The sequence below is a fragment of the Sulfurimonas sp. genome, from assembly GCF_026196735.1.
In the GTDB taxonomy this organism is placed as follows: Bacteria; Campylobacterota; Campylobacteria; order Campylobacterales; family Sulfurimonadaceae; genus Sulfurimonas.
In genome coordinates, this window is the sequence record NZ_JAPHUF010000002.1 from 230,687 (window position 1) to 288,357 (window position 57,671).

Annotated in this window: 56 protein-coding genes and 3 tRNA genes (2 of these 59 running past the window's edge); 41 read left to right on the forward strand and 18 right to left on the reverse strand. The window is 34.3% G+C overall.

Going from position 1 to position 57,671, the window contains the following annotated elements; translation table 11 throughout:
* The 5 genes from proB to OQK60_RS01485 all read right to left on the reverse strand — a co-directional run.
* A protein-coding gene (gene proB / locus OQK60_RS01465; protein WP_297683361.1) for a glutamate 5-kinase crosses the window boundary here: on the reverse strand, positions 1-278 show its start. The gene continues 505 nt to the left of window position 1, outside the view; 278 of the gene's 783 nt are visible here — the first part of the coding sequence; it begins with the start codon at positions 276-278; the stop codon falls past the left edge of the window.
* Positions 279-321: 43 nt separating this feature from the next.
* Positions 322-3,909, reverse strand: a complete 3,588-nt coding sequence (locus OQK60_RS01470; RefSeq protein ID WP_297683363.1) for a bifunctional proline dehydrogenase/L-glutamate gamma-semialdehyde dehydrogenase — start codon at positions 3,907-3,909, stop codon at positions 322-324.
* Positions 3,910-4,021: 112 nt separating this feature from the next.
* Positions 4,022-4,098: transfer RNA gene (locus OQK60_RS01475), tRNA-Met, on the reverse strand.
* A 91-nt stretch (positions 4,099-4,189) separates the two neighbouring features.
* Positions 4,190-4,264, reverse strand: a tRNA-Gln gene (locus OQK60_RS01480).
* Between the two features lie 14 nt (positions 4,265-4,278).
* Positions 4,279-4,355 (reverse strand) — tRNA-Met (locus OQK60_RS01485).
* Between the two features lie 157 nt (positions 4,356-4,512).
* Here OQK60_RS01485 and OQK60_RS01490 point away from each other — a divergent pair.
* Entirely contained in the window at positions 4,513-5,541 is a 1,029-nt protein-coding gene (locus OQK60_RS01490) for a bifunctional 3,4-dihydroxy-2-butanone 4-phosphate synthase/GTP cyclohydrolase II (protein WP_297683365.1), read from the forward strand.
* Positions 5,542-5,549: 8 nt separating this feature from the next.
* Entirely contained in the window at positions 5,550-6,503 is a 954-nt protein-coding gene (locus tag OQK60_RS01495) for an FAD:protein FMN transferase (protein ID WP_297683367.1), read from the forward strand.
* On the opposite strand, the gene OQK60_RS01500 is transcribed toward OQK60_RS01495, so the two are convergent.
* The 4 genes from OQK60_RS01500 to OQK60_RS01515 form a co-directional block, all read right to left on the reverse strand.
* The gene (locus OQK60_RS01500; protein WP_297683369.1) at positions 6,468-6,914 is read right to left on the reverse strand and encodes a hypothetical protein; all 447 of its coding nucleotides are present in this window, start codon (positions 6,912-6,914) and stop codon (positions 6,468-6,470) included. The genes OQK60_RS01495 and OQK60_RS01500 overlap by 36 nt on opposite strands.
* Positions 6,898-7,371 (reverse strand): hypothetical protein, encoded by a 474-nt coding sequence (locus OQK60_RS01505; protein WP_297683371.1) that lies wholly within the window; start codon positions 7,369-7,371, stop codon positions 6,898-6,900. The genes OQK60_RS01500 and OQK60_RS01505 overlap by 17 nt, the downstream gene beginning before the upstream one ends.
* Positions 7,371-7,898: an FMN-binding protein gene (locus tag OQK60_RS01510; RefSeq protein WP_297683372.1), complete on the reverse strand. Its 528-nt coding sequence runs from the start codon at positions 7,896-7,898 to the stop codon at positions 7,371-7,373. The genes OQK60_RS01505 and OQK60_RS01510 overlap by 1 nt, the downstream gene beginning before the upstream one ends.
* Positions 7,899-8,016: 118 nt before the next feature.
* Positions 8,017-9,270 carry a porin gene (locus OQK60_RS01515; RefSeq protein WP_297683373.1) on the reverse strand — a complete coding sequence of 418 codons (1,254 nt, stop codon included), beginning with the start codon at positions 9,268-9,270 and terminating at the stop codon, positions 8,017-8,019.
* A 173-nt stretch (positions 9,271-9,443) separates the two neighbouring features.
* Between OQK60_RS01515 and OQK60_RS01520 the strand changes: the two genes are divergently transcribed.
* From OQK60_RS01520 to dsbD, 8 genes are all read left to right on the forward strand, one after another.
* Positions 9,444-10,187, forward strand: a complete 744-nt coding sequence (locus tag OQK60_RS01520) for a ribonuclease E inhibitor RraB (protein WP_297683374.1) — start codon at positions 9,444-9,446, stop codon at positions 10,185-10,187.
* Positions 10,184-11,383: a saccharopine dehydrogenase family protein gene (locus OQK60_RS01525; protein ID WP_297683375.1), complete on the forward strand. Its 1,200-nt coding sequence runs from the start codon at positions 10,184-10,186 to the stop codon at positions 11,381-11,383. The genes OQK60_RS01520 and OQK60_RS01525 overlap by 4 nt, the downstream gene beginning before the upstream one ends.
* A gap of 1 nt (position 11,384) precedes the next feature.
* On the forward strand, positions 11,385-12,224 hold the full coding sequence (locus OQK60_RS01530; RefSeq protein WP_297683377.1) for an HDOD domain-containing protein: 840 nt from the start codon (positions 11,385-11,387) through the stop codon (positions 12,222-12,224).
* A 15-nt stretch (positions 12,225-12,239) separates the two neighbouring features.
* Positions 12,240-13,091 carry an HDOD domain-containing protein gene (locus OQK60_RS01535; protein ID WP_297683379.1) on the forward strand — a complete coding sequence of 284 codons (852 nt, stop codon included), beginning with the start codon at positions 12,240-12,242 and terminating at the stop codon, positions 13,089-13,091.
* Between the two features lie 21 nt (positions 13,092-13,112).
* On the forward strand, positions 13,113-14,261 hold the full coding sequence (gene nspC / locus OQK60_RS01540; RefSeq protein ID WP_297683511.1) for a carboxynorspermidine decarboxylase: 1,149 nt from the start codon (positions 13,113-13,115) through the stop codon (positions 14,259-14,261).
* Positions 14,262-14,281: 20 nt separating this feature from the next.
* The gene (locus OQK60_RS01545; RefSeq protein WP_297683380.1) at positions 14,282-14,836 is read left to right on the forward strand and encodes a bifunctional 2-polyprenyl-6-hydroxyphenol methylase/3-demethylubiquinol 3-O-methyltransferase UbiG; all 555 of its coding nucleotides are present in this window, start codon (positions 14,282-14,284) and stop codon (positions 14,834-14,836) included.
* 82 nt (positions 14,837-14,918) lie between these two features.
* Positions 14,919-15,500, forward strand: coding sequence for a thiol peroxidase (gene tpx, locus OQK60_RS01550; RefSeq protein WP_297683383.1), 582 nt, complete (start codon positions 14,919-14,921; stop codon positions 15,498-15,500).
* 51 nt (positions 15,501-15,551) lie between these two features.
* Positions 15,552-17,450: a protein-disulfide reductase DsbD gene (dsbD, locus tag OQK60_RS01555; RefSeq protein ID WP_297683385.1), complete on the forward strand. Its 1,899-nt coding sequence runs from the start codon at positions 15,552-15,554 to the stop codon at positions 17,448-17,450.
* On the opposite strand, the gene recO is transcribed toward dsbD, so the two are convergent.
* A complete protein-coding gene (gene recO, locus OQK60_RS01560) occupies positions 17,445-18,062 on the reverse strand; it encodes a recombination protein RecO (RefSeq protein ID WP_297683386.1) in 618 nt (205 codons plus the stop codon). The genes dsbD and recO overlap by 6 nt on opposite strands.
* Positions 18,063-18,239: 177 nt before the next feature.
* Between recO and gltB the strand changes: the two genes are divergently transcribed.
* The 9 genes from gltB (at position 18,240) to OQK60_RS01605 (ending at position 29,542) form a co-directional block, all read left to right on the forward strand.
* On the forward strand, positions 18,240-22,679 hold the full coding sequence (gene gltB, locus OQK60_RS01565) for a glutamate synthase large subunit (protein ID WP_297683387.1): 4,440 nt from the start codon (positions 18,240-18,242) through the stop codon (positions 22,677-22,679).
* Between the two features lie 2 nt (positions 22,680-22,681).
* Entirely contained in the window at positions 22,682-24,067 is a 1,386-nt protein-coding gene (locus OQK60_RS01570; RefSeq protein WP_297683389.1) for a glutamate synthase subunit beta, read from the forward strand.
* Between the two features lie 128 nt (positions 24,068-24,195).
* Positions 24,196-25,041, forward strand: coding sequence for an acetyl-CoA carboxylase, carboxyltransferase subunit beta (gene accD, locus OQK60_RS01575; RefSeq protein WP_297683391.1), 846 nt, complete (start codon positions 24,196-24,198; stop codon positions 25,039-25,041).
* Positions 25,041-25,604 carry a thiamine phosphate synthase gene (locus OQK60_RS01580; RefSeq protein ID WP_297683393.1) on the forward strand — a complete coding sequence of 188 codons (564 nt, stop codon included), beginning with the start codon at positions 25,041-25,043 and terminating at the stop codon, positions 25,602-25,604. Before accD ends, OQK60_RS01580 begins: the two co-directional genes overlap by 1 nt.
* Positions 25,601-26,059, forward strand: a complete 459-nt coding sequence (locus OQK60_RS01585) for a 23S rRNA (pseudouridine(1915)-N(3))-methyltransferase RlmH (RefSeq protein ID WP_297683395.1) — start codon at positions 25,601-25,603, stop codon at positions 26,057-26,059. The genes OQK60_RS01580 and OQK60_RS01585 overlap by 4 nt, the downstream gene beginning before the upstream one ends.
* Positions 26,060-26,068: 9 nt before the next feature.
* Complete coding sequence (gene dksA / locus OQK60_RS01590; RefSeq protein ID WP_297683397.1) at positions 26,069-26,419, forward strand: RNA polymerase-binding protein DksA; 351 nt, start codon at positions 26,069-26,071, stop codon at positions 26,417-26,419.
* 10 nt (positions 26,420-26,429) lie between these two features.
* Positions 26,430-27,446, forward strand: a complete 1,017-nt coding sequence (locus tag OQK60_RS01595; protein ID WP_297683399.1) for a hypothetical protein — start codon at positions 26,430-26,432, stop codon at positions 27,444-27,446.
* Between the two features lie 15 nt (positions 27,447-27,461).
* On the forward strand, positions 27,462-28,415 hold the full coding sequence (gene dusB, locus OQK60_RS01600) for a tRNA dihydrouridine synthase DusB (protein WP_297683401.1): 954 nt from the start codon (positions 27,462-27,464) through the stop codon (positions 28,413-28,415).
* Positions 28,409-29,542 (forward strand): hypothetical protein, encoded by a 1,134-nt coding sequence (locus OQK60_RS01605; protein WP_297683402.1) that lies wholly within the window; start codon positions 28,409-28,411, stop codon positions 29,540-29,542. The genes dusB and OQK60_RS01605 overlap by 7 nt, the downstream gene beginning before the upstream one ends.
* Here OQK60_RS01605 and OQK60_RS01610 read toward each other — a convergent pair.
* From OQK60_RS01610 to OQK60_RS01620, 3 genes are read right to left on the reverse strand one after another with little or no spacing between them, the layout of a single operon-like run.
* Positions 29,539-30,429 (reverse strand): hypothetical protein, encoded by an 891-nt coding sequence (locus OQK60_RS01610; RefSeq protein ID WP_297683404.1) that lies wholly within the window; start codon positions 30,427-30,429, stop codon positions 29,539-29,541. The genes OQK60_RS01605 and OQK60_RS01610 overlap by 4 nt on opposite strands.
* Positions 30,426-30,770 (reverse strand): flagellar motor switch protein FliN, encoded by a 345-nt coding sequence (fliN, locus tag OQK60_RS01615; RefSeq protein ID WP_297683405.1) that lies wholly within the window; start codon positions 30,768-30,770, stop codon positions 30,426-30,428. Before fliN ends, OQK60_RS01610 begins: the two co-directional genes overlap by 4 nt.
* The gene (locus tag OQK60_RS01620) at positions 30,767-31,192 is read right to left on the reverse strand and encodes a chemotaxis protein CheX (RefSeq protein WP_297683407.1); all 426 of its coding nucleotides are present in this window, start codon (positions 31,190-31,192) and stop codon (positions 30,767-30,769) included. The genes fliN and OQK60_RS01620 overlap by 4 nt, the downstream gene beginning before the upstream one ends.
* A gap of 128 nt (positions 31,193-31,320) precedes the next feature.
* On the opposite strand from OQK60_RS01620, the gene OQK60_RS01625 reads away from it, so the two are divergent.
* From OQK60_RS01625 to OQK60_RS01640, 4 genes are read left to right on the forward strand one after another with little or no spacing between them, the layout of a single operon-like run.
* Positions 31,321-32,052 (forward strand): sulfite exporter TauE/SafE family protein, encoded by a 732-nt coding sequence (locus tag OQK60_RS01625; protein WP_297683409.1) that lies wholly within the window; start codon positions 31,321-31,323, stop codon positions 32,050-32,052.
* The gene (gene uvrA / locus OQK60_RS01630; RefSeq protein WP_297683411.1) at positions 32,053-34,878 is read left to right on the forward strand and encodes an excinuclease ABC subunit UvrA; all 2,826 of its coding nucleotides are present in this window, start codon (positions 32,053-32,055) and stop codon (positions 34,876-34,878) included.
* A 13-nt stretch (positions 34,879-34,891) separates the two neighbouring features.
* Positions 34,892-35,329 carry a glycine zipper 2TM domain-containing protein gene (locus tag OQK60_RS01635; protein ID WP_297683413.1) on the forward strand — a complete coding sequence of 146 codons (438 nt, stop codon included), beginning with the start codon at positions 34,892-34,894 and terminating at the stop codon, positions 35,327-35,329.
* Between the two features lie 23 nt (positions 35,330-35,352).
* Positions 35,353-35,982, forward strand: a complete 630-nt coding sequence (locus OQK60_RS01640; protein WP_297683416.1) for an NAD(P)H-dependent oxidoreductase — start codon at positions 35,353-35,355, stop codon at positions 35,980-35,982.
* Positions 35,983-35,985: 3 nt separating this feature from the next.
* Here the strand turns inward: OQK60_RS01640 and OQK60_RS01645 are convergent, their stop codons facing one another.
* Both OQK60_RS01645 and cls read right to left on the reverse strand, forming a co-directional pair.
* The gene (locus OQK60_RS01645) at positions 35,986-36,720 is read right to left on the reverse strand and encodes an endonuclease/exonuclease/phosphatase family protein (protein ID WP_297683417.1); all 735 of its coding nucleotides are present in this window, start codon (positions 36,718-36,720) and stop codon (positions 35,986-35,988) included.
* Between the two features lie 20 nt (positions 36,721-36,740).
* Positions 36,741-38,132 (reverse strand): cardiolipin synthase, encoded by a 1,392-nt coding sequence (gene cls, locus OQK60_RS01650; RefSeq protein ID WP_297683419.1) that lies wholly within the window; start codon positions 38,130-38,132, stop codon positions 36,741-36,743.
* A gap of 128 nt (positions 38,133-38,260) precedes the next feature.
* Between cls and OQK60_RS01655 the strand changes: the two genes are divergently transcribed.
* Positions 38,261-39,178: a manganese-dependent inorganic pyrophosphatase gene (locus OQK60_RS01655; RefSeq protein ID WP_297683421.1), complete on the forward strand. Its 918-nt coding sequence runs from the start codon at positions 38,261-38,263 to the stop codon at positions 39,176-39,178.
* 7 nt (positions 39,179-39,185) lie between these two features.
* On the opposite strand, the gene OQK60_RS01660 is transcribed toward OQK60_RS01655, so the two are convergent.
* Both OQK60_RS01660 and OQK60_RS01665 read right to left on the reverse strand, forming a co-directional pair.
* Entirely contained in the window at positions 39,186-39,665 is a 480-nt protein-coding gene (locus OQK60_RS01660) for a hypothetical protein (protein ID WP_297683423.1), read from the reverse strand.
* Positions 39,666-39,714: 49 nt separating this feature from the next.
* Positions 39,715-41,346, reverse strand: coding sequence for an AMP-binding protein (locus tag OQK60_RS01665; protein WP_297683424.1), 1,632 nt, complete (start codon positions 41,344-41,346; stop codon positions 39,715-39,717).
* Between the two features lie 87 nt (positions 41,347-41,433).
* On the opposite strand from OQK60_RS01665, the gene OQK60_RS01670 reads away from it, so the two are divergent.
* The 10 genes from OQK60_RS01670 to OQK60_RS01715 all read left to right on the forward strand — a co-directional run bounded on the left by OQK60_RS01670 (position 41,434) and on the right by OQK60_RS01715 (position 49,689).
* Complete coding sequence (locus OQK60_RS01670) at positions 41,434-43,209, forward strand: YgiQ family radical SAM protein (protein WP_297683426.1); 1,776 nt, start codon at positions 41,434-41,436, stop codon at positions 43,207-43,209.
* A 113-nt stretch (positions 43,210-43,322) separates the two neighbouring features.
* Positions 43,323-43,571: an RNA-binding S4 domain-containing protein gene (locus OQK60_RS01675; RefSeq protein ID WP_297683428.1), complete on the forward strand. Its 249-nt coding sequence runs from the start codon at positions 43,323-43,325 to the stop codon at positions 43,569-43,571.
* Entirely contained in the window at positions 43,568-44,554 is a 987-nt protein-coding gene (trpD, locus tag OQK60_RS01680; RefSeq protein WP_297683430.1) for an anthranilate phosphoribosyltransferase, read from the forward strand. Before OQK60_RS01675 ends, trpD begins: the two co-directional genes overlap by 4 nt.
* Positions 44,551-44,970, forward strand: coding sequence for a tRNA (adenosine(37)-N6)-threonylcarbamoyltransferase complex ATPase subunit type 1 TsaE (tsaE, locus tag OQK60_RS01685; protein ID WP_297683432.1), 420 nt, complete (start codon positions 44,551-44,553; stop codon positions 44,968-44,970). Before trpD ends, tsaE begins: the two co-directional genes overlap by 4 nt.
* Positions 44,957-45,679, forward strand: a complete 723-nt coding sequence (gene lptB, locus OQK60_RS01690; protein WP_297683434.1) for an LPS export ABC transporter ATP-binding protein — start codon at positions 44,957-44,959, stop codon at positions 45,677-45,679. The genes tsaE and lptB overlap by 14 nt, the downstream gene beginning before the upstream one ends.
* 15 nt (positions 45,680-45,694) lie before the next feature.
* A complete protein-coding gene (locus OQK60_RS01695) occupies positions 45,695-46,963 on the forward strand; it encodes an RNA polymerase factor sigma-54 (protein ID WP_297683436.1) in 1,269 nt (422 codons plus the stop codon).
* The gene (locus OQK60_RS01700; RefSeq protein ID WP_297683513.1) at positions 46,932-47,699 is read left to right on the forward strand and encodes a TIGR02757 family protein; all 768 of its coding nucleotides are present in this window, start codon (positions 46,932-46,934) and stop codon (positions 47,697-47,699) included. Before OQK60_RS01695 ends, OQK60_RS01700 begins: the two co-directional genes overlap by 32 nt.
* A 48-nt stretch (positions 47,700-47,747) precedes the next feature.
* A complete protein-coding gene (locus tag OQK60_RS01705; protein ID WP_297683439.1) occupies positions 47,748-48,173 on the forward strand; it encodes a CoA-binding protein in 426 nt (141 codons plus the stop codon).
* Between the two features lie 9 nt (positions 48,174-48,182).
* Entirely contained in the window at positions 48,183-49,385 is a 1,203-nt protein-coding gene (ilvA, locus tag OQK60_RS01710; protein WP_297683441.1) for a threonine ammonia-lyase, read from the forward strand.
* A gap of 169 nt (positions 49,386-49,554) precedes the next feature.
* A complete protein-coding gene (locus OQK60_RS01715) occupies positions 49,555-49,689 on the forward strand; it encodes a hypothetical protein (protein WP_297683443.1) in 135 nt (44 codons plus the stop codon).
* A 189-nt stretch (positions 49,690-49,878) separates the two neighbouring features.
* On the opposite strand, the gene OQK60_RS01720 is transcribed toward OQK60_RS01715, so the two are convergent.
* Entirely contained in the window at positions 49,879-51,141 is a 1,263-nt protein-coding gene (locus OQK60_RS01720) for a hypothetical protein (protein ID WP_297683445.1), read from the reverse strand.
* Between the two features lie 227 nt (positions 51,142-51,368).
* On the opposite strand from OQK60_RS01720, the gene OQK60_RS01725 reads away from it, so the two are divergent.
* The 7 genes from OQK60_RS01725 to lpxD (OQK60_RS01755) form a co-directional block, all read left to right on the forward strand.
* Positions 51,369-51,737, forward strand: coding sequence for a hypothetical protein (locus OQK60_RS01725; RefSeq protein ID WP_297683447.1), 369 nt, complete (start codon positions 51,369-51,371; stop codon positions 51,735-51,737).
* Positions 51,734-52,405 carry a response regulator transcription factor gene (locus OQK60_RS01730; RefSeq protein WP_297683449.1) on the forward strand — a complete coding sequence of 224 codons (672 nt, stop codon included), beginning with the start codon at positions 51,734-51,736 and terminating at the stop codon, positions 52,403-52,405. The genes OQK60_RS01725 and OQK60_RS01730 overlap by 4 nt, the downstream gene beginning before the upstream one ends.
* A 3-nt stretch (positions 52,406-52,408) precedes the next feature.
* Positions 52,409-53,626 (forward strand): ArsS family sensor histidine kinase, encoded by a 1,218-nt coding sequence (locus tag OQK60_RS01735; protein ID WP_297683451.1) that lies wholly within the window; start codon positions 52,409-52,411, stop codon positions 53,624-53,626.
* 102 nt (positions 53,627-53,728) lie between these two features.
* Positions 53,729-55,423: an acetolactate synthase large subunit gene (locus OQK60_RS01740; protein ID WP_297683453.1), complete on the forward strand. Its 1,695-nt coding sequence runs from the start codon at positions 53,729-53,731 to the stop codon at positions 55,421-55,423.
* Positions 55,420-55,896, forward strand: coding sequence for an acetolactate synthase small subunit (gene ilvN / locus OQK60_RS01745; RefSeq protein ID WP_297683515.1), 477 nt, complete (start codon positions 55,420-55,422; stop codon positions 55,894-55,896). The genes OQK60_RS01740 and ilvN overlap by 4 nt, the downstream gene beginning before the upstream one ends.
* Before the next feature lie 3 nt (positions 55,897-55,899).
* Positions 55,900-56,850 carry a UDP-3-O-(3-hydroxymyristoyl)glucosamine N-acyltransferase gene (lpxD, locus tag OQK60_RS01750; protein WP_297683455.1) on the forward strand — a complete coding sequence of 317 codons (951 nt, stop codon included), beginning with the start codon at positions 55,900-55,902 and terminating at the stop codon, positions 56,848-56,850.
* 9 nt (positions 56,851-56,859) lie between these two features.
* On the forward strand, positions 56,860-57,671 hold the 5' portion of the coding sequence (gene lpxD / locus OQK60_RS01755) for a UDP-3-O-(3-hydroxymyristoyl)glucosamine N-acyltransferase (RefSeq protein ID WP_297683457.1). The gene runs 139 nt beyond the window's last position; 812 of the gene's 951 nt are visible here — the first part of the coding sequence; it begins with the start codon at positions 56,860-56,862; the stop codon falls past the right edge of the window.

Consider the following 57,671-nt stretch of genomic DNA (forward strand, 5'->3'; position numbering starts at 1 on the left):
TGAGAGATAGTAACACCATAAATATCAAACATATTTTTATAAGAACTCATAAGAACAGATTGCCCGACAGAAGCTAAAACCTTTTTACTTGTGGGTATGCTTCTGTTTAATTTAACCGCTGTATATCCAGCGGCTACAGCACCAGATGAGACTAAGATAACTTCATATTTTTTTCTAGCTTCAGTAATCAAAGAGACTAGATGTAACATTCTCTCCTCTGCTATATTTGTTGTTTCTGTTAAAACACTGCTTCCGACTTTTATAACTATTCTTTTCACTTTTTTCCTTACTTTATTTAAAATTTCAATCTCAATAATCGATTTAAACCTCTTCTAATGTCAAACCTTGAATCCCTAAATTGCCGTATCTATGATAACTATTTGAGATGCTTTGCTCAATAAAATAGTGCATAAGCTCTAGGCGACCATGTGAGACAAACGGATTGTTTGCTATATATATTGCTTCGCTTGCAACTCTCTCATAAATATTTTGTCTTACATTATCTGGATGTAAAAATCTAACTCTTTGAACTTTAGGCATCATCTCTATTAGTTCATCTTCATCATCTCTTTTTATGCTATCTTCTTTACCTATAAATGAGGCTTGTTTTGATTCTAACCAAATGAATTCGGCTTTTTTGCTTCTTTTAGGAATAGATATATGAATTTTTGCACCAACCATTTTAATAGCCATAATAGTTGTTAAAATCTCATCTAATTCATCTTTTTCTTCCACTCTTAAAAGCACGCTCTCAACCGGAAGATAGCGAGTAATATTACTCTCACCTCGTATATGTGAATAGTCATGTTCTTTTAAAAACTCAACTTCATGCCAATGAGCAAAGTGAGAAATGTGACGAAGTGCCAGCTCACACTCATCATTAAATACAGTATCGCGAGTCAATAAACTTCTCATTTGGTCTATAAACTGTGTTGAGCAACTTTCATAAATATTAGTCTCTTTATAATCAATGTTCATAAATTGGCTAACATAATTAAATCCGCCAGCTTTTTTACCACTGCCAATAGCAGACTTTCTCATTCCGCCAAATGGCTGACGAATTACAATAGCTCCAGTCGTACCGCGGTTTATATAAAGATTTCCTGCAAGAATTTTATCTCTCCAGTAATCTTGTTCTCTTTTATCTAGCGTTTCTATGCCTGAAGTTAAACCATAGCCCGTTGAATTTACCAGCTCAATTGCGTGTTCTAGATTATCTGCGCACATTACACTAAGAACTGGACCAAAAAGTTCGTTCATGTGACAAAAATCATTCTTTTTTGTTCCCCATCTAACTGATGGTGTAAGCATATATGGGTTGCCTTTATCTGCGTAAGTTGGAGGAACAAGCCACTCTTCTCCATCATCAAGATATGTAAGAGATTTTTTAAGCTCTTCTGAGGGTAAATTTGCCAGAGTTCCAATACGATTGGAAAAATTCCACACTGAACCTGTTTGAAGTGATTCTACTGCTTCTTTTAAAGTTTTTTTGAAACCTTCATCTTCATATACCTCTTTTTCTAAAATAAGGAGTGAAGTAGCTGAACATTTTTGTCCGGAGTTGTGAAATGCAGACACAACTACATTTTTAATAGCTTGGTCTCTATCGGCAAGTGCTGTTACAATTGTTGCATCTTTACCACCTGTCTCTGCACTCAAGCTTATATCTGGGCGTGATTTTATGATGTTGTATGCTGTTTTTTCGCCACCTGTAAATATTGTAAAATTAATATCTTTACTTGGAATTACATGTTTACCAACTTCGCTTCCCACCGCTGGAAGAAACTGAAGTGTATTTTTACTTATCCCTGCATCCCAAAAACATTGACAAAGCCTATATCCACAAAGTATAGAATCTTCTGCGGGTTTTAGTATCACCGTATTTCCAGCGGCTAGAGATGCCACAATTCCTCCAACAGGAATAGCGATAGGAAAATTCCAAGGACTAATAACCAAGCCAACACCTTTACCGCTTGCTTGAACACCCGTAAGACCTGACATTTTTGCTACACTATAAGGGTAAAAATTTGCAAAGTCTATCGCTTCACTTACTTCTACATCTGTTTCAGTAAAAACTTTTCCAACTTCAGCGGCAGCTACACCAATTAAATCAGCTCTTGCCAATCTTAACTCATGAGCCACATCCATTAAAATCTTTTGTCTCTCTAAGTAGTGTAATTTTCTCCAACCATCTGGGTCCTCTTTTGCAGTAGCAACAGCTACTCTCATGTCATCTTCATTTGCTTGTGTATAATGCCCGGTTAATTTTTTCTCATGATATTGTGATTTGTCAATTACATCTATAATATTTTCATCTCTTTGTACAATTTTACCACCCACAACCGGATAAGCGTTAAAACCGCCAATTTCGCCAATATTTTGCCATTTGCTGCGGATACCCTCCGCCCATTTTCTATTTGCTTTTAAAACAAAATCTGTATCTGGTTCGTTTTCAAAATGATAATCTTTTGGGTCAATATTTTTTTTGCTTATCTCTTTGTTTCTATCTTGAGTTCTGTATGGTTTTTGATCGAGCGTTGGTATCAAAGCAATGGCGTCATCATAACTTTTTATAAGAGTTTCCCATGCAGGAGTATTAACTTCAAGACCAAAACTATGTCTTAAAAAATTTTGATCTGCTGTATTTTCATCAAATCTTCGAACCAAATAAGCAATAGCATTTGTAAAGGTATCTTTAGTAGCGGTAGGAGCGTAAAGTATTACATTTAATCCTTCATCTTTTAGCACCTCATAAGCTGCCTCACTCATCCCCTCTAACATCTCAGCAGAGCAATACTCTCGTGTGCCTCTCTCTTTTGCTAAAAGCATCGCTAAAGCATGGTCAAAAAGATTATGAGAGGCTACACCCGTATGAACATATGGTGCGACTTCTGGGTCTAGTAAAAAATCCATTGCTATTTTAAAGTTTGCATCACTTTGCGCTTTTGATGAATAAGTAACATTATTCCAACCTCTTAAAGATGCTTCGGTTAACTCCATCTCTTGATTTGCGCCTTTAACAATGCGGATTTTTATAGGAGCTCCACCATTAGCAACTCTGTTTTTAGCCCAAGACGCTAAATCTCTAATGTAAATCATAGCATCTGGCAGATAAGTTTGAATAACAATACCTGCATAAAAATTTTTAAATTCCTCTTGCTCTAAAACATTTTTAAATGAATCAATAGTAATTTCAATATCTCTATACTCTTCCATATCAAGATTTACAAATTTATGCTTATTTTTGCCATCTTTATCTTTGTAAGTGTTTTTCATAGCTGAGCGATAAACTTTTTCTAATTGCGCGGAGATTTTTGCAATATTATTATCATGAGCATGTGGAATTATTTGAGAAAAAAGATTTGAAATTTTTATAGAGAGGTAATCAACATCGGGATTTTGTAAAAGTTTTATATATTTATTAACTCTCTCCCCAGCTTCTTCCTCACTAAGTACTATTTCGCCAATAACATTGATATTTACACGAGTTCCCTCATCGCGTCTAGCTTTCATGTGCTTAGCTAAAAGTGGGTCTTCGCCTTTTATAACAATGCTACTAATGTCATTTCTAAGATACTTAATAAAAAGCGGTATAGATATAGAACTTACATAAATTCCCACATCACGAAACAACCATATAAGAATCTGCTCAAACTGAGAGAAAAAATCTGTACTTTTATATTTTGTAAATATATGCTCTAACTGGTCAGCAACTCTATCTGCATTTTTAGAACGAAAACTCTGGTCTAGCAACTCAATAAGAAATATTTTATTAATAGGGTTTTTCAACATTTTCATCATCATGTCATGAAAATCTTGCTCTTTACCTTTTCTTGATACCTGAATCTTTTTTTGCCATTCATAAGCTATGTTTTTTACTTCTTGGATTGTTTTTTCTGGTATGCTCATATGTTTTCCTCATTTGCTATTTCTTATCTTTAAATAAAAAATGATTATAACTAAAAAATTTACGCTAACTAAATTTAAAGCAATTGTTTGTGGGATTTAAAATATATTTTGTTGGTTGCGGAAGCAGGATTTGAACCTGCGACCTTCGGGTTATGAGCCCGACGAGCTACCGAACTGCTCTATTCCGCGAAATTTTATTTTCTTCTTCGTCAAACTTCAGCTCACATATTTCAATATGCTTCGCTAAACTTTCCCTTGAATAAAGAAAAATTAAAAGGGGTGGATGGGGTAGAGGGATTCGAACCCCCGAATGGTAGCACCAAAAGCTACTGCCTTACCGCTTGGCGATACCCCAATATTTGTTTAAATTGGTTGCGGAAGCAGGATTTGAACCTGCGACCTTCGGGTTATGAGCCCGACGAGCTACCGAACTGCTCTATTCCGCGGTGTTTAACAAACGCCGTTACCATGTTTGTTGGAGCGAAATTATAGGCGAATAACATTAATTTGTCAAGGGATTGCAAGTTGAATTCATAAAGTTTATTTGAACTAAAATTAATCAAGTTTTATATATAATGCGATAATTAAAACAAAGAAGAATATATGACACCTACCCAAAGAGTACTAGAAGCAATTGACGAGATAAAAAAAGGAAACATGGTCATCATGATTGATGATGAAGATAGAGAAAATGAGGGGGATTTAGTTTATGCCTCTGCTTTTTCAACTCCAAAACATGTAAACTTTATGGCAACACATGCAAGAGGGCTTATTTGTGTAGCTCTTAGTAAAACCATAGCAACTCGTCTTGAGCTAAATCCAATGGTAAGTTCAAATACATCTTCATATGAGACTGCCTTTACCGTGTCTGTCGATGCTAAAAATGCTTTAACAGGGATTTCAGCCTCAGAGAGGGATGATACTATCAAGATTTTAGCTAATCCTATCAGTCATGCTGATGAATTAGTTAAACCAGGACATATCTTTCCTCTTATAGCTAAAGATGGCGGTACACTAGTTAGAACGGGTCATACTGAGGGCTCTGTTGACTTGTGTCGTTTAGCAGGACTTAGTGAATCATCTGTTATCTGTGAGATCATCAAAGAAGACGGGACAATGGCTAGGCGTGATGATTTGGATATTTTTGCTGATGTGCACAACCTTAAAACAGTTTTTATATCTGATATTGTTGAATATCGCTTAGCAAATGAGAGACTCGTCAATGAAACTGCTGTTGAGGAGATGGAGTTTTTTGGTGTTAAAGTAAAAAAACACATATTTGTAGACCATGACAGTGTTGAGCATACTGCCATTGTATTTCATAATGCCGGCACTACCGCAAATGTTAGAGTTCACAATGTTATTCCAGATATAGAGCTTCTTTTAAATCAGAAAAAATATAACAATCTTGTCTCTTCTATACAATACTTAAAACAAAATAGCGGAGTGCTTGTTTTCATAAATAAGACAAATCATCAAGATAATGCTGCTATGAAAGAGATTGGAACCGGCGCTCAGATACTAAAATCTCTTGGAATATCTAAAATGAATCTTTTAACATCTCTAAAACAAACAGAGTTTGTAGGTTTGGGTGGATTTGGACTAGAGATTAATGAGGTTATCAATATATAGGTATCTAAATGTTTAGAAACCTATTTTTCATTGTTGTTTTAGCGCTCTCACTAGAGGCTAAGACACTCTCCCGTACGCAAGTAATCATGTCAACTTTTGTAACTATATCAGTTGATGAAAAAGATAAAAACTATATAGAAGATGGTTTTGATATCATAAAAGATGTAGATTTATCTCTCTCTTCATATAATCCAAAAGCTAAAATATTTTTACTAAATAAAAATCGACATGTAGAGTTGGATAACTACTCTTTAGAAGCATTAAAGCTAAGCCAAAAGTATTATATAAAAAGTGATGGATATTTTGATATTACTATTGGTTCAATCACAAAAGATTTGTATAGATTTGGCGAAGCTGAGCGCCTAGTAAGCATCCAAGAGCTAAAGAGTGCAAAAGTCGATTTTAAAGGCCTACATGTACAAAACAACAAAGCCTCTTTAGATGCCGGTATAAAGGTTGATTTGGGCGGTATGGGCAAGGGTTTTGCTGTTGATAAAGTTGCGCAGTTTTTTCGAAACAGCGGTGTAAAAAATGCTACTATATCTGCAAGTGGAGATATACGATGCTTATCTACATGTAGCATAGATGTGCAAGACCCGTTTGGCGAGGGTATATTACTCTCCTTTGAGACTGCAAAAAAAGACTTAGGCATTACGACCAGCGGAAACTACAACAGATATGTAGAATCAACTAAAAACAATCATCTAATCAACCCAAAACTAAAGCAGTCTCAAACAAAGTTCATATCTATAACACTCATCGGTGACATGTCAAATAGTGATTTAGATGCTTATGCCACTGCTTCAAGCGTTATGCCCATGGAAAAGGCTTATGAGTTTTTAGAAAGAATTGGAGCAGGGTATATAGTTTTACAAAGCGACAAGAACTTAGTAGTAAGTAAAAATATATCTAAGTATGTAACAAACCTACTCTTTAATAATGCTGCGAAGAAGCAACCATGATACATAAAGTATAAGAGCTAAAAATATAAAAAAAGAAAACAGCTTTATATATGCAAAAAACTCTAAACCGACAACTATAAGAAATGGAGTAAACATCTCGAGCAGGGCAGTTGTAAAAGTCAGATAGATTAAAACCAAAGTACTTTTTTTATATCTATGTTCAGTAAAGACTAAAAAATGCAAAAGAACCATTGCTAAAAGCCCAAAAACAAAGATATGCGGAAGAACTATTTTTAATATTCCAACTAAGCTTTTTGCTGGGATAAATTTATCTTCATTACCAACATAATAATCAACTACACCGTTAAAACTAAAGCCTATTTTATGCTCAAACAGCATAACCGCACTGACAATTAGAAGTAGAGAAAAAGCAAGGTAGTAAAGGATAGAGAGCTTATACGCTTTTTGCATTTAGTTTCCAAAATGAGTACAAAATCATATACAAAGCCATAATATGCCAGATAAAATAAGTAAAAATATATAAATGAACAAAAAAGTTTGACATGTAGTAAGCTAAAGGTAAAAAGATAAGAGATGATATGGAGCTAATCATCAGTATATTTGTTAAAATAATTCTGCTTCTCTTAGCAACTCTTATAAAAATAGCACTAAGAGTAAGCAAAATCATCATGATAAAGAAGATTTCAGTATGCCAAAACTCCAAAAATGAAGCTTCGCTTATAGGGTCTATGTACTCTTCTTCATTCCCAAATAGAGTTGTGTTTACCTTATCGGCGGATATTCCAAAGTTTGAGTTCATAACTACTACATCAGAGACTAAATAAAGAAGTATAAAAACTAAAAAGCCCTTTAAGACAAGGCTCATAGCGCTGTCTTTTTGCAGGTTGTTGATAAGTGTAAATTTCACTATTTGCCTTTTAATATCTCTTCATAAAAAGCAAAAGCGATTCTTGAGCCATCTACTATGCTTCTAGCACTCAGCGTGGCACCGGTAATAGTTGGAATTTCATTTCCTACTCTTAGTCTTTTATCTGTTGAGATTTCTTCAAATTGAGCTATCCAGGTCTTTGAAGGCACATACTCCATTGGCTCATTAAAAGCTATAATCTCTACGCTTTTTAAAATAGAATCTTTTGATATTATATAAATAATAGCAGCATTTTTAGAACGCACTTTTTTATTTACAATAATTCCATAACCAAGAATTTTATCGTTTTTTACAGCTTGAAATACTTTAAATATCTTACTTTTTATTTTTGTTTTTGCATCTTTTTGAATATTATTGGCTTGGTCATTTTTCAGTAAAATATTTTTTTTGCTAACCTTACTATTTTCTCCGAAACTCTGCTTCATAACATCTATAGGAGATACAAGCATTTTTGCGCTTAAGGGAAGGGTTAACACTAGAAGTAGATATATAGAAAAATGTTTCATTAGTTTACTTTTTTTTAATTTTTTTGGATTGTATAAAAGAATCTTTATTTTGTCAATGAAATCCATCAATAAACAAAGAGCCTTGCATATTTATTTGTGCAAGGCCACATTGTATCTTTTAAAATATAAAACCCATAGAAAGACTAAATATGTCTTTATCGGCAGATCCATCTTGTGTCTGCATTGCATAATCAGCTTTAAGTACAACTTGTGGATGAGGGAAGTAGTTGATACCTACAGTTGTTGTCTCAATAGCTTCACCAGAGCCTCCGCCCTTTATATCGTTTTGAGCATCTACACTTTCATACTGAACAAAGAATGGAAGTTTTTGATTGGTCCCAGGAGTCAATGACAGCAGGTCATAGCCAAGATTTAAGTAGCCGCCTTTTGCTGTTTTGGGTTCTCCAATTGGTGCATTGTCACGCTCAGACTGAGTTAAAACACCATAAGCTCTAAAAGCATTTTTATTGTAGTCAAAATGAACATCAATCATAGTTAAGTCTGAATCAGCGTAAGCAGAAGTACCAAGAAGTAAACCATTTACGCCTGTATAGTCGAGCCTGCCAACAACAGCTAGTCCTAGTCTGTTTTGATTTCTGTATGATCCGATACGACTGTTTCTAATCCATTTGTCTCCGTCTCCAAGCCCAGCAGTCAAGTCTAAGGCAGAAAAGGCACCTATTTTATATGAAAGTCCATCAGCTATATTGCCGTAAGCCATAATACCACTCTCATGCCATGTAGATGGGATAAGATTCTTCTCTGTGCTTGGTCTTTGCACAGTAGTAAATAGTGTTGGTTCATGTTTCTCATTTATCAATCCCATAGGCATCAACATATTACCGACTCTTAAGTTTATGTTTTTGTTAAAAAGAAAGTCAAGATACATAAACTCTACAATAACATAGCCATCTCCATCTACATTGGCTCCACCACCACCATGCTCAAACTCTAACTCAACATTTAAGATGATATCGTCTGCAAACTTATAACCTATATATGGAACAAATCTATAAACATCAAGAACATCTGAGTTTGCAGAGCCGTCATTAGAGGTGTGAGCATAATACATCTCACCATAACCACCAATACTTAGCGGTGATTTAGAGTAGTAAACCTTTGAAGCAGCGGCTCCTAATCCACTATGTGATTTTTGGGTATCAACTTTCGTATAGTTAAAACCAGTTTGAAGATCACTTGTCTCATCAATTAATGATTGTGTCTGTTCTTGTTGTATCTTACTCTGTTTTGTCAGCTCAGCTATTTGCCTTTTAAGCTCAGCAATGTCTGATGTATTGTCTGCAAATACAGCCGTAGATGCTAATAGTGCCGTAACTGCACCGACTTTAAGTTTGTTTTTTAATAATTTCATTTAAATCCTTTTATAATGATAGTGATATCTATTATCACAATCATTTATTTTGAGAATTGTATATTTTATTTACTTAAATTAATATTAAAATGATAATTATTATCATTAAAATAATGAGTAATAATTTTATTTTTGTTAGCTATAATTATAAAAAAATAATTATGAAGTGATACATGAGAGAAACATTCAGTAGAATCGAAGATGATCAAGAAGTAAACATAGAAGTTTTTCTTGATGCAAAAGAGTATCAAGAGTCTAATCCTTGGTTGTTTAGCGTATTTATAAAGTATGATGCTTATAATGAAGCAGAAGATGGACTGGATGAGTTTTTTGAGACAAAAGAGTCTCTAATTATTGCCTTAGAACATAAAGACAGAGCAACATATGTGGGCAATAGGTTAGTTGGTGAGTGGAGCGAGATATATTTTTATGCAGAGGATTCAAAGCAGCTGGATATGATTACAGCTAAAATACTCAAGTCGACAAATTACATATATGAGAGTAATGTTGCAAGAGATAAAGATTGGGAGTTTTTCACTTATAATATTTTTCCAACAGACTTAGAACTCTCTTTTATGCAGAGCGCAAAAATAATATCTATGATGGAAGAAGAGGGTGACGATATCTCTATACCAAGAGAAGTGGAGCACTATGCATCATTTGATACAAGAACTCAAAAAGAGAGATTTGTTCAAAAAGCGCAAGAGGTAGGCTTTGTGTTTAAAGATGATATCAGCAGTGAAGATTTTGACTATGGTGTAGCACTAACAAAAGAACATAATTTGACAAAGGAAGAAGTACAAAAAGTTATAACTTCTTTTGTAGAATTAATCAAAGAAGATCATGGCGAGTATGAACTTTGGAGTGCACTTTTGCAAGATGATAATGAAATAACAACAAAGGAATTAAATATATGAAAACAACATTGATAATCGGAGCCGGCGGAGTTAGCCGTGTAGTGGTACACAAGTGTGTACAAAATGCAGAAGTATTTGGACGCATTGTATTGGCAAGTAGAACACTTTCTCGATGTGAAGAGATTAAAAATGAGCTTCCAGATGCAAATATCGAAGTAGCTCAGGTAGATGCTGACAGTGTTGAAGAGTTGGTAAAATTAATATCTACATGTAAAGCAGATATAGTTATCAATGTTGCGCTACCTTACCAAGATTTGACTATTATGGATGCATGTATTGAAACTAAAACACCGTATCTTGACACAGCAAACTATGAACATCCTGATGAAGCGAAATTTGAATACAAACTTCAGTGGGAGAGAGATGAAAAGTTTAAAGAAGCCGGAATCATGGGACTGCTTGGAAGCGGATTTGACCCGGGAGCTACAAATGTATTTTGTGCGTATGCTCAGAAGCATTACTTTGATGAGATTCATACTATAGATATACTTGATTGTAATGCAGGTGACCATGGTTACGCTTTTGCTACAAACTTTAACCCTGAGATAAACCTTCGAGAAGTCTCTTCAAAAGGTCGTTATTGGCAAAAAAATGAAAATGGGATAGGAGAGTGGATAGAGACTGAGCCGATGGAAATTATGCAAGTTTGGGATTATCCTGAAGTCGGCCCAAAAGATTCTTACTTGCTTTACCATGAAGAGATGGAATCGCTTGTAAAACACATCAAAGGTTTAAAGCGTATAAGATTTTTTATGACATTTGGGCAAAGCTATTTAACTCATATGAAGTGTTTAGAAAATGTAGGAATGCTAGGTATAGAACCAGTAGAACATAAGGGGCAAAAAATAGTTCCAATGGAGTTTTTAAAGACTCTTCTTCCGGATCCTGCTTCACTTGGACCAAGAACAAAAGGTAAAACTAACATTGGTATAGTTGCCGAGGGTATAAAAGATGGCAAAAAAAGAAAAATATATATCTATCAGGTGAAAGACCATGAAGAGTGCTACAAAGAGACAAACTCTCAGGGTGTTTCATACACTACAGGCGTTCCTGCGATGATAGGTGCAAAACTTATGCTAAAAGGCATCTGGAGTGGAGTCGGTGTGTTTAATATGGAACAAATGGACCCAGACCCGTTTATGGATGAGATGAATACGCAAGGTTTGCCTTGGCAGATAAAAGAGTTAAGTATTTAATATGACCTTTGAGCGAATTGTAAAAAATATTGATTCTCTTCCGCCTCTGTCTAATGCTGCAAATATTATTCAGACACTCTATGCGGGAGGACTTGAAAATCTAGATGTAAGTAGATTAATAAGAGTCATTCAATCAGATGCAATGCTCGCTGCAAATATTTTAAAAATGATAAATGCTCCATATTATGGTTTTGATAACCGCATTGCTTCCGTTTCTCAAGCTGTATCACTTTTTGGAACTAGCAAAATTTACATGTTAGTTATTCATTATGCTATTTCTCAGCAGTTAAAGGCAGACCCGAGTATATACGGCTTTACAAATGCTCAATTTAATGATGTATGCAATCTTCAAAGTGCTTTGATGCTTCAATGGTACTCTAAAGTAAATGCAAGAGATGCCAGATTTTTAACTCCTTTGGCTTTGATGATGGAATCTGGAAAGCTAATACTGGCAAATGAAGTCATCAAAAGTGACTACTGCGGTGAGTTTAGAAAAGGTTTTAATGAGTGTGAAAATATACAAGAGTATGAGATGAGCTTGATAGATATGACTTCATATCATCTTAGTGCACTACTGTTTGAGCATTGGAACTTAGAACCTAGATATGTAGAGATATTAAAGTCATTAGACTCAAAAGAAGAACCAGAAGAAAAAGACCCTTCTAAAAAACTTAGAAGTTATAAAAAAGAACTTGATGTAATAAGAACGGCAATAAATGTTAAAGATATTTTATCGGACAATTCTATTAAAAAAGCTTCAAATATGGTAAATGAAATGGGATTGGATGCCGAGCATTTTGAAGATGTGGCACATAAAATTAGAAAGTCATACATTGGATAAAAGGATAGTAAATAAATGACATTTAAGCATATTATTACACAACTAGAGTCTTTGCCGCCACTCTCAAACACTCCTTTTATAATACAGCAGATATATAGTGTGGGAGCACAAAATATTGATATTTTAAAACTTGTAAAAGTGATTGAAAACGATGCTGTTTTGGCAGCAAATATTTTAAGAATGATAAATGCACCAATATATGGTTTTTCAACAAAGATTGCTTCAATTTCTCAAGCTGTTACGCTCTTTGGAACAGATGAGATTTATGGTCTTGTTTTAAAGTATGCAGTTGATGAGCAGCTAAAAGCAGATACAGATATTTATGGTGTAAACAATAAAGAGTTTAATGACATCTGTCAGCTTCAAAGTACCCTGATGCTGCAATGGTATTCTAAAATAGATATCAGACATGCACAGTTTTTGGCACCCCTAGCTTTGATTATGGAATCTGGTAAACTTGTTTTAGCAAATGAGGTAATGAAGAGCAACTATATTAAGAAATTTACTTTGGGATATAAAAATACAAAATATGTATCAGAGTTTGAGCATAGTTTGCTTGGAACAACTACTTATTATTTAAGCGGGCTTCTTTTTGAGTATTGGAAATTAGAGCCTCTGTATGTAGAGATATTAAAGGGGCTTGATTTTGAAGACAATTACAGTCCTAAAATTGCGTCTTTTATTGATTCGTTGGATGTGGTAAGAACAGCTGTCAATCCTAAAAATGCTTTGACTAAAGATTCTATAAAAGAAGCAGCTGAATTGGTTGAAGATATAGGTCTTGAACCGGAGCATTTTGTAAAAGTTGCATCTAGAGTTAGAGAACAATATAACAAAATTTTAATAAACAGAATGAGAAAAAAATAAATATAGGCAAAAATGAAAATGATGAAAGATTTAGATAAATTAAATACTCCATATTACTTGTGTGATGAGTCACTTCTGAAAAATAATCTTGAAATATTAAACTATGTACAAGAACAAAGTGGAGCAAAAATTATTTTGGCTCTTAAGGGCTTTGCAATGTGGGGTACATTTCCTCTTATAAAAAAATACTTAAAAGGGTGTACTTCGAGTGGTCTTCATGAAGCACTGTTAGCAAGAGAAGAGTTTGCTAAAGATGACAACTCTTTAGAGGTTCATACATATTCACCGGCTTTTAAAGATGAAGACATAGAAGAAATAGCAAAAATTTCAGACCATATAGTTTTTAATTCGCCAAACCAGCTGTTTAAATTTAAAGATAGAGTGAAAAAAATAAATTCACATGTAAGTCTCTCTTTGAGAATAAATCCTGAACACTCATCATCTCCTAAAGAGATATATAACCCATGCGGTATATACAGTCGTTTGGGAACAACGCTTGCAAATTTTGATGAGGAAGTTTTAAAATATATAGACGGACTTAATTTTCATGCACTTTGTGAGCAGGATGTTGGTGCTCTTGAAGAAGTTTTAGCGGCTTTTGAAGAAAAATTTTCAAAATATTTTAAAAATTTAAAGTATATAAACTTTGGCGGCGGTCATCATATAACCAAAAAAGGTTATGATGTTGAAAAATTGATTAAGATTATAAAAGAGTTTAGAGCCAAATATGATGTAGAAGTATATTTAGAGCCTGGCGAAGCAGTCGGATGGGAAACGGGTGTGCTTGTAAGCAGTGTTTTGGACACAATGCACAATGGTATGGATTTAGCGATACTTGATACTTCAGCAGAAGCTCATATGCCTGATACTCTTGCTATGCCTTATCGTGCAGAGATTAGAGATTCTGCAAAGGCTGGAGAAAAAAAATATACATACAGACTAGGCGGAAATACATGTCTGGCAGGTGACATTATGGGAGATTACTCTTTTGATGAGCCTCTTAAAGTAGGTGATAAAATTATTTTTGAAGACCAAATTCACTATACTTTTGTAAAAAATACTACTTTTAATGGTATAAAATTACCATCATTGGTTATACTACGAGAAGATAAAACTCTTGATGTTGTTAAAGAGTTTGGATATGAAGATTATAAAAATCGGTTATCATAAAATAAATTAAGGATAATGCAATGATTGAAGATAAACAAAGATGGAATGAGAGATATTTAGATAACCCAATGCCTCAGGAAGTTTCTCCATTGGTAGAAAAATACATAGAGCATGCACATGTGGGACAGGCTATTGATATTGCATGCGGAACAGGCAGAAACACTCACTATTTAGCTGATTTAGGTTTTTTAGTCGATGCAATAGATATCTCTGATTATGCTTTGGAGCGCGTAAAAAATAGTTCTACTATAAATAAAATAGATGCAGATTTAGATAAATACAACTTAACTCCAAATAAATATGACCTTATAGTAAATGTAAATTATTTAAACCGTCGTCTGGTTTCACAGATGAAAGATGCTTTAAAAAGTGGTGGAGTAGTAATGTTTGAGACCTTTATTGTAGCTCATGGTGATTTTAAAATGCCGACAACAAATCTTGACTATCTTCTTCGTAAAAATGAGCTTCTGCACTCTTTTATAGGACTAGATGTTATCTACTATGAAGAAAGAATTGATACAAACCTAAGAGGTGAAAGAATTAAAGTGGCTTCTATTATAGCAAAAAAAGTATAATATATTATTATGTTTTGTAATTTGTAATATTTTATAATTTGTTATAATTCTCTATATTAAATTTTATAACAAGGTAAATAACATGAAAAAAATAACAGTCTTTTTGTTTTCTATTCTATTATCAACACTGGCTTTTGCCTCAGATGCTGTGATCAATTACAATGGTGAACAGGTAAAAGTTAAAGGAAATTTTCCTAGTGTTGGAAAAAAAGCGCCTAAGGCTCGTGTAACAGAGCCAAACTTTGCTATTAAAACGATAGGTGGTAAAAGTGACAGAGTGCAGGTACTAGCTACTGTTCCATCAATAGACACACCAATATGCTCGGCTCAATCAAAGAGATTTGATGATGAGATTAAGAATTTTCCGGATGTAGATATGACAGTTGTTTCTATGGACCTGCCTTACGCAGATGATCGCTTCTGTAAAGGACGCGGGATAGCAAACATAACAGTTGCTTCAGATTTTGCTTACCAAGAAGTTGGTGAAAAATATGGTGTTGCAATAACAAGCGGAGAGCTTAGAGGTTTACTTGTTAGATCAATCTTCATAATTGGAAAAAACGGAAGAATTGTTTACCAAGAGATAGTTCCGGACATAAATCAGGAACCAAATTATGCTAAGATAATGGAAGCTATTAGAATTGCTGACTCAATAAAAAAATAATTTAGTTAAAAGTAAATTTTGTAGGAGCATAAGATTTTAAAAAGAAGCATATTGACTATATTCTTTTTAAGTACATTATTTTTACCAAGTATTGTATTTTCAAATGATAATGCTCTAGCAGTAGTCGAAATTCAACAAGATAAAAAAAATTTTGACATAACTATAACTACAAAGGATGATGGGTATATCCTAGAGGATACGCTTGACATCTCTGTTATTAGCAAGACAGCTTATCTTAACAGTGTTTTTTATCAAGATTCTGAAATCTTTGATAATCATGATGTTTTTTGGAATAAAACTAACATCAAAGTAGTAGTTGAATCTCCGCCGGAAATAGACTTTATTATTCAAACAAGCTACCAAGTATGTAATAATCTACATGTATGTTCCAAGCTTCAAAAATTTGAAAAATCATTTAGTATACCAAAACCAATAAAAACTAAAAAGACTACTCAGGATATCGATAATACTACATTAGTAGATCCAGTGATTGCAAATCAAAATGCTCTTCTTCATAATAAAACAGATGAGTGTGAAAAGCTGGAGATATGTCCTAAGGTTCATCTCTCAGAAGAAGAACATAATGATAAAGTTGATACATCATTACTTCAAAGTGATGAAAATGAAGAAGATTTTCAAGAAATAATCAGCGAACAAGACAGTATCGCCTGTATGTTAGAAGATAAAAGTTTAACACTTACACTACTTACTTTTTTTGGTTTTGGACTTCTTTTAGCGTTTACTCCATGTATGCTTCCTGTTATTCCGATATTATCGGCTGTAATCATCTCTAAAAAAGAACGAATAAGCACAAGAGAAGGTTTTTTGCTCTCTTTGACATATGTTGTTTCCATGTCAGTTGTATATGCGATAGCAGGTGTTGCAGCTGCATCATTAGGCGGCAATATACAAGCATTTTTCCAACAAACATGGATTATAATCATTGTCAGTGCTTTTTTCTTTATTCTCTCTTTGGGTATGTTTGGAACATTTTCAATAGAGATGCCAAAAAAAGTCCAATCGTTTCTTAACTCCAAAGCTGTTTACGGCAAAGGACGATCGTATTACAGTGTAATGTTTTTAGGAGTTCTCTCAGCGCTCATTGTCGGTCCATGCGTTGCGCCACCATTAGCTGGAGCACTTATTTACATCAGTCAGACCGGTAATGAGTTGATAGGCGGTCTCTCTTTGTTCGTCATGAGTTTTGGAATGGGTGTCCCTCTACTTTTAATTGGTGCCGGTGCCGGTAAATTTTTACCAAAACCAGGTCCTTGGATGACAGATATAAAGTTATTTTTTGGTTTTGCGATGATTGGATTTGCTATCTGGATTCTTTCTCGCATCTTGGATACGCAAATAATTTTACTAATGTGGGGTATTTTACTTACAGCAATTGCAATATTTTTGAATATATTTGAAAATAAGGCATGCGCAGCTATAGACAGTATTTATCACTTAAAAAAGCTGATTGCATTGTTGATACTATTATACGGAATAGTTTTAATGCTTGGTGCAATTGCCGGCGCTAAACATATAAATGACCCATTGGAACCTTTTAAAGGTAAGTTTATTCAAGCACAAGCTCCAAGCAGAGTTACTTTTAAGATTATAACCGCTGAACAGCTTGATAGTGTTGTCAGACAATCAAGTAAACCTGTAATGGCAGTTTTTACCGCAAAGTGGTGCGAAAACTGTAAAGAGCTTGACGCAAATGTATTTAGTAAAAGCGATGTAGCTCTTGAAGTAGAAGGGTTTGAAAGATTTAAAATAGATATTACTCAAAATAGAGATATTGATATAGAGCTATTAAAAAAGTTCTCTCTGTTTGGTCCTCCCGGTACGATATTCTTTGATAAAAACAAAAAAGAGCTAAAAGCTTACCGTCTATCAGGAAACAAGGAAAAAGAAGTATTTATAGAGCATATACGAAAAGTTAAAAAAGTTTTATAGACCTTCAAGTAAAATATACCAAAGTCTCTCTACCTCATTGTCGCTTAGAAATATAGTGGATTTGTTTTGAAGTAACTCATGAAAAGCATCCTCTTTTATACTAAATGTATGTGTGCACTCTTTATGAGTTGGTAAAAATGCACGAATAAGCGAGACATCTTTTTGGATTGGAAGGTTGCATAAAAAACACTCTAATTCAGTGTGAAGCCTACCTTCATATTCTAATAATTCTACATATGACTCTATTGCTATTCTTTTAGGATTTTGTTTATCCCAGTTTAAAGAAGCACTCTGTAGAAGGTTAAAGTAAAATTCATCCAGCTCCTCAGCGTCTTTAAGATGTTTGTGAAATAATGCAACAAAATCTTGCCACACTCTGAGTAGCTTATTGTCGTTAATCCATTTATAGCCTATATGTATTACATCTTTGAGCCTAGATATAGTCGATTTTGCCGAAGCATCTTGTTCGTAATCTATCTTGAATCCAAGGTTTATTACTCCGTGTCTGGCTCCATAGAATCTATAAAGAGTGTATAAGTTATCTTTTGATAGAATCGTTACTATCAAATCTTCATCTTTTACTTTGTTTAGATTTAGTATAAAACCTTGCATAATTGCTTCTTTTTCCTACACTTTTATAGTTTATTTAAAATATATTACTGATATTATACTTTTTTAAACCTTTAAATAGTAAAATACTTGACTTTGTCACTAAATAGACTAAGTTTCTTTAAAAAGTGCTTAAATTTTAAAGAAATTTTAATAAATTTGTAAATTTTAGGAGTAAAAATGGTTGAACATCATGATTTATTAAGATCATTCAAAGATAATTGTGGATTTGGGCTTGTAGCCAATATAAAAAACAGAGCTTCTCATAAAGTTTTAAATGATGCCGTAACGGCATTAGAGAGAATGATGCACCGTGGTGCAGTTGCAGCTGACGGCAAAACTGGGGACGGCAGCGGATTGCTTTTATCTTTGCCGGAAGAATTTCTTCGTAAAGAAGCATCTGCAAAAGGTACTGAGCTACCAAAGCAGTTTGCAGTTGCAGTTGTTTTTACTAAAGACATAAAGCATCTAAAAACTATTAAATCAATTTGTGAAAACAATGATCTTAAAGTTATACTTAGTCGTGATGTTCCGGTTGATACGAAAGCACTTGGTGAGCAAGCAATAGCATCGCTACCAAATATTGTTCAACTGTTTATAATACCTAATTCCATTATGGCAACAAGCAGATTTGATGCTCTTCTTTATTTAAGCCGTAAAGAAGCTGAGCATAAACTAGTACAAGACAAAGATTTTTATATAGCTTCTATGAGTTCAAAAGTCCTTTCTTATAAAGGTCTTGTTATGCCTACTCATATCAAAGAATTTTACAAAGATCTTCAAGATGAAAATTTTAAAATCTCTTTTTCGCTATTTCACCAAAGATTCTCAACAAATACACTTCCGGAGTGGAGACTAGCTCAGCCGTTTCGTGCAGTAGCGCACAATGGCGAGATTAATTCTGTAGAAGGTAACCGTTTTAATGTGGCAATCAAATCTGAGTCAATTAAAAGTGAAGTTTTTACAGATGAAGAAATACAAAGAATATTACCTATATTACAGCTAAATTCATCTGATAGCGCAAGTGCTGATAATTTTTTCGAATTTTTAATCGTTAATGGTATGGACTTTTTTAAAGCTGTTCGTGCGGTTATCCCAGGTGCATGGCAAAATGCTCCGCATATGGATCCTGAACTTCGTGCATTTTATGAATATCACTCAACTGTGTTTGAAGCGTGGGATGGTCCGGCAGCATTTTCTGTAACCGATGGTCGTTATATAGGTTGTGTACTAGACAGAAACGGTCTTCGTCCGTCAAAATATATAGTAACTACAGATGATAATCTTTTAATTGCCAGCGAATACGGTGTTATTGATATTGCAGAAGAGGATATAAAAGAACGAGGCCGTCTGCAGTCCGGCGAGATGATAGGACTTGATCTTAAATTTGGAAAGCTTCTTAAAAACGACCATATAAACGACTACCTAAAAAGCTCAAACCCTTATATGAAGTGGTTAAATGAAAATATGATTTATCTACAAGAGCATATAGAGGGTCAGTATAAAAAAAAGTGTGTGTTTGATAAAGGAGATCTTGTTAAAAGACAGAGATACTTTAATGTCACTCAAGAGATTATTGAGCAAGTTATTGAGCCAATGATTATAGACTCTAAAGAAGCTGTTGGTTCTATGGGTGATGATACGCCTCTGGCCGCTTTTTCAAATAAGCAGAGAAATTTTACTGATTTTTTTAAGCAAAAATTTGCTCAGGTAACAAATCCTCCTATTGATCCAATCCGTGAAAAAGTTGTAATGAGTCTTAATACAGGTTTTGGAGAGATACACAATATTTTAGATGAACTTCCTACTCATGCACATAGATTAAAAGCAATCTCACCAATTATTACTTCTGAAAAACTTAATGTATTGAAATCTTTTGGAGATGTTAAATCACCTCGTTTCCAGCCTTTTTATAAAAACAAAACATTTTCTACAGCTTACGATAAAGATCTTAAAAATGCTTTAGACTCTTTGGTGGGAGATGTTGTTAAATCTGTAAAGAATGATGGTGTTAGAATAGCAATAGTTGATGACTTTGAGTTTTGTAAAGATAAAAAAGTTATGCCTATGGCTATGGTAGTCGGTAGGTTAAATACCGCTCTTTTAGAAGCAGGCATTCGCCACCTAGTATCAATAGTTGCTGTTAGCGGAGAGGTTGTTGACTCACATGGAGCTGCTGTACTTATCGGATATGGTGCAAGCGCTGTTTATCCTAACCTACTTTTTGCAACTGCTGCACAACATGTAGATAACTCTAAAGTTATATCTTTGACATGTCAAGAAGGTTTAAAGTCAGTTCATAGTGCCTTAAATGCAGGGTTGCTTAAAATTATTTCTAAAATGGGTATCTCTACTATTGCTTCATACCGCAATGCCGGTCTGTTTGATGTGATGGGACTACATAAATCAATAGTAAAAGATTGTTTTGAATCTTCACACTCTGTTCTTAGCGGATTAACTTACGAAGATATAGATGAAAGATTATCAAAGTACCACAATGATGCATTTGATGAGAGCGGATTCAATAAAATTTTCCCTCTAAACATAGGCGGATATTATAAGTTTTATAACGGGCAAGAGCATCATGACTTCGGTCCGGCTGTAATTCATGCAATACATGCAGTTGCCCAGAGTGGTAGTAAAAAGGATTATGACAGATTAAAAGATTTAGTAAACAAAAGAGGGCTTAAGTTTATCCGTGACTTCTTTGATTTAAAATCAGACAGAGAAGCTATTCCTTTATCTGAAGTTGAATCAAAAGAAGAGATATTTAAAAGATTTGCATCTGCTGCTATGAGTCTTGGCTCAATCTCTCCTGAAGCTCATGAGACTATTGCAATCGCAATGAATAGAATCGGTGCTCAATCTAACTCTGGCGAGGGTGGAGAAGATGCGGCAAGATTTGGTACTGAGAGACTCTCAAAAATTAAACAAGTTGCATCAGGTAGATTTGGTGTAACACCTGCTTATCTTCGTTCAGCCGAAGAAATTCAGATTAAAGTTGCGCAAGGTGCAAAACCGGGTGAGGGTGGTCAACTTCCAGGTCATAAAGTAACTCCGCTTATCGGTAAGCTTCGTCATACGGTTCCTGGTGTTACACTTATTTCACCTCCTCCGCATCATGACATCTACTCTATTGAAGATTTAGCACAGCTGATTTTTGATTGTAAACAAGTTAATCCTGCTGCTCGTGTAGCTGTAAAGCTTGTATCAACTGTCGGTGTTGGTACTATTGCTGCGGGTGTTGCAAAGGCATACGCAGATAAGATTATCATCTCTGGTGGTGATGGTGGTACCGGTGCTGCTCCACTTACTTCTATCAAGTTTGCAGGTAATCCTTGGGAACTTGGTCTTAGTGAAGCACATAATGCTTTAAAAGCAAACAATCTTAGAGGACTTGTTGAAGTTCAAGCAGATGGTGGTTTAAAGTCAGGTCTTGATGTTGTAAAAGCTGCTCTTTTAGGTGCTGAATCTTATGCATTTGGTACCGGTGTTTTGACAATTGTTGGTTGTAAAATGCTTAGAATATGTCATGTAAATAAATGTTCTGTAGGTATCGCAACACAAAATGAAAAACTTCGCGAAGAGTTTTTTAAAGGACATGTTGACCAATTAATAAACTACTTTACTCAGCTTGCTGAAGATATTCGTTCTATTATGGCCCAGCTTGGTTTTAAGACTATGGAGGAGATGATAGGCCGTGTTGATTTGCTTAAGGTTGTAGATGATGAATTTGCACAAAAATTTGATTTTTCTTCTGTTTTACATCAAGAAGAGGGTGTCAATACTCATCAGCAACAGTTTAATCATCCTTTTGATGACAATTCTTATGAAAAAGATGTTTTAAAAGAAGTTGCAAGCGCTATTAAATATCCCGAACATCCTATTATAATCAATAGAGAAATTAAAAATATTCACAGAAGTTTTGGTGCAATGATCAGTGGTGAAATTGCTCAATATTATGGAGACAAAGGTTTAAAATCAGATACAATTAAAATCAATTTAACAGGCATCTCAGGGCAAGCTCTTGGTGCATTTTTGATTCATGGTGTATCGATTTATCTTAATGGTGTTTCTAATGACTATATTGGCAAAGGCATGCATGGAGGCAAAATAGTCATCACTTCTAAAAATGAAGGTGAAGAATTTTCTGCCGGCGGCAATACATGTCTTTATGGTGCAACAGGCGGAAAGCTTTATATCTCCGGTAGTGTTGGAGAAAGATTTGCTGTTCGTAACTCAGGAGCACTTGCCATAGTAGAAGGAACAGGCGATAATGCTTGTGAGTATATGACAGGCGGTGTTGTTGTAATACTTGGTCGTACCGGTATTAACTTTGGTGCAGGTATGACAGGCGGTATCAGTTTTGTATATGACAGTGATCATACTTTTATTGAAAATGTTAATCGTGAGTTAGTTGAGCCTGTTCGTATAGATACAGATGAGGGTGATGAGGCTAGACATTATCTGAAAAAACTCTTAAAAGACTATTTAATTGAAACTGGAAGTAAAAAAGCAAAAGAGTTGCTTGATAATTTTAGAGTAGAAGTTAGAAATTTCTGGCTGGTAAAACCTAAAAACCTAACAAAACTTCCTATGAATTTAGAGATCGGAGATTAATTATGAGAGAATATTTAACAATTGATAGAGTAGAAGCTAAAAAAAGGTTAGTAGTAGAGAGAACAAAAGATTTTGACGAGATTTACGAAGTTTTTGATAGCAACGAGGCAGCAACTCAAGCAGAGAGATGTATTCAGTGCGGAGATCCATTTTGTTTAAATAAGTGCCCACTCCATAACTATGTTCCTCAGTGGCTAAAAGCTGTAAGTGAAAAAGATTTGGAATTTGCATTTAAACTCTCAAATGAGCCTTCTCCTTTTCCTGAGGTAATGGGCAGAGTCTGTCCTCACGATAGACTTTGTGAGGGTGATTGTACCTTAAATGACGGTCACGGTGCTATAACAATTGGCTCCGTAGAGACTCATATTACTGAAGCTGGATTTAAAGCTGGATATAAGCCGGATTTTCCCGGAATTACAACTGACAAAAAAGTAGCTATTATAGGTAGCGGTCCTGCAGGTTTATCTGCTGCAACTTACTTGCTTCGTTCTGGAATAGCGGTAACAATGTATGAAAGAAGCGATAGAGCAGGTGGACTTTTAACATACGGTATTCCAAATTTTAAACTAGATAAAAAAATAGTTGAGCGTCGTGTTAAACTGCTTCAAGAAGCAGGCTTGGAGCTTGTTCTTAACTGTGAAGTTGGAAAAGATATTGCATTTGAAGATATAGCAAACTCTCATGATGCAATATTTATCGGTGTTGGTGCAACAAAGGCTAAAAGTGCTTCATTATCAGGTGAAAAAGCTTCTAATGTTTATGCTGCTATGGATTATTTAACAGCAATTCAAAGAAAAAACTTTAAAACTGCATATGATAAAAAGTTTGATTTTAAAGATAAAAATGTAGTTGTAATCGGTGGTGGTGATACAGCAATGGATTGTCTTAGAACTGCAAAAAGAGAGGGTGCAAGAAGTGTTACATGTCTTTATCGTCGTGATGCTCATAATATGCCTGGAAGTCAAAAAGAGTATAAAAATGCCATGGAAGAGGGTGTAGATTTTACTTTTTTTGTATCACCTAAAGAGATTATTTTAAATGATGAAGGCAAAGCTGTTGGAGTTGAAGTTATCAAAACTAACCTTGGAGCAAAGGATGAGAGCGGCCGTCAAAAAATGGAGGAGGTAAAAGGCAGCGAATTTAGAGTAAATGCTGATGTTGTTATCATGTCTTTAGGTTTTAATCCGGAAGTTCCTTCATTTTTACATGAAAATGGTATTGAAACAAATAAGTGGGGTGAGATTATAATTAATGAAGAAACTCATGAAACTACAACAGCCGGTATTTATGCCGGAGGTGATTGCTATAGAGGTGCTGATTTAGTTGTTACGGCTGCATTTGACGGTAGAGAAGCCGCAAGAAGCATAAGTAAATCTCTACTTAAATAGTAAAATAAATTTAGTTTTCACTTCCTAAGTGAAAACTAAAAACTAATCCTTCCTTTGACATAATTCTATAAAATAAGTATAAATTAGATATAATTCGCGCCACATATATAATAATAAAAGGATAATCTTTGAACCTCTTAAGCATTTTTTCTAGAAACATAACAAAAAAACAACCAGCAGTCAATGAAGCATCATCTCACTGGGTCAAGTGTAAATCTTGCCAATCTTTAATGTACTATAAAGAAGTAGAAAATCAAAAACATGTATGTCCAAAGTGTGGATATCATATTAGAATAGGTGTAAAAGAGCGCATTGAACTTCTGGCTGATGAAGGTACATTTGTAGAGTATGACGCTAGTATGAAACCTGTTGATCCTCTAAACTTTTTTGATAGTAAGTCTTACAAACAAAGAATAGAAGACGCTACTGCAAAAACCGGCAAAACTTCATCGGTAGTTAGCGGTGAGATGCAAATGAACGGAGTCTCTGCACAAGTTGTTATATTTGACTTCGCATTTATGGGTGGCTCTTTGGGTTCTGTAGAAGGTGAAAAAATTGTTCGTGCAGTTGAGCGTGCCATAGAGAAAAAACTGGGTGTAGTTATTCTTAGTGCCAGCGGTGGAGCAAGAATGCAAGAGAGTACTTTTTCTCTGCTTCAAATGAGTAAAACATCTGCTGCCTTAGCAAAACTTGCAAAAGCAAATCTTCCATATATTTCAGTTTTAACTGATCCTACAATGGGTGGTGTAAGTGCTTCATTCGCAACATTGGGCGATATCATCATAGCTGAGCCTGGTGCGCTTGTCGGTTTTGCAGGCGCAAGAGTTATTGAACAAACGATTGGCTCAGCTCTTCCTGATGGTTTTCAAAGAGCAGAGTTTTTACTTGAAAAAGGTTCTATTGATATGATTGTAAATAGAAGTGATTTAAAAAATACACTTTCAGACCTTCTAACCCTTCTAAAAGTTGCGTAATGCGACTATATGCACTTTGTGACCAAGACCTCTTAGATAGCAGGGGTCTCTCTCTAGAAGAGTTTATAGAGATAGCAAAGGGCCACAATGCAGAGATTATTCAATACCGCAATAAAAATGCTGATATTGCATTTATAAAACACCAGCTAATCAAAATCAGAAAAATATTTAACGGATTTTTAATAGTTAATGATGCTTACGAACTTATAGAATTTTGTGATGGAGTACATGTTGGTCAAGAGGATTTAAAAAAGATTGATGAAGATGTATTTAAAGCTGTTAAAATCTTAAGAAGTGTTATAAAAAAAGACAAAATATTAGGTATTTCAACGCATAATGAAGAAGAAGTGCTTCAGGCTAATGAAATGGATTTGAATTACATAGGTTTAGGCGCACTTCGTAATACAAATACCAAAAATGATATCACAGCTATTCTTGGAAATAAGCTAGATGATATAGCTTCTAAATCAAAACATTTTGTTGCTGCCATTGGTGGTGTAAAAACAGATGATGAATTTTTACATGTAAGATATCATGTTGTTGGAAGCGGACTCATTAAGTGAATATAGACATAGTCTCAATTGCAAAAAAAGAACGATCAACTTATGATCCTCTCTATAAAGAGTTAACAAAAATGATATCTCGCTTCGCAAAAGTTCAAGATATTGAACTTTTTAATAAAGATGTAACAAAAGCACACACTATCTCACCTGAAGCCTCAAAGCAGGTGTATACAAAGCTTTTAACACCATATATATCAAGTGGTTTTTCGGTTGCTTTACATCCTGAGGGAAAATTAATTGATAGTTATGAGTTTAGTAAGCTTTTAGATGGTAAAATTGCGGTTAAATTTTATATTGGTGGAGCCTATGGCTTCGAAGATAACTTTTTAAAAAAAAGTGATGTTGTTATAAGTTTGGGAAATATCACTATGAGTCATAAAATTGCAAAAGCTGTTTTGCTTGAGCAGATTTATAGAGGCTTTTCAATACTAAGTAACCACCCATATCATAAATAAGGAATATAAGTGCAAGACAGCGAGTTAAAATACTTTAAAGAGATTTTAGAAAGTAGACAACAACAAATCGTAAAAAATATTTCAGGCGTAAATGAAGAACTGATGCAGTTGAGTTCATTGGAGTTAAACGATGAGGGTGATCACGCCTCTGTAGACAATAGTTCAATGGTTGAAAGTGCAATTGTTCAACAACAAGAGCAAGAGTTAAGAGAGATTAATGTAACATTAGGGAAAATTTCTGCCGGTGATTATGGTATATGTGAAATGTGTGAAGACCCGATAGGTTTTCAGAGACTTAAAGTTAAGCCACATGCGATATACTGCATAGACTGTAGAGAGATTGTTGAAAAATCTAGCTAAGGAGTAAAAAATGCATATAAAGAGATATACAATAGCAGCATTGGCATTAATTGTATTAATTGGTTGGTATGTTTATGCTTTTGTAACACAAGAAAGTATCAGTATTGAATTGTTTGGTATAGCTTTACCATCGTTGTCTATTGCAATGTGGGTAGTTTTACCATTAATCTTACTTTATGCTGCTAGCGTTATTCATATGTCATTTTATTCATTTCTTGGTAGCCTAAAACTTCGTAAATACGAAAAAGACTATGAAAAAATAGTTGATTCAATGGTAGATGCTTATCTAGGCAAAGAAAATCGTTCACATACTTTTAAAACTGACAGATATAAACTCTTGGGTGCTTTAGTTGATAATGCAACTATTTTTCCGGTTGGAGAGTTTGATGCAGATATAAACAATAAAAAAATAAGTGAAGTGCTTGAACTTATAAATAAGGTTAGAGAGGGAGAAGTTGTTGATCTTAAAAAATATTCTCTTCCTTCGTTTAATCAATTAGCCATTCAAAATGAGAGAAATCGTTATAAAAAAGGTGATTTAACTGCCGAAGATATAATAAGCCACTCTAATAAATATGATGAGAGCCTATGTAAAGATGTTTATGTAGATTTTGTTAAAGAAGCACCTTTAAATGCAATAGAAAAATATAAAAAATATTTAACAAAAGATGCTCTTTTTGAGATACTCTCAAGAGTCAATGCAGAAAAAAATACTTTAGAAGTATCAAATGATGCCTTGATATCTCTGTTTAATGAGTTAGATTTAAGTTCTAGCGATTACATAGAAGCATCTCAGAAACTTTCAAAAGGTATGATACCTGAGCAAAGAATTAAACTTTTTGAGACATTGAGTAATCAAAATGAAAATATTGTAGAAGCATACTTGTTTACTTTATTTGATTTAGAGATGCTGGCTCCTACAAAAGAGATATTAGATAATTCTCAAGATAATGAGTATATACAATTTAAAGCATACAGCTCACTAAGAGAATGCGGCAAGCATTTTGATATTAACCTTTTTATCTAACCATATAACGCTAAAATGTTGAAAAAATTATCATTTGATAAACCTTTATATGTTTTAGCACCTCTTGCGGGTTTTACCGACCTTCCTTTTAGAAGTGTAGTTAAAAAATTTGGAGCAGACCTTACTGTAAGTGAGATGTTAAGCTCAAATGCTCTTGCACACGGCTCTGCTAAGACTCTACATATGTTAGAAAAATCTCCCAATGAAGATCCTTACTCTGTTCAAATTTCAGCTTCTGAAGTTGAGATGGCTAAAAGAGCGGTTGAAGTTTTAAATGAGCATGAGGGCATCGATATTATTGACTTGAACTGTGGTTGTCCTGTCCCAAAAGTTGTAGGTCATGGAAGTGGAAGTTCTCTACTTTTAAACTTGCCTCTTATGGGTGAAATTATTAAAACAATCAAAGAGACTTCTAACAAAAGCTTAACCAGTGTAAAAATCAGACTTGGCTTTGAGAAAAAAAATCATATTGAAATAGCAAAAATAGTCGAAGATAGCGGCGCTGATTTTATAGCTGTCCATGGAAGAACTCGTGCCGGAAAGTTTAAGGCCGCTGTTGATTACGATGCAATTGCCGAGATAAAAGAAGCTGTTAATATACCGGTGATTGCAAATGGTGATATAGACTCTTACGACAAAGCAAAGTGGGTTTTAGAGCACACTAAAGCTGATGGAGTTATGATAGGTCGTGGTGCAGTTGGAGCTCCATGGATTTTTCATCAGCTTCGAACGGGAACCAAAGATATTGACAAAAATCTCAAGCATGATATAATCATAGAGCACTTTGACAAGATGATAGAGTTTTATGGCCAATACGGCGTTGCTATGTTTAGAAAACATACTCATACTTACTCTAAAGGTTATAGAGGTGCATCAGCACTTAGAAACAGCGTAAATAGTATATCTGATATACAAGAGTATCGCGCTGTAATAGATGACTTTTTTATTAATAGTGAGATAATTTGTTAGAAATAAGCAAATCTATTAAAACTCTTGATTATAGTGATATAGGAGACAATCTTCTTCACTATGACTACAATGTTAAGCATCTGCTCTCTTTAATAAACAAGGGTGTAGATAGAGATGATCCGTTGTTTTTGAGCTCGTATCGCTCTTTTGAGGGTGAAGTGTTTGAAAACTTTGTGTATGAAAAACTTTTAAGATATGCCGCAGAGAATGATGATGTAGAGAAGTTTGTTCTAAAAGGTTATCATCAAAATAAATTTAAAGCTTATGCAAATACACTCTCAATCAGTGAAAAACAGCAAATCGTTTACAGAACAAAAAGTAGAGAAATTAGTGAATTTGACGCTATGCTCGTCACAAAAGACAAAGAGTTATACTTTGTAGAGATGACTCTAGTTAAGTCTGTGCTTAAACTTAGAAAAAGACTTAGAAAGAAAAAAGCCCTTTTAGAGATTATATTTCCAGACTATAAGATTAAATCTTTAATCATTTTAAACGAAGGCGCTACGGGTATTAAGCAGTTTCCAGATTACTGTAAAGTATGGCTTACAGATGAGTTTTCAGCAAAGAATGTTCTTGACTACATAACAGTTGAAAATCAAAAAAAGCTTCTTTCAAAACAAAAAGTTCATTCAGATAAAATGGTGGAAGCTCATACCCTTAAAAACTATCCTTTTAGATATTACAATACAATGTCTTGGATAACCAAAACACTTAGAAAGCATAACAAACATATATTGGATATGAATTTCTTAATGAGTGAAAAAACTCAGAGATTTATTGACTTGTATAATAAGTTTTATGTTGGCTACATAAGTGTTGGAGAAGTCAGAGAAGAATTAGGTATAGATAGCAAATACAATGATGAGCATAGGGTTATAGTTGCTATTGAGAAGAAGCATTCAGATGAGATTGTAGTTACTTACTATTTGCAATTAACTCGTAAGAATTTACTTTTATACTCTTATGACGATGATAAAATAACAAAAGAGAAAAAAGATCCTTACGGTATTACTGTGACAGAAGTTTATCATATTGATAAAATGATGAATGATAGCTATAAATTAAATAACTCGCAAATTAAACTGATTAAAAAGCTTTTAAGAGAGAGATTTGAAAGAGATAACTAATCTTCATAAGCGATAGAAGCGGCTCTCTCTTTATATGCTTGCAGCGGCTCCTTGTTGTTTTCTTTCTTATCTTGAAGAAAGTCATTTAGTTCTTTATGTCTGCTTTGTAAAATTGTGTCAAAATCATCTTGTGTCACAGGTCTATCATCTGTAAACTTATCAAGCAGTATATTGCTTTTGCCCATAAGTACAAGATAGCTCTGTTCACCAAAATCAAGCATTACAACACTGTTTTCATTGTTAATAGATTTTTGAAATCTTATACTTACATTTGCATTCTCTGTCTTTGCCTGCGCAACAACTTCCTTTGGAGCATTTGCATTCTCTTTAAATAACCAAGAGGCTGGCTCCTTGCTATTTTGTTTTGGAGTAACTTTTTTCTTAATAAAAAACAGCAAGATTATGCCTATGATAAGTATAGTTATTACTATGTAGTAGCTTTGAGCTATGTCATCACTTTTTTTTGTTGGAAGTAAACTGAGTGGTTCTGAATTAGTTTGTTTATTTGATACCGGAGCTGCTTGTTTTACTGTTTTGTTTGCAAACCTTAGTCTTAGACCATAGGAATCAGATGTTTTTGAAGCTTGCAGACCAACAGACGGCGGAACAAGTGCGATTATTTTTGTGTGTCCGGACATAGGCGATATACTTAATGATTTTATGTACTTTGAGGATAGTTGCTTTATTTTTGCAGATTCTATAGTCGCATCTTCAAGCTTTATGGTAATTGTTGATTCGCTAACGCTTTGTTTTATTACACCATCATAGGGTGTATCAAAAGTTATCATGATATCCACTCTATCTGTTCTGTCGTAAATATTGTAACTTAGGATTTTAGAAGCGTACAGAGAAAATGGAAGTAAAAATAATAACAGATATTTAATCATAATCTCTCTTTGGAAAGGTGGTATAAAACTGCATTAGAATCTAAAATTTCATTTATACGAATAGCAAGATTTTTTTCATAAACCATAACCTCACCTTTGCCTAAAATACGACCATTAACATATGACTCAACACTCTCTCCGGCAGGTTTTTTGAGGTCAATAATCGAGCCTTTCGTAAGTTTTAATATTTCAGCTACAGAAAGCTCAGTCTCACCTAAATCGGATATAAATTCAACTTCCATATCTAGTAATCCCGAGTAGTCCATCCATGATAATTCAGTATCTTGGTCATATAGTGGACTAGGTGCTCCAAACTTATGTTTGCGTTTATTTTCTTTCAACTTAGTTCCTTGATTGCTATAATCATTTCATCATTTTCTATTTTAACAACCTTGGCTTGATCATAATCAAAATCAAACTTGTCTATTTTTTCAAAGTGAGGCGTGCAAATAACAAAAGGGTTCTCATTTGATACTTCTGCAATAACTTTAGCACTTCCAACAATTTGATTAGCTGTTTCAAGCATCATGTCTATTAGTGTCTCTTCGTCGCTCTCATCTTCTTCAAGGTAGAGTGTTGAAATTCTTTGTGCAAAACTAGGCGATGCGCACAAATAGACTCTATGGGACTTTTTATCACGGGTCTCTATGTCTATGTAAGCAATAAGTGTTCTCATTTGGGAAATGTTTTCGTGTATCTCGTGAGGAACTCTAATTTGATGAATACAAAAATTTTGTGAAGCTTCTATTATTGTTTTTAGCATGATTTAAACCCTTAATTGCAATTATTATACTTGAATGAATCTCAAAGTAAAATTAAACAATGATTTGTGATGCTATATAAAACTACTCTAAAGTGTATATTGAGTATAATTCGAAAAAAGTTTAAGATATGACAGAATTGATTTTTCTAGGCATTGGTGTTGGTGCACTCTCAGGCTTCTTTGGTATTGGGGGCGGGACTATTTTAATTCCGCTGCTGCTACTTTTAGGTTATGAGACTAAGGCTGCTATAGGGATATCAGTTGTTCAAATGGTTTTTAGTTCTATTTATGGAAGCTATCTAAACAATAAAAAAGGCACGCTTGACATTTCTATGGTGATGATCATAGGAGCAGGTGGTTTTATTGGAGCAATATTTAGCGGTTTTTTAACATCAAGTTTTGATGACAGGCTACTTGAGAGTATATTTTTAGCTTTTGCACTATTTGCTCTTTTGAGAATGTTTTTTAAGACACATAAAAACAAACCGCAAAAAGATGTAAATAGAGTTGCTCTTTTTATTATTGGTTTACTCATAGGTGCTATAAGTATGACAATAGGTGTCGGCGGAGGTATTTTGCTTGTTCCGGTATTGGTTAGTTTTTTACATGTGGAGCTTAACAAGGCCATATCGGCAGGATTATTTTTTGTAGTCTTTTCATCTATTTCAGGTTTGATTTCTCACTCGCTAAGTCGACATATAGATTTTGAGAGTGGAATTATCATAGGTTTGGCATCACTACTTGGTGTTTATATTGGAATAGTTTTAAAAGATAGAGTAGATAGCGTATTACAAAAAAGGCTGTTAGCGGGTTTTTATCTTCTAATAGTCGTATATTTAATAAATAGGATATTTGTATAAATGAAAAAAGATGTGATTAAAATAACCGGTGCAAGAGAAAATAACTTAAAAAATATAAATTTAACAATTCCAAAAAACGAGTTAGTAGTTTTTACCGGTCTTAGCGGCAGCGGTAAATCAACACTTGCTTTTGATACTCTTTATGCAGAGGGTCAAAGAAGATATATGGAGTCTTTATCATCCTACGCCAGACAGTTTTTAGACCGTGTTGGAAAACCAGATGTTGATAAAATAGAAGGTCTTACACCAGCCATTGCAATAGACCAAAAAACCACAAGTAAAAACCCTCGTTCTACCGTTGGAACAATTACAGAAATATATGATTACTTTAGACTTTTGTATGCAAGAGTAGGCGTACAGCATTGCCACAATTGTAAAAAAGTCATCTCACAAATGAGCGCTTCGGATATTATCGGTGAAGTTGCAAAACTTCCAGAGGGTGCGAAGCTAGTTCTTTTAGCTCCTCTTGTTCGTGAGAAAAAAGGCTCATACGCTGACATGTTAGAGTCGCTTGTGCATAAAGGCTATGTAAGAGCTATGATAGACGGTGTAATGGTTAGATTAGATGATGAGATAGAGTTGTCAAAAACTAAAAAGCATACTATTAAAGTTGTCATAGATAGAGTTGTGGTAAAAGCTGAAAATAAAGAGCGAATTGCAGCTGATGTTGAAAAAGCTTTAAAAGAGAGTTACGGTGAACTTGAGATAGATATTTTGAACCATAAAGAGCTTGGACTTAAAGAGCATCAGATACACTACAGTGAGCATAATGCTTGTTTTGACTGTAAGATAAGTTTTGATCCATTGGAGCCATTATCTTTTTCATTTAACTCACCCAAAGGTGCTTGTAGCGAATGTGATGGTTTAGGACTTCGTTATGCACTCGATCAAGATAAGATAATAGATCGTGATTTAAGCGTAGAGAATGGGGCGGTAAAGATAGTTTATGGCTTCAATAAAGGCTACTACTTTACCTTTTTAAAAGGATTTTGTGCTGCAAATGACATAGATATAACTATCCCTTACTCAGAATTGCCGGAGTATCAGAAAAAAGCTATTTTACATGCCGGTATTGATGAAGTTTCTTTTATATGGAAAAACCATGAAGTTAAAAGAATCTGGCCCGGAATAATTAAAATAGCATATGACATGTTCAAAGATGAAAAAGAGTTAGCAGATTATATGAGCGAAAAAGTTTGTAATGTCTGTGACTCACATAGACTAAAAAGAGAATCTCTTGCAGTTAGGGTTGCAGATAAAGGCATAGCAGAGCTTTTAGATATGCCCATAGGAAAGACATATGAGTGGTTTAAAAACGAAAGTCATTTTTCTTATATGGATTCACAAGATACACAGATTGCAGCTCCTATTTTAAATGAAATTAGAGAAAGATTATATTTTTTATTTGATGTTGGACTTGGTTATATTACACTTGGAAGAGATGCTAGAAGTATTAGTGGTGGCGAGGCTCAAAGAATCAGAATTGCTTCACAAATAGGTAGTGGGTTGACGGGTGTTTTATATGTTTTAGATGAGCCAAGTATCGGTCTACACGAAAGAGATACTTTGAAGCTTATCAGAACCCTTAGAAGTTTACAAGAAAAAGGCAACAGCGTTATCGTCGTAGAACACGACAAAGAGACAATAGAAAATGCTGATTTTATAGTTGATATCGGTAGCGGAGCTGGAAAATTTGGTGGAGAGGTTGTGTTTAGCGGCACTTTAGATAAACTAAAAAAAGCAAAAACACTCACAGCTGATTATCTTTATGGCAGAAAAAAGATAGAGTATTTTTACAGACGAAAACAAGATAAATATATAGAAATCAAAAATGTTACTATTAACAATATTGAAAATCTAAGCGCTAAAATCCCGCTTAACAACTTTGTGTGTATCACAGGTGTAAGCGGCAGCGGTAAAAGTTCACTTATGCTTCAGACTCTGCTTCCTACAGCAAGAGAGCTTTTAAATCATGCAAGAAAAGTAAATAAAGTTGCCGGTGTTGAGATAACCGGACTTCAACATGTAGATAAAGTTATATATCTTGACCAAAGCCCAATAGGCAGAACTCCTAGAAGTAATCCGGCTACTTATACCGGTGTAATGGATGAGATAAGAGATCTGTTTTCTAAGACAAAAGAGTCGCAAATAAGAGGTTATACAACTTCGAGATTCAGCTTTAATGTTAAAGGCGGCAGATGTGAGAAATGTCAGGGTGAAGGGCAGATCAAGATAGAGATGCACTTTTTGCCAGATATTTTAGTTAAGTGTGATACATGTAACGGTACAAGATATAACCAGCAGACTCTAGAGGTATTTTACAAAGGAAAAACTATATCTGATGTGCTAAAAATGAGTGTAGATGAAGCTTTTGAGTTTTTTAAACCTATTCCTAAAATACATCAAAAAATGAAGACACTTGTAGATGTTGGACTTGGCTATATTACTTTGGGTCAAAATGCTGTTACGCTCTCAGGTGGTGAAGCTCAAAGGATAAAATTAAGCAAAGAATTAAGCCGTAAAGATACCGGAAAAACTCTTTATATTTTAGATGAACCTACTACAGGGCTTCACTTTGCAGATGTTGACAGGCTTACAAATGTTTTGCATCAGTTTGTAGAACTTGGAAACAGTGTTTTGATTATTGAGCATAATTTAGATATGATTAAGAACGCTGATTATGTTATAGACATGGGACCAGAAGGCGGTTCTGGCGGTGGTCTGATAATAGCTGAAGGCTCACCAGAAAAGCTAGCAAAAGAGTATAAAAAAACCGGTAGTTATACCGGTGAGTACTTGAAAAAAGAGTTAGCTTTACATAAATAAAAGGATGAATATAATGAAATATATAATATCTTTATTGGCAGCGAGCTTGCTGATATTTAGTGGTTGTTCTACAAATGTAGGACCGGAATATGATGGTCAGAATTATAAACAGATAAAAAAATATGAAATCGGTACAGTTACAAAATCTAGACCGATTGTTATAACAGATGACGGCTCAGGCAAGTTTGTTGGAACACTGGTCGGTGCAGTACTTGGTTCAATGATCGGTAGCAATAGAGGTAAAATTTTAGCAATGCTCGGCGGTGGTCTGGGTGGACACTATGTTGGAGCTGAACTAGGAAAAGCAAACGGAGAAGAACTGAGTGTTGAACTGGACAACAAAGAAGAGGTTGTTATCGTGCTTAAGGGAAATCGTTTTTTTGCCGGTGATCGTATAAAAATAATAAGAGACGGCGATAAAGTAGCTCAAGTTGAGAAATTAACTAAATAAATTACATTTCTAAGGAGACGAGCATGAAAAAAGAGTTTATGCAGGCAATGGATTTTAGGCATGCGTGTAAAGTTTTTGATGAAAATAAAAAAATCTCAGATGAGAACATTAAGTATATTTTAGAAGCAGGGCGTAAATCACCTTCATCATTTGGCATGGAGCCTTGGAAGTTTTTAGTTATTACAAATGAAGAACTAAAGGCAAAAATTAGACCAGCTTGTTGGAACCAAGTACAAATTACATCATGCTCTCACTTGGTCGTTGTATTGGCCGCTATAGAGTCTGTTAAAGTTGAATCTACTATACCTAAGAAGAGATTTACAAGACGAGAGATGCCACAAGAACAGCTTGATTTTTATATGAAACTCTACTCAGATCATTTAAAAGAGACTCTAAGTTCTGCTAAAAACATTTATGCATGGACTTCCAAGCAGACATATATAGCTGCCGCAAACATGATGACTGCCGCTGCCGTGATAGGCATTGACAGTTGCCCAATAGAAGGTTTTGAGAAAGAGAAAGTAGAAGAAATACTAGGTCTTGATATTAATAAATATCAATTGTCGCTAGTCCTTCCTCTTGGCTATAGAATCAACGAACAGTCATCCCAGCTGAGACTTGAGTATAATGAAGTGGTTGAATTTATAAGATAGTTGTTACAAAAGCTCAAAATTGGCAATAATTGGATTATGGTCAGATATTTTTTTAGTATCAATTACCTTTGAGTATGTTAATTTCAGCTCTCTGTAGAAGATATAGTCTAAAGAGTTTGAAAATACTTTTTTTACATGCTTATCTTCGGAAAAATCTACTTTTTTTAGAGATAAGTCATGAGTAAACTCTTTTAAAAAGTTTACTCTTTTTACATTCCATGTGTTAAAGTCACCTGCAAATATTACTGGGCCTTTGTGCAGTTTAATAATAGTTTTTATACTATTTAGCTCATTAAAAAAGTCACTGTTTTTTACAAAATTTATAGCATGTAGATTTACTACGAGCATCTGTTTGTCTTTAGATAGATTGTGTTTTGTGATAAGGGTTACTTTATGGGTGGCATAACTTAATTCTCTTTTTTTTGTAAGAAGTGAAAAATCATCTTCGCAAGATATTTTAAATGCGCTCAAAACACCAAAAACATGTCTTTTGGTTTGAATATTTGGAGATAAAATATATGAGTAATCTGAAATATCTAATTCTGTTTTTAGACTTTTTTTAACTTCTTGCAGCAGTAAAATATCTATATTTTCATCTACAATAAGCGATTTAAGCAGCTCTTTGTAGGGGTTTTTTAGTGTTAACTTAGCACTGTTCCAGCACAAAATAGTAAACTTACTACCTGGATTGTAGTCTTGATGTTTTAATGATTTAATACTTTTAGATGGTTTTAGCATTTCATGTCCATTGTGAATAGTTACAGCTGAGGAGCCATTACTCTCATTAAATTTTCTAAAATTCTTTTTATTGTAGAGACTTCTTGGGTGCCAATCGATGAATTTGATAATAATCTTTGCATCCAGAGTTGAATATCTTGTGTGACTTTATCAGAGTATACAAATGTAGCTACTTCATAATTTAAAAACAGACTTCTATTGTCAAGGTTTACACTTCCTAGCATTGTTGTTGAGTTATCAAACAGTATGGCTTTTGCATGTAGCATTGCACCGTTATATCGAGAAACTTCAATGCCAACTTCTTTAAGCTCTCTCATATAAGAAGCTCTTACTAGATTTACTATACGGTGATTTGTCTTTTTTGGTGTAATTAGCTTTATATCCAAGCCTTTGTGTTTAGCGATTACAAGCGCTTGAATTATAGACTTGTCGGGTACGAAGTAGGGAGTTACTATCCATATCCGTTCTTTAGCGCTGTAGATGGCACTAAGAAGTGTTTCATAAAGAGCGTCGTTACTTATATCGGGTCCTGATGGCACGACTTGAACAAAAGTATCTCCGGTATTGTTAGCTTTAGCGTCACAAGAAAACATTAATTGCTCCTCAGAAGCATAAAGCCAATCGGATGCAAAAATGTCAAAATACTGCTCTGCAGATGCACCCTCGACTAAAAAAAGCATATCCTCCCATCTTGTTTTATCAGCTGTTTCACCAAAGTAGTCATCTGATATATTCATACCTCCGCTTAAAACTTTTATGTTATCAAAAATAAATATTTTTCTATGATTTCTAAGGTTTATATAGTTTCTAAAAGGCATGCGAAAGATTGGCATAAAGAACTCTATTTTTGCACCGGCATCTCTCAACTCTTTTATCCTGTTTTGAAATAAATACAATTCTATAGAACCCAATGAATCAATAAGTATTTTTATCTCAACACCATCTTTAGCTTTTTTAATCATGGCATCTATAATCTTTTTAGTAGTATCGTCATAATTAAAAACATAGGTGCTTATAAATATAGATGTTTTAGCATTTTCAATACAAGAGATAAGCTCTTTATATGCAGATATCGGATCACTAAATAGTTCAAATTTTTCGTTCAAAGTGGCATCTGGAATTCCATAATTTCTTAAAACTTCATTTAAAGGATTGATTTGAGAGTGTACATGTGTGTTTTCTTGGAGCTTGATATTTTCTTTTTTATATCTGTTTTTACGCTTTCTAGAGCCAAATATAAAGTAGAAAATAACGGCAATATATGGGATTAGCACTATAAATAAGAGCCATGCTATAATATTTGAAGGTGAGCGTCTTTTATAAAGCATATGCATTAGGACCAAGAGTACTACAAGCTCACCAAATATTATCAGACTATGATAAAAAATTACATTAGCAACATCTATATTCATTATTCTTTCCTCGAATAAATTATATCATCTTTGTTAAACTTTTACTTTAGAATTATATTAAGTTATCTGAATGAAATATTTATAATAAAACTACAGTATAATTACGAAAAAAATTAAAGGCTTTTAACATGTCAACATATATTTTTGGACATACAAACCCTGATTCGGATTCGATTATAGGGGCTATTTCTCTTTCATATCTTAAAAATCAGTTAGGCGAAGATTGTATCCCGACTCGTCAAGGCGATATTTCTGCTGAGACACAATTTATCTTAAATAAATTTGATGGAGAGCTGCCTGAACTTAAAACTTCTGTTGCTGGCGAGAGTGTATATATTGTAGATTTTTCAGATAAAGCCCAAGCTCCAAAAGATATTATGGAGGCGACTATTCTTGGTATAGTGGACCATCATAAGCTTGGCGATTTGACTACAGACACACCTCTGGAGTGTTGGATTCGTCCTATAGGATGTACAAATACTATCATAAAAGAGATGTATGATTATCATGGTGTAGAGATCCCTAAAAATATAGCAGGAATGATGCTATGTGCAATTTTAAGTGATACTGTAATCTTTAAATCGCCTACATGTACTAAAATTGACACTAAAGCTGTTAAGGAATTGGCAAAGATAGCTGGAGTAGAAGACTATAAAGCACTTGGCATGGAGATGTTTATAGTAAAATCAGCAGTAGCTGGTGCAACTGCTCGTGAACTAAACACTCGTGATTATAAAGAGTTTGAAATGGGCAGTGATAAACTTGGAGTAGGACAGCTTGAGGTTGTTGATTTAAGCGTATTTGATGATATAAAATATGATTTATTTAAAGATATGAAAAAGTTAAAAGAGGAGGGTGGTTTACACTCAGTATTGATACTTTTAACAGATATTATGAAAGAGGGTTCTCAACTTTTAGTAGTTAGTGACGATGAGAGTAAAATTGAGACAGCATTTAAATGCAAACTAGAAAACTCTCAAGTTTGGCTTGACGGAGTGTTGAGTCGTAAAAAGCAGGTTATACCTTTTCTTCAAGCACAGTTTTAATATCATACTATTTATTGGAGTAATGTGTAGCATCTACTATATCTCCAATGATTGACCTATGATATTCATATGGTTTTTTAATATTACTTATTATATATCTGCCGCCGCTTGTAGTTATAACTTCTAGAGTCCCTACATCTAAAATTTTATTTAAATATTTATTTATTGGTTTAATATAGATAGTTCTTATCTCTTGGAGATTAATCGGAAAAATCTCCTTTTTTTTATACCCTTTCAAAATAATTAGACGATTTTGTGTAAGCAGACAGTTGTATGATTCTTTTTCTTTAATTTCTTGTAGATGAACATAAAATGTTCGAATAATCAATACGATTCCAATTACGCCTATCTCATATTCGTAACCGATAAAAAGAAGTAATGCGCCAAGAGCGTAAAGCGATACTATGCCGTTGTAAAAGGTTTTTGATATTTCAGCTTTTGCCAAAATAGACTCATTTTCATGAAGTATCTTTTCAATATTACTCATAACTCTCCTTGTTTATCGGATAATATATTGACTAAAAATAATTTCTCTTTTATTTATTTGCATAAAGATATCTTTTTATCTTTTTTGTCGGAGTTTTAATGAAAGGTTCTTTTTGTTCTATAAATTTAGTTATTTTAGAAAATGATGAGAGTTGCGAATTGACATCTTGTCTCATTTTTTCTAAAAAATCATCTATATTTTTTACTTTGTTTATATCGAAAGTCTCATAATCTAAACAAATCATAGCAACCAGTTTATTATTTTTTTGCATAACCAATGAGTCTAAAACAGCAGCATTTTTATTTATTATTGATTCAATCTGTTCGGGATAAATATTTTCTCCGCTAGAACCGAGTATAAGATTTTTGCTTCTACCATTTATAAAAAGAAAACCGTCTTTATCTATATAGCCTAAATCTCCGGTTAAAAACCATCCATCTTCCATAACCTCATCTGTTTTTTCTTGATCTTTATAATATCCAATCATAATACTTGGTGATTTTACGCATATTTCACCTTCACCGGTTTTTGGGTCTTTATTTCTGATTTTTAATTCAACGCCTGCCATAGCAGTTCCGGTAGATTTAAATCTTGGCTTTTGTCCAAGAGTAGCAGCAGCAATAAGGGGAGATGTTTCTGTTGTCCCATATCCAACTACATATGGAAATTTTGCTTCAATTAAAAACTCTTCCACATAAGGAGATAGGGGAGCCCCACCAATAGCAAAAAATCTCATTCTGCCGCCAAAAGATTCAATTATTTTTTTACCGGCAAATTGATTAATCAATTTTCTTAAAAATGAAATTTTATATAGATTTTTTCTTATAATACAATTGTTTATATTTTCTAAAACTCTTTTTTTATAAATCTTTTCTATGATAATTGGAACAGTAAGTATCATGGTCGGCTTTACAGTTTTAAATGCTTCTAATAAGACAGAGGGTGTCGGTAATTTATCTAAATAGTTGATGCTAGAACCATGAAGTATTGGTATTATTAAGCCAACTGTACACTCAAATGTATGCGCTAAAGGCAGTATTGATAAAAAGACATCAGATGGAAGAACTTTTACTTTAGAGTATGACGATAAGGCATTTGTCACAAGATTTTTATGAGTGAGCATAACACCTTTAGAATTTTCGGTGGTTCCTGATGTATATATAATTGCAGCCATATCATCTTCATCTGGTTTGCTTAGTTTTGTCTGCTTGTCTTTTTCTTGATTTATGTAACTATTGTCACTTAAGTGTTCAATTATTTCAAGTTTATTTAAATTGATTACCAGTTTTATATCTGTATCTTTGCAAGATTCAATAACTGATAAATTTTTATCTGACACAAAAGCCGCTTTAGCTTCTGAATGTTTTATAATTGAGTTAATGTCTGATGGATGAAATTCTGTCAAAATAGGAACTATAATGGCACCGAAATATGTAGCGCCAAAATATGCAGCTCCCCAGTTTGGCATATTTTCACTAAGAAGGACTACTTTATCACCCTTTGAAATTCCATTGGCTCTAAGCAACTCTATGCTTAGCTGTACTTTTTGCATAAACTCACCATAGCTCATTGCTGTTTGTCCAACTATAGCACTCAAAGGCTCATTTTTGTATAGTTTGATAGAGCGATCAAGCAGAGAAGGAAGTGTAAAGTTTTCTAAATCTTTATATGGGTATTGCAAACATAATCTCTTATTTTAATTTCATTTAGTATCATTATACATATTAAATATAAAATATTATATATAGGAATATTAAAAGGCTAGATTTTGAGCAGAAGAAGTAAACAAAAGCAACCAAAAAGAGATACTGTCACATTTACAGCTAAAGATTTTCTTCCTACTACAAAAGAGGAGATGGACGCAAAAGGTTGGGATCAGTGTGATGTTATTTTAGTAAGCGGAGATGCATATATAGATTCACCGTTTATCGGGGTATCTATGGTAGGTCGTATGCTTGAGAGAATGGGCTACAGAGTAGGTATGATAGGACAGCCTGACATTAGTAGTGACATTGATATAAAAAGGCTTGGAGAGCCTCGTCTTTACTGGGGCGTTAGCGGGGGAAGCGTTGATTCTATGGTTTCAAACTATACAGCGACTAAAAAATTCCGCAATACCGATGATTATACTCCAGGTGGAAAAAACGACAAAAGACCAGACCGCGCTTTAAGTGTTTACTGTAATCTTATTAGAAGATATTTTAAAAATACCGTTCCTTTAGTTCTTGGCGGAATAGAAGCAAGCTTGAGAAGAGTGACTCACTATGATTATTGGCAAAATAGATTAAAGAAGCCTGTAATATTTGATGCTAAAGCAGATATCCTTATCTACGGCATGGGTGAGATAGCGCTTGAACAGGTAACTCGTGCATTAGACGAGAAGAGAGACTATCGGGATATACGCGGTGTCTGTTATATCTCTAAAGAACCAAATTATGAGTTCATACAGCTTCCATCACATCAAGAGTGCGTAGATGATAAAGAGAAGTATATAGACCTCTTTGATGACTTTTATGACAATAACGACCCCATAAGCGCAAACGGACTTTGTCAGCCAGTTGATGATCGTTATCTTATTCAAAATCCTCCATGTGACTATCTTGATGAGAAAGAGATGGATGCAAACTCTAATCTTCCTTTTACAAGAGAATTGCACCCATACTATGCAAAAATGGGTAAAGTTAAATGTTTGGAGACTATAAAGTTTTCTATTATGACTCATCATGGCTGTTGGGGTGAGTGTAATTTCTGTGCTATTGGTGTTCATCAAGGTAGAACTATACGAACTCGCACTGAGGGTAATATACTAGAAGAAGCAAAAGAGTTTAATAAATATAAAGACTACAAAGGAATTATCTCTGATGTAGGCGGACCGACTGCTAACATGTATGGATATGAGTGCGATAAAAAACTCAAAAAGGGAACATGCGATGATATACGCTGTGTAGATGCAGAGCGCTTATGTAAAGTTATGCATGTTGATCATGGTAGAAATTTAAACTTGCTTAGAAAAGTTAGAGAGGTGGAGGGTGTTAGAAAAGCGTTTATAGCTTCCGGTGTTAGATATGACCTTATTACTGCAGATAAAAAACATGGTTATTCATACTTAAAAGAGATGGTTCAACACCATATTTCAGGACAACTAAAAGTAGCACCGGAACATACGCAGCAACATGTTTTAGAGTTAATGGGAAAACCTGGCAAAGAGACACTTGTTGACTTTAAGAAGATGTATGACAAACTAAACAAAGAAGAGGGTAAAAACCAGTTTTTAACATACTATCTTATAGCTGCACACCCTGGCTGCGAAGAGAAAGATATGCATGAGCTAAAACGCTTTACGACTGATGAATTGCAGATGAATCCCGAACAGGCACAGGTCTTTACTCCAACACCTGGAACTTACTCTGCAGTTATGTACTACACAGAACTAGATCCAAAAACCCGCAAAAAAATATTTGTTGAAAAAGATACAAAAAGAAAAGAGAAACAAAAGAAAATAGTCGTAGAAAAGGATTGTTTTAAAAGTGGCTTTGCTTCATAAAAAAGTAGCACTTTTGCATTAAGGCATTTTATAATGCAAATAATGTTCCAACTCTTACATTCTTTTCAGTTTTAATACTCTACAATATACAAAAATATAATATATGAGTACTAATGAGAATAGATAAATATTTAAACGCGGTAAATATAACAAAAAGACGATCAGTAGCACAAGATATGATAAGTAATAATGTCGTTTTAATAAATGATGTAGTTGCAAAAGCCAGCAAAAATGTTGAGGTTGGAAGTATAATAACCATTAACTATTTAAATGAAGTAAAAAAATACGAAGTTATACAAATACCCACTACAAAATCTACCCCAAAATCCATGCAAGACCAGTATATCAAGGAAATAGTATGACTTATAATGAAGCAAAAAAACAGTTTACTTCACTATTTAATCATGAAATGAATGATGAGACGATGAGAGAGTTTTTACTGAGTATGCAATTAGATGAACATACTTCAGTAGAATCGATTGCCGCCGCAGCTGATGTAATGCGCAGCAATGCGATTAGACTTCCGATTTCTGAAGAACTTAGACTAAAAGCTCTTGATGTTGTCGGCACAGGAGGAGATAAGATAGGAAGCTTTAATATATCCTCCACTGTTGCAATATTAGTTGCTTCATGCGGCAGTATCGTTGCAAAGCACGGAAGTCGTTCTGTAACTTCTAAATCTGGAAGTGCTGACATGTTTGAAGAACTAGGTGTTAGACTAGATTTGAGCATACAAAACAGTGCCAGACTTCTAGAGGAGTCTGGTTTTACATTTATGTTTGCACAAAATCATCATCCAGCAATGAAGTTTATAATGCCTGTTAGAAAAACTATACCAGGCAAAACTATATTTAATATTTTGGGACCACTTACAAATCCGGCAGGAGTACAAAAATCTCTTCTTGGTGTTTTTGATAAGGCCTTTGTTCCCAAGATGGCTGAAGCTCTTAAAATAAATGGTTCTACCTCGACCATAGTTGTAAGCTCAAAAGAGTGTATGGATGAGATAAGCATAAGCGATATTACTTATGCTTCACAGCTTCGCGAGGGTATAGTTCATGAGTTTGAAATCGATCCTCAGGAATATGGCATAAAAAAAGCTCCTCTCAAGGCCATAATCGGTGGAAACGCAAAAGAGAATGCAAAAATTTTATATAATATTTTTGATTGTACCTCTACGGATGCCCAAAGAGATGTAGTTCTCATAAATACAGCTTGTGCATTGATAGTAGATGGCATGGCTCGTGATATTCAAGATGGACTTGAAATAGCAAGAGAAGCCATAAAAACTTCAAAAGCCAAAGAGAAACTTAAAAAAATAGTTGAGATATCAAATAAATTATGAAAATTTATAAACTTCGTTTGAATGAACTTTCTACTTTAGCTAAGGATATAAGCGAAAATTTTGCTAGTGGAGTTATTGTTTTAAAAGGAGATTTAGCAGCAGGAAAAACGACTTTTGTCAAAGAGATTGTAAAATACTTAGGTATCGATGATGAAGTCACTTCGCCAACATTCTCTTTGCAGCAGTGTTATGGTGACAGAGTGTTTCATTATGACATGTATAACCATGGTCTAGATCATTTTGTATCTTTAGGTATGCTAGAGGAGTTGGACAAAGATGGGCTGCATTTTGTAGAGTGGGGCAATGATGAGTTAGTAGAAATATTGAACTCAGCAGGTATAAAAACATTAATAATAAATATAGAAAAAAATTCAGATGATATTAGACAATATGAGGTAGATTATGCATACGCTTAAGGCAGTTGATTTAAAGAAAAAGATAAAAGATTTAGAAATAGTAAAAGGTATGAGCCTTGAAGTTAACAGCGGAGAAGTTGTAGGACTTCTCGGTCCAAACGGAGCCGGTAAAACAACTACATTTTATATGATTTGCGGGCTTGTTGAATCTAGCGGGGGAGAGGTTTATTTTGACGATGATAATCTTTCAGGCATGCCCCTGCACAAAAGAGCTCGCAAAGGTATCGGTTATCTTCCCCAAGAAGCTTCTATATTTAAAGATTTAAGCGTAGAGGACAACCTGCTTGTAGCAGCGCAAGTCAGCATAAAAAGTAAGCAAGAGCAAGAGGAAAGAATTTTAGAGCTTTTAGATATGTTTAATATTGAGCCGATTCGCTACCGTAAGGGTGTAAGTCTTAGCGGTGGTGAGCGTCGTCGTGTGGAGATTGCCAGAGCTTTGGTAAATAAACCAAGATTTTTACTTTTAGATGAGCCATTTGCCGGGGTTGACCCAATAGCTGTCATGGATATACAAACAGTTATCAAGCAGCTTGTATCTTACGGTATTGGCGTACTTATTACAGATCATAATGTTCGTGAAACTTTAGATGTATGTGATAGAGCCTATGTAATCAAGTCCGGTGAACTTTTAGCCAGTGGCACCAGTGCTGAAATAGGTCAAAATGCCGATGTTCGTAAACACTATCTTGGCGAGGAATTTAAGCTTTAATAGGCTTTATTGAATATGGCAGCATTAAGGCAGACGCACAGCGTAGAGAATAAGCACAAACTGTCAAATACATTGCGTAATTGGCTGCCTATTTTACACTCTAGTCTGAGCGACTTAGGCGAGGCTATGACTCCTTTTGTCGAAGCCAACCCTGTTATTGAAGTTAAATCCGGTTATGAAGAAAATTTTGAGAAAAAAATTCCAAAAAAAATCATAAGCGGCTCTGTCAGTAACTCAAGAACTGAAAAAATAGAAGCCTTAACAGTTCAAAAAAAGTCTCTTTATGATGTTTTGGACGAGCAGTTGGAAGCTCCGCTTTTTCCAACACCTATTTCACAGTCAATAGCCTCTTTTGTAGTAGCAAACCTTGATGAAAATGGCTACTATGAAGGCGATAGTGAAGCATTTTGTGAAAATAATAATATTGACATGTCAGAGTTTGAAAAAATTCGTTTGAGATTCGCACATGTAGAACCTGTTGGAATAGCTGCTAAAAATATATCAGAATCATTTATGTTTCAACTAGACAGTTCAGATATAAGCGATGAAGCTTATGGCTTATGTACTAAAGTGATAGAAAATATTGAAGATATACATAGCTATTCTGATGAAGAGCATTTTAGTGAAGTTATGCGTGTGCTTGGTACATTTAAGAACCCTCCTGCCATTGAATATCAGGAAGAATCAGCGCAGATAGTGCCGGATTTGATGATATTTTTCAATGAAAATGAGTCTATCGAGGTAAAGCTAAATGATGCCTATTATCCAACTATCAATATTGATACAAGCTATGGCGTTGAGCATGAATTTATAACCCAAAAACTAAAAGAAGCAAAAAGCTTGGTTGATGCTCTTGATATGAGAAAAGCCACCTTGTATAAAGTCGGATTGATGATAGTTGAATACCAGTATGAATTCTTTACGGGCGGTCAGATTATGCCTCTTACTCTGAAAACTTTGGCGGATGAGTTTGGACATAATCCATCGACCATCTCAAGAGCAATAGCTAACAAATATATTGCATGCGACAGAGGTGTGTTTGCTATGAAAGAGTTTTTTACAACCGCAATAGATGAAGATGTTTCAAATGCTGCTATAAAAGAGTTCTTAATAGGTTTAGTAAAGCAAGAGAGCCATTTAAAGCCTTTGAGCGACATGAAACTGCTTGATTTGATTCAAGATAAATTCAAGGTAAAAATGGTTAGGCGTACTATTGCAAAATACAGAAAACAGCTTAATATTGCAGGCTCAAGTGAGAGGAAAAAACTCTATCACTTACATTAAAAAAAGACTCGATGAAGAAGTCAAAAAACGAAACAATTCAGATGAAGTATCACAAGAGAAACTTGACCCGATTTTAGTAGCGCATCGTTATAAAGATCCTACTGTTTCACTTATCTGCGCTCTTTTTGCCTATGGAAATGTAAAGCAGATAGTTAAATTTTTAGATTCACTTGATTTTTCACTGCTGCAAAAGAGTGATGAAGAGATAAAAGAGGCTCTTAAAAATCACTACTATAGATTTCAAAAGAGTGAAGATGTTATAGCTCTTTTTATTGCGCTAAAAAGGCTGAATGAAAAGAGTAGTTTAGAAGCAGTGTTTAAGGGTGGATACAAAAATACAAATAGCGTTATTGATGGGATTAATGAAGTTATTAAAGCCTTACATGTAGAGTACCCTCATGCCACTCAAGGATATAATTTTTTAATATCAAAAATAACTACAAAAACAAAAGGAGCAGGTGCTCTAAAGCGCTGGATGATGTTTCTTAGGTGGATGGTTAGAGATGATAATATTGATATGGGGTTATGGAGTGGTATTGATAAATGTGATTTGATTATTCCACTGGATACACATACATTTAATGTGTCAAAAAAGCTAGGACTTTTAAGCAGAAAAACATATGATTTACAAGCTGCTGTCGAACTAACTGAGACTTTAAAAACTTTTGATGAGAGTGACCCGTTGAAATATGATTTTGCACTTTACCGCATCGGACAAGAGAAAATAGATATATAACCACTCTTTTTTTGATATAATCCTTTAAAATATTATTAAAGGTTTTTTATGGAATGTGAATTTCCGTCAGTTAATTCAAATAAACAAGAAATCCAAGAGATTTTTAACAGTGTGAAAACAATCGCTGTTTTAGGGCTTTCACCGGATGAAACAAAACCAAGTCACAGAGTTGCAAAGTACCTTCAAGAGCAGGGATTTAAGATAATACCTGTGTATCCTAAAGAGGATGAAATTTTAGGTGAAAAAGTATATCGTTCACTATTAGAGATACCTGTTGCTGTCGATATGGTTGATATATTTAGAAAGCCTAATGCCCTTGATGCAGTCGCTGATGCATGTATTGAGCGTGGTGATGTTAAAGTTTTTTGGGCGCAAAAAGATATTGTAAACAATAAAGCTGCAACAAAAGCTAGAAATGCTGGTATGAGAGTTGTTCAAAACATGTGCAGTATGGTTGAACACTCACATCTTTAAGGAAGATAATTGTTAGATTTAAAAAAGATATATGAGGCAAAAGAGCGCATAAAAGATGTTGTAGTTAATACACCTTTTTCTTATGCGCCATTTTTAAGTGAAAATTCTGGATGTGAAGTCTATTTAAAAAAAGAGAATCTTCAAGTTACAGGTGCTTTTAAAATCAGAGGTGCTTACAATAAGATAGCGTCTTTGAGTGATGAGCAAAGGGCTTGCGGTGTTGTAGCTGCTAGTGCCGGAAATCATGCACAGGGAGTCGCTCTTTCGGCTTCAAAGTTCAATATAAAAGCAGTGATTGTTATGCCAGAATCAACACCTCTTACAAAAATAAATGGTGTTAAACATTATGGTGCAGAGGTTATTCTTGCCGGTTTGAACTATGATGAAGCTTATGCTTATGCTCTAGAATATGGAAAGAAAAACTCCTTGACTTTTGTGCATCCATTTGAAGACGAAGAAGTTATAGCCGGGCAGGGTACTTTAGCTTTAGACATTATAGATAATTGTAAAGATTTAGATGCGGTAATCATTCCTGTTGGCGGCGGCGGTCTTATTTCGGGTATGGCATGTGCCCTTAAGGGTTTAAATCCAAAGATTGAAGTAATCGGCGTGAGTGCTTCTGGTGCACCGGCACTTAAAAACTCTTTTGAGCTAGGTCGCGCGGTAGATACTATTAGCGTAAGAACTATTGCTGATGGCATCGCTGTTCGTGATACATCTGAGATTACGCTAAAACATATGCTAGAGAGTGTAGATAGGTTTATTTGTGTTGATGACGCAGAGATAGCTAGTGCAATTTTGTTTTTATTGGAAAAGCAAAAACTTGTAGTTGAAGGTGCAGGTGCTGTTGGAGTAGCTGCATTATTGCATAATAAGCTAGAGCATTTAAAAGGCAAAAAAGTAGCAGTTGTCTTAAGTGGTGGGAACATGGATGTTACTCTGCTGTCTGTGATTATTGAAAAAGGTCTTTTAAAGTCCGGTCGAAAAATGAAACTGACGGTAACGCTTGTTGATAAACCAGGCTCTTTGATGCGTTTTACCGAGATACTTCAAGAACTAAATGCCAACATTGTTCATATAGCATATGACAGAACCTCTATCTCGCTTGATTACGGTGATGCAAATGTAACAGTACATGTAGAAACTAAAGGTGAAGAACACCAAAAAGAGATACACACAGTACTTAAAAAAGAGAACTATATAAGAGATTAAAATAAATATACATGTATATTTATGTAACATGTCTTATTAAATGTAAAGAAAATTTTACATTTAAATATAATATTTATTTATATAAGAGTGAATTCTGTTATAATTTTCTCACACTATTTCTTTATTGTAGGGGTAAAGGACTTTGTAGTTTAAAGTTTAAAGGACTCAAATGAGAAAAATTATCACAGCAATGCTTATAACATTAAGTTTAGCAGCAAGCGCTAGCGCAGCAGACACTCACGATGCTGATAAAGCAACGATATTAGGATGTGACTCTGATTGTGCAACAGGTATCTTGTACTAGAAGATACTTGTCATTTCAAGCTATATCAATAGGGTGACCCAGAACTCGTAGGGAGAGATTCTAGGCCACACTATTGATATAAATATACTTAACATTTCAGTTAAATATATTTATATCAATACTATACCCGCATAAAATCTTGTAACCTAAGCCCTCAGAAGAGCTTAAGTCATACCAATTACATCAATTTTAAAATTTCACTGATGCAATTAAACGGATAGCATCTTGTTTAAAATCAGGATCTGTTCTCATATCTACATCTCTATGAATATATATCCCTTTTAAATCAACAAGCTTAGCAATCTTAGTTACAACAATAATATCAAGTTCTGTTCCATCTTTCATAGAGTGAGCATCTGATTGCGTATTTTGTAACAAACATGTAAGTTTCACATCGTCAAATTTGTAGTTAGCACCAAGTTTCCAAGCTTTAGTATCGCGAAAACCGACTACAGCACCATCTTGAAATACTGCTTGTGTATATACTTTTGATTTATCACCTGTCGCGGCATTTGCAATAGTTGCTGTACCTGAATTACCCTCATCTGTTACAGAATAAGAAACATCAAGTGTAAGCTTATCAACTGTATATCCAATTTTTGCAGCAGTTATCATTGCATTGTCTGCTCCTGCAGTTGCTACATCAATTCCAGAGTTTTGGATACCAAAAAACAAGCCTGACATCTTGTACTCAGCATCTGCCCAGTAAGCTGTAAAATTTGAGTTTACATCATAGTACCATAGGTTAACTGCTAAATCGTCAATCGGTTTTATCATAGCACCAAAAGCGTAAGCAGCTTTTTTACCATCTGTCACAGTGTTAGTAGCAGAGTCGTATGTACTTCCAAAACCAAAAGACTCACCATTGTGCATAGTTGTACTTGGAAAGCCCGTATCAGTACCGTTTCCTGCACTAGCTCCACCGTTATGCTGGTTTATATATGCAGCTACTAAAGTAGTATTTGGAAGATCACTGTTAATTAAAACAGCTGCATCAAAGGTATTAAACGATGTATTCCAGCGTTCTGTAAAAAGCAAAGGAGTATTCAAAGCTTGACGACCTAAAATAACTGAAGTATTATCAATTCTGTAATCAAGATATGCTTCTGTAACCCACACTTGTGTTCTATAATAGTTTCCATTTTCATATCCTGCACCTGCAGATGAGATATCCTTGATAAAACTTTTTTCTAATCCAAGAGTATCAAGAGCAATAAGACCCACTTTACCTTTTAATCCATCCATAATATCTGCTTTTGCACTAAGCTCAAATGCAGCTTGTCCTACAGCAGCTTTTTGCTGAAACATATCAACACCGGAAGGACTCGTGTCTTTCACCCCAGTCTGGTACCACAGTTTTGCCTCACCATTTACCGTAACATTTTCAATTGCGTATGCTGATGTTGCTAACATTGAAGCTAGTAATACAGCAGTAATTTTAGATGATTTCATCTTATCTCCCTACATATTTGAATTTATAGATATTAAAAGTATGCGCTAACATTGTCAAGATTGTATTTACTATTTCTTTACAATTTCTTTACAATGTCTTTAAATAGTATCTCATAATATTAATATGTCACTATAATATATAAAAACATTAGCTCCATATCAGCTTGAACAAGGTTTATTAAATGTTAAAGATATTAGAATATATAAATTTATAAAGGATATAGAATATGAAATTTGCAATTATACTACTGTTTGTTTCTACTCTTTTTGGGGGACATGAAGTTCATCACATAAACAAAGATCTCTCGCACTTGAATTTATCAGAAAAACAAAATGCAAAAATAAAAAAGGTTTTGCAGGAGTTTAGAAAAGATTTAAAAAAATTTAAAGATGACAAAGAAAATATTCAAGAGAGAAAAAAAGAACTTTTTACTAAAGATGTTTTGAACTTAGAACAATTAAGCAAATTAAACTATGAGCTATATAAAAAAACAAATGAACTAGAAAATAGGCTATTAAAAGATATACATGTTATTTTAAATAAAACGCAGAGATTTGAGTTTGTACATTATTTTGATGAATGGAAAGTAAAATGACGCACAATATATTACTGATTGAAGACGACTTGGATATGCAGACTCTTATAAGTGATTATCTACACAACTATGACTTTAAAGTTGTAGCATATGATAAACCAATAGATGCGCTTGAGAACCTTAAGAATAACTCTAGTTTATACTCCTTGGTTGTGCTTGATTTAATGCTGCCTCAGATGGATGGTTTTGATGTATGCAAAAAAATTAAAGAGATGTTAGATATTCCAATAATAATTTCTTCTGCCCGGAACGAGATAAGTGATAAAATATTGGGATTTGAGTTAGGAGCAGATGATTATTTGGCTAAACCATATGAGCCTAGAGAGCTAGTTTTACGAATAAACTCTATTTTAAAAAGAGCAACCAACAGTTCTAAAACAATAGGCGATTTTGAAATCAATGAAAACAAACACGAGATAAAAATAGATGGTCTACTGCTTGACTTAACCAAAATAGAATACGATATATTGGATCTTTTTTTAAAAAACATATCAAAACCGCTATCAAGAGAATCAATATCTAACGCTGTTACCGGCGTAGCATATAATTCAAAAGACAGAACCATAGATATGCACATAAGCAATTTAAGACAAAAGCTGGGTGATGACCCAAAAAATTCTCATTACATTAAGTCTGTTTGGGGAATCGGATATAAATTTATAGGATGAGACATGTCAATATTTAATAAAATCATAATTCTTTTTGTAATTAGTTTTGCATCGATGATATTTGTTGCAAACGAGACAAAAAAACTTACAATAGATACAATTGAAACAGCATTAATTGAAAAATATATTCATGTTTCAGATGATTTGTTTGTATATTTTTCAGATAATGATATAAAAAAATTAGAAAAAAAAATTACGGCATTACATCTTAAAATAATTGAAGATGAAAAGCATTACATTGAAAAATCGGATGTTGTATATGAATACAGCAATAAACTATCAAGTATTAAAATCTTAAAGCATGAAGATGACAGATATATACTATATATGAAATACTTGGACGATGAAATTTTTCTTATAGATAAACAACAGTCTATAAATTTTGAAGAGAGAGAGTTTTTAAAATATATGGTCATAATCAATATATTTATAGTAATAGCTCTGTTTATAATACTTTTAAAGATGACATACCCGCTAAAAGATATAAGTAAAACTATAAAAAAGTTTGGTAATGGGCAATACTGCGCAAGAATAAAAACTAAGTGCAAGGCAGAAATAGGTGAGGTTGCCAATACATTCAACTCTATGGCAGAAAATATTGAGGGCTTAATAGTATCTAGACAAAGACTTCTTCGCGATATTGGACATGAGCTTAAAACACCGATAGCCAAGTCAAAAATAGCTATAGAGATGATAGAAGACAGTAAATATAAAAAAATACTAAATAAAGCTCTTTCTCAGATAGATGATATGACAAGCGAACTCTTGTATATAGAGAAACTAAATGCGCAACAAAGCAAATTAAATATAGGAACTTTTAACACAGAAACTCTTATTAGCGAATCACTTTCAAAACTATTTATTGAAGATGAGACAAAAGTTGAAGTAATTATTGAATCAAACTTTAGTATAAAAGCAGATATAAACTACTTATCAATTGCGCTGAAAAATCTTATAGATAACGCACTCAAATATGGTACACAGCTACCTATATATATAGTTGCCAAAGCTAAGAGCATATCTGTTAAAAGTAAAGGTAAAGAGCTTGAAAAGCCTTTAGAATTTTTCTGTGAAGCATTTACTCAGGGTGACAACTCTAGAAATCAGTCCGGTTACGGTTTAGGACTTAGTCTAGTTAAAAGAATAATAATCAAACATAATTTTGAACTTTCATATGAATATGAAAATGGATTTAATGTATTTATAATTACTACTCGTTAATTGTATTGCAAAAACCAATATTAAAATTTATGTCCCATATTTAACCTGAAATATAGAGTAGAAAGGTATAATTAGCAAAATTTTTATTAGAGGAGACCTTTCATGCAAATAAATGGCGCACAAATGGTCATTGAAGCTTTAATCGCAGAGGGTGTTGACACAGTTTTTGGTTACCCTGGCGGAGCTATCATGAATGTCTATGATGAGATATATAAGCAAGATGACTTTCAACATATATTGACAAGGCATGAACAAGCTGCTGTACACGCTGCTGAGGGTTACTCAAAAGCAAGTGGTAAAGTTGGTGTTGCTATGATTACAAGTGGTCCAGGTTTTACTAATGCAGTTACAGGATTGGCTGACGCGTATATGGACTCTATTCCATTGGTTGTTATTAGTGGTCAGGTACCTATGAGCCTTATCGGTACAGATGCATTTCAAGAAATAGATGCTGTTGGTATCAGTCGCTCATGTACCAAACATAATTATCTTGTAACTGATGCTAAAGACCTGCCTCGCGTACTTAAAGAAGCATTTTATATCGCTTCAAGCGGTCGTCCCGGTCCAGTACATATAGATATACCCAAAGATGTAACGGCTCAGATTGCTGAGTTTGACTACTCAATTGAACTTGAGTTAGAGACTTATAAACCTCACACAAAAGGAAACCCTCGTCAAATAAAAAAAGCGATGGAAGCTATAGCTAAAGCTAAAAGACCGCTGTTTTACCTTGGTGGCGGTATCATTAACGCAAATGCTGCTTACGAAGTAAGAGACTTGGTTCACAGAACCGGTATTCCTGCTGTTGAGACTTTTATGGCCAGAGGCACATTAAGTCATGATGATGAGTTGCTTATCTCTATGCTTGGTATGCATGGCTCTTATGCAGCAAATATGGCAATGAGTGAGACGGATTTAGTTATCGGTCTTGGTGCAAGGTTTGATGACCGTGTAACAGGTAAGATTTCAGAGTTTGCAAAAAATGCTGCTGTAATACATGTAGATATTGACCCTGCATCTATTTCTAAGCTTATAAATGCCGATTATCCTATAGTTGGCGATGTTAAAAATGTTGTTAATGAGATGCTAGGTCTTTGCGAGCAGGTTAAATCTGAGAAATACGCATCTTGGAGAGAGACTGTAAAACATTTTGATGAACTTCATCCGCTTACATACCACGAAGATACAGATAGACTTAAGCCCCAATGGGTTATTGAGAGAGTTGGTGAGCTTCTTGGTGATGATGCAAATATCTCTACAGATGTTGGACAGCATCAAATGTGGACAGCGCAGTTTTATCCATTTAGCAGACCTCGTCAATTTATAAGTTCTGGCGGACTTGGCACAATGGGATTTGGTTTTCCTGCTGCTATGGGTGTTAAAGCAGCATCTCCAGAGAAGATTAGCATAAACTTTACCGGTGATGGCTCTATCCTTATGAATTGTCAGGAGTTAATGACAGCAGTTGAGAAGAAATTACCTGTTATTAATATCATTTTGAACAATAACTATCTTGGAATGGTAAGACAATGGCAAACACTTTTTTATGATAAAAGACATAGTGAAACTGACTTGAGTGTTCAGCCTGATTTTGTAAAATTATCAGAAGCTTTTGGTGGAATTGGATACAGGGTTACAACAAAAGAAGAGTTTGATGCAGCTTTAAAAGATGCAGTTGAAAAAAATATCGTTGCATTTATTGATGTAGTAGTTGAGAGATTAGAAAATGTTATGCCAATGGTTCCATCAGGCGGAAGCTTATTTAATATGATGCTATTAGAGAAGAAGGAGAAATAATGGAAGCAAGTGAAAGAAGAGTTATTTCCGTTATTGTAGTAAATGAAGCGAGCGTTTTATCTCGTATTACCGATCTTTTCTCCGGTCGCGGGTATAATATTACATCACTGACTGTTGCACCTATTCCAGAGAGTAAATACTCTAGACTTACTATTGTTACATCAGGTTCTGTGAGAATTATAGAGCAGATAACAAAGCAGCTACATAAACTTATTCCGGTTCTTAAAGTTTATGAGCATGCAGATTTGGTTGAAAAGGAAATGGCATTAATCAAGTTTCCTGTATCAGAGAATATTGCAGATATAAATACTTTATGCGAGGCTTATAATGGCAAGATAGTTAATGTCGGTGACAATGTTATTATAGCTATGGTTGCAGACGAGCCTAAGCGAGTTGAAAACTTTTTAAAGATTATAACCAGATACAATCCAAAAGAGATAGTTAGAAGTGGTGCTGTAGCACTAGAGAGATAAGCTATGCTCTTTAGTGAGATAGCAAAATATTTAAACAGTGAACTAGTTGGTGATGATTTAGAAATTGACTCAATGAATGAGTTAGAATTAGCTTCATCATCACAACTTACATTTGCAGTACATAAAAAATACGCTTCGCAACTATCTTATTCAAAATCAAAAGCCTTTTTAATTGTTGAATCTTTAATAGAATCACTCCCTCAACATACATCATATATAGTCTGTGATGATGTGTCTTTATCAATGGCATATGCTACAAAACTTTTTGCACCAAAATTAATTGAACCGCAACTTCAGTCTGCTGTAATCGGTAAAGATTCTTATGTAGATGATATGGCTAAAGTGGAAAATGGTGCAGTTATAGGCTCCAATGTAACTATCTTAGCAGGTGCATATATTGGAACTAAAGCAGTAGTAAAAGATAATACCATTATATATCCAAATGTAACGATATACAGAGATTGTATCATAGGTAGTGGCTGTATTATTCATTCTGGAACTGTAATTGGTGCCGATGGATTTGGTTTTTCTCATACAAAAGAGGGTGTACATGTTAAAATCTATCAAACCGGAAATACTATTATAGAAGATGATGTGGAAATTGGTGCTAACTGCGCAATAGACAGGGCCGTTTTCAACTCTACAGTAGTGAGAAAAGGTACAAAACTGGACAATTTTATTCATATTGCACATAACTGTGACATAGGAGAGCATTGTATATTTGTGGCGCAAACCGGAGTAGGCGGGTCCACTAAGCTTGGACGCAATTGTGTTGTAAGTGGACAGAGCGCATTTACGGATCACTTAGATATCGCTCCTTTTTCTACTTTTACAGCCAGAAGCGGTGTTACTAAAAGTATAAAAGAGAGTGGAGGAGTTTACAGCGGTTATCCTCTTATGGAGCACAGAGAGTGGAGGCGACTTCAAACAAAAATAGCTAATTTAAATAAATAGGAGTTAATTATGAATTTAAAAGAGATAGCTAAAATAATAAATAGTAATTTCAACGGAGAGGGCTTTGAAGTTACAAAAATGAATACTTTGAAAGATGCAACAAAAACAGAAATATCGTTTGTTGCAAACTCAAAATATATTAAAGAAATACAAGATTCAAACGCCGGTGCTATAATTGTTGACAAACATACAAAAGAGTATGTGCCGGATGACTGTCTAGCATTGGTTGTGGATTCTCCATACTGGCAGATGGCAACACTTTCAAAATATTTTGCTCCTCCAATTGAAGATGAAACTCTGCCTGTGGCTGAGATAGGTGAGGGTAGTAAAATCTCTGCAAAAGCAGAGATTGCCAATGGTGCTAAAATCGGTAAAAACAGTACTATCATGGCTCATGTATACATAGGGGCAGAGGCTGTTATTGGCGATAATACAATTATATACCCCAATGTAACCGTTTATAGAGATTGTAAGATTGGCAGTGACTGCATTATTCATGCAAATACAACTATTGGAAGTGATGGTTTTGGTTTTGCTACAAATAAACTTGGGCAACATAGAAAAATTTATCAAAACGGTAATGTTGTAATAGAAGATGATGTAGAGATAGGAAGTTCAACAACAATAGATAGAGCGGTATTTGGTTCAACGCTTATCAAAACCGGTGTTCGCATAGACAATCTTGTTCAGGTTGGACATAATTGTGTAATTGGAGAGTATTCTGTTTTAGTTGCACAAGCCGGAATATCCGGCTCTACCACTATGGGAAGAAATGTAGTTATGGGTGGACAAAGTGCAACAGCAGGCCATTTAAGTATTGC

Coding starts and splice junctions, on each gene's coding strand:
- OQK60_RS01470 (WP_297683363.1), bottom strand. CDS start 3,909: ATGAGCATACCAGAAAAAACAATCCAAGAAGTAAAAAACATAGCTTAT.
- OQK60_RS01490 (WP_297683365.1), top strand. CDS start 4,513: ATGACACCTACCCAAAGAGTACTAGAAGCAATTGACGAGATAAAAAAA.
- OQK60_RS01495 (WP_297683367.1), top strand. CDS start 5,550: ATGTTTAGAAACCTATTTTTCATTGTTGTTTTAGCGCTCTCACTAGAG.
- OQK60_RS01500 (WP_297683369.1), bottom strand. CDS start 6,914: ATGCAAAAAGCGTATAAGCTCTCTATCCTTTACTACCTTGCTTTTTCT.
- OQK60_RS01510 (WP_297683372.1), bottom strand. CDS start 7,898: ATGAAACATTTTTCTATATATCTACTTCTAGTGTTAACCCTTCCCTTA.
- OQK60_RS01515 (WP_297683373.1), bottom strand. CDS start 9,270: ATGAAATTATTAAAAAACAAACTTAAAGTCGGTGCAGTTACGGCACTA.
- OQK60_RS01520 (WP_297683374.1), top strand. CDS start 9,444: ATGAGAGAAACATTCAGTAGAATCGAAGATGATCAAGAAGTAAACATA.
- OQK60_RS01525 (WP_297683375.1), top strand. CDS start 10,184: ATGAAAACAACATTGATAATCGGAGCCGGCGGAGTTAGCCGTGTAGTG.
- OQK60_RS01530 (WP_297683377.1), top strand. CDS start 11,385: ATGACCTTTGAGCGAATTGTAAAAAATATTGATTCTCTTCCGCCTCTG.
- OQK60_RS01535 (WP_297683379.1), top strand. CDS start 12,240: ATGACATTTAAGCATATTATTACACAACTAGAGTCTTTGCCGCCACTC.
- nspC (WP_297683511.1), top strand. CDS start 13,113: ATGAAAGATTTAGATAAATTAAATACTCCATATTACTTGTGTGATGAG.
- OQK60_RS01545 (WP_297683380.1), top strand. CDS start 14,282: ATGATTGAAGATAAACAAAGATGGAATGAGAGATATTTAGATAACCCA.
- tpx (WP_297683383.1), top strand. CDS start 14,919: ATGAAAAAAATAACAGTCTTTTTGTTTTCTATTCTATTATCAACACTG.
- recO (WP_297683386.1), bottom strand. CDS start 18,062: ATGCAAGGTTTTATACTAAATCTAAACAAAGTAAAAGATGAAGATTTG.
- gltB (WP_297683387.1), top strand. CDS start 18,240: ATGGTTGAACATCATGATTTATTAAGATCATTCAAAGATAATTGTGGA.
- OQK60_RS01570 (WP_297683389.1), top strand. CDS start 22,682: ATGAGAGAATATTTAACAATTGATAGAGTAGAAGCTAAAAAAAGGTTA.
- OQK60_RS01580 (WP_297683393.1), top strand. CDS start 25,041: ATGCGACTATATGCACTTTGTGACCAAGACCTCTTAGATAGCAGGGGT.
- OQK60_RS01595 (WP_297683399.1), top strand. CDS start 26,430: ATGCATATAAAGAGATATACAATAGCAGCATTGGCATTAATTGTATTA.
- dusB (WP_297683401.1), top strand. CDS start 27,462: ATGTTGAAAAAATTATCATTTGATAAACCTTTATATGTTTTAGCACCT.
- OQK60_RS01610 (WP_297683404.1), bottom strand. CDS start 30,429: ATGATTAAATATCTGTTATTATTTTTACTTCCATTTTCTCTGTACGCT.
- OQK60_RS01620 (WP_297683407.1), bottom strand. CDS start 31,192: ATGCTAAAAACAATAATAGAAGCTTCACAAAATTTTTGTATTCATCAA.
- OQK60_RS01625 (WP_297683409.1), top strand. CDS start 31,321: ATGACAGAATTGATTTTTCTAGGCATTGGTGTTGGTGCACTCTCAGGC.
- uvrA (WP_297683411.1), top strand. CDS start 32,053: ATGAAAAAAGATGTGATTAAAATAACCGGTGCAAGAGAAAATAACTTA.
- OQK60_RS01635 (WP_297683413.1), top strand. CDS start 34,892: ATGAAATATATAATATCTTTATTGGCAGCGAGCTTGCTGATATTTAGT.
- OQK60_RS01640 (WP_297683416.1), top strand. CDS start 35,353: ATGAAAAAAGAGTTTATGCAGGCAATGGATTTTAGGCATGCGTGTAAA.
- OQK60_RS01645 (WP_297683417.1), bottom strand. CDS start 36,720: ATGCTAAAACCATCTAAAAGTATTAAATCATTAAAACATCAAGACTAC.
- cls (WP_297683419.1), bottom strand. CDS start 38,132: ATGAATATAGATGTTGCTAATGTAATTTTTTATCATAGTCTGATAATA.
- OQK60_RS01655 (WP_297683421.1), top strand. CDS start 38,261: ATGTCAACATATATTTTTGGACATACAAACCCTGATTCGGATTCGATT.
- OQK60_RS01660 (WP_297683423.1), bottom strand. CDS start 39,665: ATGAGTAATATTGAAAAGATACTTCATGAAAATGAGTCTATTTTGGCA.
- OQK60_RS01675 (WP_297683428.1), top strand. CDS start 43,323: ATGAGAATAGATAAATATTTAAACGCGGTAAATATAACAAAAAGACGA.
- trpD (WP_297683430.1), top strand. CDS start 43,568: ATGACTTATAATGAAGCAAAAAAACAGTTTACTTCACTATTTAATCAT.
- tsaE (WP_297683432.1), top strand. CDS start 44,551: ATGAAAATTTATAAACTTCGTTTGAATGAACTTTCTACTTTAGCTAAG.
- lptB (WP_297683434.1), top strand. CDS start 44,957: ATGCATACGCTTAAGGCAGTTGATTTAAAGAAAAAGATAAAAGATTTA.
- OQK60_RS01695 (WP_297683436.1), top strand. CDS start 45,695: ATGGCAGCATTAAGGCAGACGCACAGCGTAGAGAATAAGCACAAACTG.
- OQK60_RS01705 (WP_297683439.1), top strand. CDS start 47,748: ATGGAATGTGAATTTCCGTCAGTTAATTCAAATAAACAAGAAATCCAA.
- OQK60_RS01715 (WP_297683443.1), top strand. CDS start 49,555: ATGAGAAAAATTATCACAGCAATGCTTATAACATTAAGTTTAGCAGCA.
- OQK60_RS01720 (WP_297683445.1), bottom strand. CDS start 51,141: ATGAAATCATCTAAAATTACTGCTGTATTACTAGCTTCAATGTTAGCA.
- OQK60_RS01725 (WP_297683447.1), top strand. CDS start 51,369: ATGAAATTTGCAATTATACTACTGTTTGTTTCTACTCTTTTTGGGGGA.
- OQK60_RS01730 (WP_297683449.1), top strand. CDS start 51,734: ATGACGCACAATATATTACTGATTGAAGACGACTTGGATATGCAGACT.
- OQK60_RS01735 (WP_297683451.1), top strand. CDS start 52,409: ATGTCAATATTTAATAAAATCATAATTCTTTTTGTAATTAGTTTTGCA.
- OQK60_RS01740 (WP_297683453.1), top strand. CDS start 53,729: ATGCAAATAAATGGCGCACAAATGGTCATTGAAGCTTTAATCGCAGAG.
- lpxD (WP_297683455.1), top strand. CDS start 55,900: ATGCTCTTTAGTGAGATAGCAAAATATTTAAACAGTGAACTAGTTGGT.